This window comes from Actinophytocola sp., from assembly GCF_009379765.1.
Classification (GTDB): domain Bacteria; phylum Actinomycetota; class Actinomycetes; order Mycobacteriales; family Pseudonocardiaceae; genus Actinophytocola.
Window position 1 is genome coordinate 1 of the sequence record NZ_WHTD01000008.1, and the last position, 55,827, is coordinate 55,827.

Here is a 55,827-nt window from a genome sequence, read left to right on the forward strand (position 1 = left end):
GAACGCGCAGCCCTCGAAGTCGGGCTTGGCGAACCATTCGCCGAAGACGTCGAAAATGGCGAGCAGCTGTTCGGCGGGCGTGGTTCCGCGGCGCTGGCTCTCGGCCTGCAGCCACTCCTCGGTCCAGAGCCGTTCGCGGCGTCGGAGGAAGTCGAGAATGAGGTCGGTCTTGGACGGGAAATTGCGGTAGAGGGTCATCTTGGCGGTGCCGGCCTTGGCGATAATCGCGTCGACGCCGACCGCGGCCGTGCCCTCCCGGCTGAACAGCTCGTAGGCGGCGCGCCCGACCCGTTCGCGCCCGCTGTCCTTGTTGCCGCCACCGGCCATTCGTACGCCCGATTCGCTCGTTTCTTGTCGCGGCCCGATGGTACCCGCAGTAAACAATGGGCCGGCCAATACCGGCCGCGCGGTTTCGCCCGCATTCCAGCGGCTCGGTGGCCGCTCGGTCGAACGAAAGGCGGCGGCGTGTCGTCGCGCCGGTGGGGCTGATCCGGACCGGACGGAGCTACCGTGTGCGCGACTGGTGGGGATCGCTGAGGGTATGCCCGGAGGCCACCGTGCGTAGTCAGGTTCTTCAGCCGCCGTACGTGTACCGCTGGGGCGTGTTGATCACGGCCGTCGTGACCGTCGTCGTGGCGGTGTTCCTGGCGTTGCGGGCCAACCCGAGCGCCGCCGAGCAGGCCCCGAAGCCCCCGCCGACACCGGCGGCGACACGTGCGGCGACGGCCGCCGCCGCGGTGCCCGCGGACCTGGTCGGGCAGACCGCGACCACGGACCGGGTCGTCGCGCTCACCTTCGACGACGGGCCGCACCCGACGCACACCCGGCAGGTGCTGAACCTGCTCGCCGAGCACCACGCGGTCGCGACGTTCTGCATGGTCGGTGCCCAGGTCCGGCGGTACCCGGAGCTCGTTCGCCTGGTGGTCGACGCCGGCATGCGGTTGTGCAACCACACCGTCGACCACGACGAGAACCTCGCGCGCAACGCCGAGCCGGTCATCGAGCGCAAGGTCCTCGATGCGAGCGCCGACCTGCGCGCCGCGGCCGGCGACGACGTGCCGATCGGGTACTTCCGGGCACCCGGCGGAAACTGGTCGGATCCGCTGCGCCGGGTCGTCGCCGAGCACGGCATGAAACCCCTTTCCTGGTCGGTCGACCCGCACGACTGGAGCAGGCCGGGCGTCGCCCGGATCGTCGCGGTGGTCAAGCAGAACGTCCGCCCCGGCTCGGTGGTCCTCCTGCACGACGGCGGCGGCCGGCGCGACCAGACGGTGCAGGCGTTGCGCGAGCTGCTCCCGTGGTTCGTCGCCCAGGGCTACCGCTTCGCGTTCCCCGGCTGAGTGTTCCCCGACCGGTGCGTTCTCGGTCGTCGTCGTTTCGCGGCGGGCCCGCGCGGGTAGCCAGGTGCCTATGGACATCCCCATGGACCCGGGGGACGGGCGGCTGGGTGGCCGCTACCGGCTCGGTGCCCGGCTGGGCGTCAGCGGGCCGGCCACCGGCTAGTGTCGCGTGATCCTGTTCCTTTGCGTCCGCTGTGGATCAACGTGGTTCCTGGCAAGGCGGAGGAAAGTCGCTCGTACTGGGTGTACTTGGGTTTTTCTCCAACGCGGCGCGCTCGGCGCGTTGCTGCGCAACCAGGTCGCGGCGGTCGTCGTCGCGTTCGGGTGGTTCTTCTACGCCGAGTGGGCCCTGGTGATGCTCGTGCCGGCGGTGGGCCGCTGGACCCCGACCGGCGCGGCGAAGGCGGTCAGCGGCTGGACGCCGATCGACATCGCGGGCCCGCTGCCGCCGATGTGGGCGGGCGGCCTGGTGTTCCTCGGCTACACCGTGGTCGCCGCCGCGGTCGCCGGCCGGGTCAGCATCCGCCGCGACGTCACCTGAGCTCAGCCGGGGACGGTCGGGACCGCGTCGCGGGAGCGCCGGTCCTTGGGCGGCGGGCGCAGCAGCACGGTGAGCGGGCCCGCCAGGCGGCGGAGCGGGCCGGGTTTCGGGGCCGGTGCCGTCGTGCGGTCGCGCAGCAGGGGGACGCCGTCGCCGGTGAGGTCGGCCAGGGCGACCGACCGGCCGCCGACCGCGAGCAGCAGGGACGTCGCCGGGCCGTGGACCGGGGCGCCGCTGCCGCGGGACCAGCCGGCGTCGGTGGCCCGCAGTTCGAGGCCCGCCAGCCGGGAGCCCATGGCGAAGCCGGGGGACGGCTTGGTAGTCAGGTGGTCGAACGCCACCCACAGGCGGTCCTCGGGCACGTCCCGCGGGATCGCCAACGGGGTCCGGATGTCCAGGTCGTGCAGCACGATGTCGGCGAGGACCGGGTCGTAGCCGGACCGGGGGATCGTGACCCGCGACCCGGCCCGGCGGCGCAGGCGGTCGACGATCTCGTGCGTGGGTCGCCGGGCCTCGCGCCGGGTGAGGTACCCGTTGAGCCGGTCGAAGTCGGCGGCGGTCGCGACGATGCCCGCGTACAGCTTCAGCTGGCCGAACCGCAAGTACGTGACCAGGTGCGCGGCCACGTCGTGCACGGTCCACCCGGCGCACAGGCTCGGGGTCCGGAGCTGGTCGGCGGACAAGGTCGAGACCAGGTCCGCCATCCGCCGCCGCTCGTCCACGATCATGTCGAAGACCCGCATGGGACAACGGTATGGCGGGCCCGTGGCCCGGACATCTCCTCAGTTGCCGGATGTGTCCCCGCCGGGAGTCTATTGCTCGAGTCGGTGCGTCCAGGGAGCCGGGCCGGCGAACCAGGTGACGAACTCCCGGCGGGGGACAAGCCGTCCGCAACGTGTCGAATCCCGTGCTGACAGCGGGCCGATCCTCGGGCAAGGTGGCGGCCAGGAAACCAACCAGGAGGACCCCAGATGCCAACTCCGGCACAGATCGGCGTGACAGGGCTCGCGGTCATGGGCCGCAACCTCGCCCGCAACCTCGCGCGGAACGGGTTCTCGGTCGCGCTGCACAACCGCAGCGTGGCCAGGACCAAGTCGCTCGTCGAGGAGCACGGTGCCGAGGGCACGTTCGTCGCCACCGAGACCCTCGAGGAGTTCGTCGCCGCCCTGGAGCGGCCCCGACGCGTGGTGATCATGGTGAAGGCCGGCGGGCCGACCGACGCGGTCATCGACGAGCTGGTGCCGCTGCTGGAGCGGGGCGACATCGTCATCGACTGCGGCAACGCCCATTTCGCCGACACCCGCCGCCGCGAGGCCGACCTGCGTGACCGCGGCCTGCACTTCGTCGGCGCCGGCGTGTCCGGTGGCGAGGAGGGCGCGCTGCTCGGGCCGAGCATCATGCCCGGCGGCTCGGTCGAGTCCTACAAGACGCTCGGCCCGATGTTCGAGAAGATCGCCGCGCAGGTCGACGGCACGCCGTGCTGCGTGCACATCGGCCCGGACGGTGCCGGCCACTTCGTCAAGATGGTGCACAACGGCATCGAGTACGCCGACATGCAGCTCATCGCGGAGGCCTACCACCTGCTGCGGGACGGCCTGGGTGCCACGCCCGCCGAGCTCGCGGCGATCTTCGCCGAGTGGAACTCCGGCGACCTCGAGTCGTTCCTCATCGAGATCACCGCCGAGGTGCTCGGCCACGTCGACGCCGCCACCGGGGACGCGTTCGTGGACATCGTGCTCGACCAGGCCGAGCAGAAGGGCACCGGCCGCTGGACCGTGCAGACCGCGCTCGACCTGGGCGTGCCGGTCACCGGCATCGCCGAGGCCACGTTCGCCCGCGCGCTGTCCGCGCACCCCGAGCAGCGCGCCGCCGCCCGCGCCGCGCTGCCCGGACCGGGTTCGGCCAAGCCCCCGGTCGACCGGGACACCTTCGTCGACGACGTCCGCAAGGCGCTGTACGCGTCCAAGGTCGTCGCCTACGCGCAGGGCTACGACCAGATGGCCGCGGCGAGCGCGGAGTACGGCTGGAACGTCGACCTCGGCTCCACGGCAACGATCTGGCGTGGCGGCTGCATCATCCGGGCCCGGTTCCTCGACCGGATCCGCGAGGCCTACGCCGAGTCACCGGACCTGCAGTCGCTGCTGGTGGCGCCGTACTTCCGGGAGGCGGTGGCGCAGGGGCAGGACTCCTGGCGCCGGGTGGTCGCGCACGCGGCCGAGGCCGGCATCCCCACGCCGGGCTTCTCCTCCTCGCTCGCGTACTACGACGCGCTGCGGGCCGAGCGGCTGCCGGCCGCGCTCATCCAGGGGCTGCGCGACTACTTCGGCGCGCACACCTACCGCCGGACCGACCGCGACGGCACCTTCCACACCCTCTGGGGCGGCGACCGCACCGAGGTCGACGGCTGAGCCGGTCCGCCTCATTCGGCAGCGGGCGGGCGGTGGTCCGGGCGGTCGGCGAGCAGGGGCCGGGCCGGGTCCCAGGTCGTGCCGTCGGTCTCGTCGCGGCGTTTGCGCGCCATGGCGGACAGCACCTCCAGCACCACGCGGTTCGCGAGGTAGGAGGTGATCTCCGCGTGGTCGTGCGGGGGCGAGACCTCCACCAGGTCCACGCCGACCACCGGCAGCTCGTAGGCGATCCGGCGGACCGAGTCCAGGAGCTCGCGCGCGGTCAGGCCGCCCGGCTCGGGGGTGCCGGTGCCCGGCGCGTGCCCCGGGTCGCAGACGTCGATGTCCACCGACAGGAACACGCCGTCGCAGTCGTCGAGGGCGATGGCGAACGCCTCGGTCAGGCACTCGCTCAGCCCACGCGCGACGATCTCCGTCATCTCGTAGGAGCGCATCCGCTGCTCGGCCATCCAGTCCAGCGTCTCCGGCCCCGGCCAGTAGCCGCGCAGCCCGATCTGCAGGAACCGGTCCCCGCGCACCGCGCCCGACTCGATGAGCCTGCGCATCGGCTGGCCGTGCCCCACCAGCGAGCCGAACGAGATGTCCCCGGTGTCCGCGTGCGCGTCGAAGTGGATCATCGACACCCTGCCCCGCCCGAGGTGCTGCGCCACGCCCGCCGCGTCCGGCCAGGCGATCGTGTGGTCGCCGCCCAGCACCAGCGGGACCGCGCCGTTCGACGTCACCGTGTGCACCGCGTGCTGCAGGTCGCGCACCGACCGGGCCGCGTCGCCGGAGAACATCTCCACGTCGCCGGCGTCGAACACGGTCAGGTCGCGCAGTCCGTCGACGCGCAGCGCCAGCGACGGGCGCGACCCGTCGTGCGGCAGGTAGCACGACTGCCGGATGTACTGCGGCCCGAACCGGGTGCCCGGCCGGTGCGACGTGCCGCCGTCGAACGGCGCTCCGAGGATCACCACGTCCGCGCCCGGGTAGGTCGACGCGTCGGCCCAGTCGCACCGGGGCACGCCGAGGAAGGTCAGGTCCGGACCGTACTGCGCGCCGTACCGTGTCATGCGCAGATGATCCCGAGGATTACCCCGGGAGACCAGCGCTTATCGCCGCGTGGTCCAGCGCGGCCAGGTAGCGCTCGGCGTCCAGCGCCGCCGCGCAGCCGGTGCCCGCCGCGGTGATCGCCTGCCGGTAGGTGTGGTCGACGACGTCTCCGCACGCGAACACGCCCGGCACGTTCGTGGTCGTCGACGGCGCACGCACCACGAGGTGGCCCTGCTCGTCCCGGTCCAGCTGACCGGCGAACAGGTCCGACCGCGGATCGTGCCCGACCGCGACGAACAGACCCGCGAGCGGCAGGTCCTCCGCGGCACCGGTCCGCACGTCCCGCACCTGGATCCCGCTGACCGTGCCGTCGCCCAGCACGTCGACGACCTCGCTGTGCCAGCGGAACCGGATCCGGTCGTCCGTGAGCGCCCGCTCCTGCATGATCTTCGACGCGCGCAGCTCGCCGCGCCGGTGCACGACGGTGACCGAGGTGGCGAACCGGGTGAGGAACGTGGCCTCCTCCATCGCCGAGTCGCCACCACCCACGACCGCGATGTCCTGGCCACGGAAGAAGAACCCGTCACACGTGGCGCACGCGGACACCCCGTGACCCGTCAGCCGCCGCTCGTTGGGCAGGCCGAGCTCGCGGTAGCCGGAGCCGGTGGCCACGACCACCGCCCTGGCCCGGTAGCGGGTGCTCGCCGTCGAGACGATCTTGACCGGGCCGGAGAGGTCGACGTCGACCGCGTCCTCGGTCACCAGCCGCGCGCCGAAACGCGCCGCCTGCCGGCGCAGCCGGTCCATCAGCTCCGGACCCTCGATCCCGTCGGGGAAGCCGGGGAAGTTCTCCACCGCGGTGGTGGTCATGAGCGCGCCGCCGAACACCGCGCCCTCGAGCACGAGCGGGGCGAGGTTCGCCCTGGCGGCGTAGGTCGCGGCGGTATAGCCGGCCGGGCCGGAACCGATCACGATCAGGTCGAGCACAGTCTCCACGGCACCGTCCACCCTTGCCTCCGATCCGACCCTGCGCAATTATAGTATACGATATATATGTCTGCCATTTCTGGAGGAGCGACGATGGACTCTGCTGCCGTGCCCGAGCCGGCCGAGGTCGCCGGCGGCGTCTGGAGCGTCGCGCTGCCCTTCCCCAACCCGCTCGGTTTCGCCTTCTCCTACGTGGTTCCGGCGCCGGACGGCGTGCTGGTCGTGGACGCCGGCTGGGACTCCGACGAGTGCTGGGACGCGTTCCGGGCGGGGCTCGCGGCGGCGGGCGCCGGGCTCGACGACGTGGTCGGCGTGGTCGTCACCCACGTGCACCCCGACCATTACGGGCTGGCGGAACGGATCCGCGCGTCGTCGCCGGCCTGGATCGCGGTGCATCCCGCGGAGCGGCCGCGGATCGCCGAGGGCGAGCACGACCGGGTCCGCGCGATCGAGGACATGGCCGAGTGGCTGCACCAGGCCGGCGCGCCGGCCTCGGAGTTCGCCGAGCTGGATGCCGACGCGGCGGACATGCGGTCGCGGATCTCGATGGTGGTCCCCGAACGCGATCTCGTGGACGGCCAGACCGTGCCGGGCACCGGCGGTGCGCTGGTCGCCGTGCACACACCGGGCCACACGCCGGGCCACCTGTGCTTCCACGACCGGCAGCGGCGCCTGCTGTTCACCGGTGACCACATCCTGCCGCGGGTCACGCCGAACATCTCCAAGCGCCCGCAGTCCGATGTGGACCCGCTGCGGGACTTCCTCGGTTCGGTGCGGAAGGTTCGCGGCTTCGGCGACGTGCAGGTGCTGCCCGGTCACGAGTGGGTCTTCGGCGACCTCGGCGCCCGGCTGGACGTGCTGCTGGTCCACCACGAGGAGCGGCTGACCGAGATCGAGGCCGCGGTCGGCGCCGGTGCCGGCACGGTCTGGGCGGTCACCCGCGCGGTGAGCTGGTCGCGGCCGTTCGACAAGCTGCGCGGCCGGGCCCGGCGCTCGGCCATCGGCGAGACGTTCGCCCACCTGTACCGGCTGGCCGTGGCGGGCCGGATCCAGTGGGTGCCCGGCCGGCCGGACCGTTGGCTGCCGGCCCCGAGCCGCACGACAGGCGAGCAGCCCGACGTCGCCTAGTGTCGCGTGACCCTGAAACCTTGACGCCGCTGCGGCCAACAGCGGCCCCTGTCTGTGTTACGGCGTTGGAGGAAAGCCCAAGTACAACCCGGTACGAGCGACTTTCCTCCGCCTTGCCAGGAACCACGTGGATCCACAGCGGACGCAAGGAACAGGATCACGCGACACTAGTGTCCCGCGCCGGGAGTCTGTTGCTTATCTCGGCGGATCCTGGTTTCTGCTGGCAAGGCGCCGGTTCGTCCTCGTACCGGGTTGTACTCGGGCGGACCGGCAACGCCGCCAGCGGGAAGCTGGGCCGGCGAGATAAGTGATGAACTTCCGGCGCGGGACACTAGCTGGCGGTAGGTCGGGGACGTGGATCGCGGTCGCGGTGGGCCCGCCGGTTGGCGATGTCTTCCTTCTTGCCGTGGATCCGCCGGCCGTCGCTGTTGGGATGTTGCCGAGCTTCTTGATGTCGACGTGCACCCGCTCGCCAGGGTGTTCGGCTTCGTAGCGGCGGATCGGTTCGGCGGTGGCCCGGTCAACGTGCCAGAGCCGGTGGTCGGGAGGACCGGTCGTGCGTGCCGGCCGGGCCGAACATCGACACGGCCTCCACCAACCTGCCCGGGCAGTACCCGTGGCCGGCCGGGTACGGCGATGCCCCGAGCGCGTCGTTCAGCGCACCTGGACGGTGATCCCGTCGACGGCGGGCACGAGCTCGCCCACCACCGGGGCGCCCGGGATCTCGCCGGCGACCAGCAGGCCGCCCGAGGTCTGGGCGTCGGCGAGCAGCAGCAGGGTCAGCTCGTCGGTGTCGCCCTCGTCGAGGTGCGGGCGCACCCAGTCGAGGTTGCGCTTGGTGCCGCCCGGCACGAAACCCTCCCGCGCCGAGGACACCGCGCCGTCCAGGTAGGGCACCGCCTTCGCCGAGACCACCGCGGTCACCCCGCTCGCCCTGGCCATCTTGTGCAGGTGGCCGAGCAGGCCGAAGCCTGTGACGTCGGTCGCCGCGCGGAGTCCGGCGGCGACGGCGGCCGCGGCGGCGTCCCGATTGAGCGCCGCCATCGACTCGACCGCGTGCGCGAAGACCTCGCCGGTCTGCTTGTGCCGATTGTTGAGCACGCCGACGCCGAGCGGCTTCGTGAGGCTGATCGGCAGCCCCGCGGTCGCGGAGTCGTTGCGCAGCAGGCGATCCGGGTGCGCGGTACCGGTGACCGCGAGGCCGTACTTCGGCTCCGGGTCATCGATGGAGTGACCGCCGGCCAGGTGGCAGCCGGCCTCCCCGGTGACCGCCAGGCCGCCGCGGAGCACCTCGCTCGCGAGCTCGATCGGCAGCACGTCCCGTGGCCAGCCCAGCAGGTTCACCGCCAGCAGCGGCGTGCCGCCCATCGCGTAGATGTCCGACAGCGCGTTGGCCGCGGCGATCCGGCCCCAGTCGTAGGCGTCGTCGACGACCGGGGTGAAGAAGTCCGTTGTGGACAGAATGGCGGTGTCCTCGTTGAGCCGCACCGCCGCCGCGTCGTCCCCGTCGTCCAACCCGACCAGCAGCTCGACGTCCGCCGGCCCGGTGCCGAGCAGGCCGCGCACCATGTCCTCCAGCTCGCCGGGCGGGATCTTGCACGCGCACCCGCCGCCGTGGGCGTACTGGGTCAGCCGAACCGTCATGTGTCGCACGATACCCGCGCGTGAGCCCAACGCTATACTCTCTATTCGGAGGCGTACGTGTTCCTGGTGGGCGCCGCGGTCTTCAAAACCGACGTGGCCCGGTATCCGGGCCAGGCAGGTTCGATTCCTGTCCGCCTCCGCCATCTTTCCCCGAGGGGCCACACCATGCACGTTCTCGCCACCGCCGGCCACGTCGACCACGGCAAGTCGACGCTGGTCCGCGCGCTGACCGGGATCGAGCCCGACCGGCTGGCCGAGGAGCGCCGCCGCGGCATGACCCTCGACCTGGGTTTCGCGTGGACCACGCTGCCCGGCGGCGAGACCGTCGCGTTCGTCGACGTGCCCGGCCACGAGCGGTTCATCTCCACCATGCTCGCCGGTGTCGGCCCGGTGCCCGGCGTGGTCGTCGTGGTCGCCGCGGACGAGGGCTGGCGGGCCCAGACCAGCGAGCACGTCGAGGTGCTCGACTCGCTCGGCGTGCGGCACGGCCTGCTCGTCGTCACCCGGGCCGACCTCGCCGACCCCGCGCCGGCGCTGGCCTACGCGCGAGAGCGGCTGAGGCGGACGTCGCTCGGTGACGTCGAGGCACTCGCGGTCAGCGCGGTCACCGGCGCCGGCCTCGACGAGCTGCGCGCGGCGCTGTCCCGGCTGGTCGCCCGGCTGCCCGCGCCGGTCACCGACGGCCGGGTCCGGCTGTTCGTCGACCGCGCGTTCACCGTGCGGGGGAGCGGCACGGTCGTCACCGGCACGTTGGGTGCGGGCACGATCCACCAGAACGACCGGCTGCTGCTCGCCCCGGCCGGCACCGAGGTCCGGGTGCGCGGGCTGGAGTCGATGGGGGACAAGCACGACGACGTCGCGGCGGTCGCCCGGGTCGCGGTGAACCTGCGCGGGCTGCCGGTCGAGGACGTCCGCCGCGGGCACGTGCTGATCACGCCGGACCGCTGGGTGCTCACCGACATCGCCGACGTGCGGTTGACCTCGCTCGACCCGACCGACCTGCCCGGCGACCTGATGCTGCACATCGGCTCGGCCGCGGTGCCGTGCCGGGCGCGACCGTTCGGTGAGGACACCGCGCGGCTGCGGCTGGCCGCCCGGCTGCCGTTGGAGCCCGGGGACCGGGCGGTGCTGCGCGAGCCGTCGAGCCGGCTCACCACAGGGGTCGTCGTGCTCGACGTCGACCCGCCGGAGCTGCGCAGGCGCGGGGCCGCGCTGAACCGGGCGATCGAGCTGGAGGACGCCACCGGCCAACCGGACGTGCTGGTCGAGGTGGCCCGGCGGGGCAGCGTCACCCGCGAGTGGCTCGTCGCGCTGGGCGTGCTGGGCGGCGCCGACCCGGCGCCCGCCGAGCTGGTCGAGGTCGGCGAGCACCTCGTCGACCAGGACACCTGGCAGCGTTGGGGCAAGGAGCTCGCCGCCGCGGTCGACGCCCACCGCCAGTCGGCGCCGCTGGAACCGGGACTGCCGGCCAAGGCGGCCGCGCAGGCCATCGGCGCGCCGGACCTGCGGCTGGTCGAGGCCCTGGTCCGCGACTCGGGCGGCGCGCTGGTCGCCCGCGGCGGCCGGATCGCCCGGCCCGGTGCCGCCCCTGGTTTCAGCAACGCGGCCCGCCGCGCCCTCGACGACGTGTGCGCGCGGCTGGCGGCCGACCCGTTCGCGGCGCCGAGCGTGCCGGAGCTCGCCGAGGCCGGCCTGACCCGCGAGATCCTGGCCGCGGCCGCCGCGGCGGGCATGGTCCTGCGGCTGCCCGGCGAGGTGATCCTGCACCCGTCCGCGCCGCGGGCCGCCGTCGCCGCGCTCGCCGGCCTCGAGCAGCCGTTCACCCTGTCCGACGCCCGGCAGGCGCTGGGCACGACGCGGCGGGTGGCGGTGCCGCTGTTCGAGCACCTGGACGCCCTCGGCCTGACCACCCGCGTCGAAGCCACCCTCCGCCGAGTCACCGCCACCTGAGAACCCCGCGAGTCCAACCCCCAGGACCCGCGAGTCCAACCCCCAGGACCCGCGAGTCCAACGTTCCGGACCCGCGAGTCCAACGCTCGGATCGGGGCTCGGCGACGGGCTCGGCGTGCCGGCCACCCGGCCGCGGCCCGGGCCGATCGCGAACAGGGGGACTCGCGGGTCGGGAGCGGGGGACTCGCGGGGTCTGGGGCATTCGTCACAAGGCGACCACTGTTCGCAAGCCTTGGAAAGCTATAATATAGCGTCTACCATAGCCGCTACCGCCCTCGCGGCGAGGTCAGGACACACGGGCGCACGCGAACGGGAGGTCAGATGAGCGACGACGACACGAATCCGGAGTACGGCAAGATCACCGACGAGGCCGTGGGCAAGCTCAAGGCCAGGCTGGGCAAGCGTTATCCGATCCAACAGCCGTACCTGCGGTACGTGAACCAGGACAGCATCGCGCACGTGGCGCGGAGCATCGGTGACGACAACCCGCTGTACGTGGATCCCAAGTACGCCACCACGACCCGCTACGGCAGGCTCGTCGCGCCGCCGGCGATCTACTACGCCGCCGCCTGGGGTAGCTGGGACCTGCGCCGCGGCCAGGGCCTGCCGGGCGTGCACGGCCTGCACTCCGGCGACCAGTGGCGGTACTTCCAGCCGCTGTTCGAGGGCGACGAGCTGCACGCCACCAAGGAGCTCGTCCGCGCCGACCCGATGGAGGGACGGCTCGCCGGCAAGAAGATGTACATCCAGGCCGACGAGATCCGCTTCTACAACCAGAAGGACGAGCTCGTCGCGGTCCAGGTCATGCCGGTGATCCGGGCCGAGCGCGAGGAGTCGAAGAAGCGCGGCAAGTACACCAAGATCCAGAAGTCGACGTACACGGACGAGGAGATCGCCCAGATCGACGCCGAGCTCGAGCGTGAGGTGGCGCGCGGTGGCACGCCGCGCTACTGGGAGAGCGTCGAGGTCGGCGAGGCCACCGAACCGGTGGTGAAGGGCCCGCTCACGCTGCCGGACATGGTGACGTGGCTGCAGGGCATCGGCTCGCCGCACGTGCGCAGCGGCAAGTACTGGATGGAGTACCGCAAGTCCTCGCCGAAGGTGGCGGTGAAGGACCCGGTCACCGGCATCCCGCAGGCGGTGGAGCGGGTGCACTGGGACGACTTCATGGCAGCCGAGATCGGCATGCCGGCGGCCTACGACTACGGCTCCCAACGCGGCGGCTACGCGACGTACTTCGCCACCAACTGGGTGGGCGACGACGGCTGGGTGGCCGAGCTCGACTTCCAGTACCGCGGCATGTTCTTCAACGGCGACGTCTTCCGCATCAACGGAAAGGTCGTGGACAAGTGGCGCGGCGCGAAGACCGGAACCGGCTACGTCAAGGTCGAGTTCCACACCGTCAACAACCGCGGTGACGACATCATGCCGGGGACGGGGATCATGGCGCTCCCGTCCGAGAAGACCGGTCCCGTCGAGTTCCCGGTGGACGTCCGGGACGACGGCCGCGCCGAGTAGGAGAGGACCATGACGCTGCACGTGTTCCGGCCGGTGCCGTTCGACGACCAGCAGCAGCTCCAGTTCGCCCGCCGGCTGGACACGTTGCGCGGCAAGCGGGTCGGCTTCATCGGCAACCTCAAGCCGAACTGCGACGTTCTGCTGCACACCACCGAGGACCTGCTCGGTGCGCGGCAGGGGATCGCGGGCACGGTCTACCGCGAGAAGGCGAGCTGCAGCAGCGGCGCGCCGGTCGCGATGCTCGACGAGATCGGCGACACCTGCGACGCGGCCGTCGTCGCCCTCGGCGATTGAGGCTCCTGCACGTCGTGGAGTGTCCATGACGCCGTGGAGCTGGAGAAGCGCAACCTGCCGACGGTCACGATCGTCGGTGAGACGTTTCGGATGATCGCCGAGTACGAGAGCGAGGGCCTCGGGCTCGCCGGGCTGCCGCTCGCGATCGTCGAGTACCCGATGGGTGGCGTGCCGACCGAGGAGGCCGTCGCGCGGGCACATCGCGCGTTCGACCAGGTCCTGGCCGGGCTCACCGGTCCCGTCGGCAACGGAGGTACCTGATGTCGTTCGCTGGCAAGGAGATCACCGGTGACCTGCTCGCCTACGACGACGTCGAGGCCATGGGCGAGGAGTTCTACGGCGAGAAGTGGACCGACGGCCTGCCGGTCGTAGCCCCGACCGCGGACCGCGTCGAGCGCATGCTCGGCGCGGCCGACGGCGGCGAGCTGCTGGGGACGATGCCGCCGCGGTGGCGGCGGACGTTCGTGCACCACGTGGCGGTCAACGCGGTGCTCGCGGGGTGCCGGCCGGAGTATTTTCCCGTTGTGCTGGCGGGGGTTCGGGCGATCCTCGATCCCAGGCTGAACCTCTACGGGGTGCAGGGGACGACCAACCCGGCCGGCGTGATGCTGGTCGTGAACGGCCCGGCGCGGCTGGCGCTGGACGTCAACAGTGGCCACAACCTCTTCGGCCAGGGCTGGCGCGCCAACGCCACCATCGGCCGCGCGATCCGGCTGTGCATGATCAATATCGGCGGCGGTCTGCCCGTGCTGGGCGACATGTCCACATTGGGCAACCCGAACAAGTACGGGTCGTGCATCGCGGAGAACGAGGAGGAAAGCCCGTGGGCTCCGTTCCATGTGGAGCGTGGCTTCGGTGCTGACGAGTCGGTGGTCACCGCGGCGGGCGTGACCGCGCCGCAGAACATCGCGATCCTGTCCCAAGACCCGGTCGCGATCCTCGACGGCATCGCCGGCGCGCTGATGAGCAGCGGGAGCAACCTGCTGCTGTTCACCGCGCAGCCCCTGGTGGTGATCGGCCCGGTGCACGCGAAGCACCTGGCTCGCAACGGCTACGACAAGCCGTCGATCCGCCGGTACCTGTGGGAGCACGGCACGATCGAGCTGACCGGTGTGGGCGGCACCGACGGCAAGGCCATGCGCGAGTGGAAGGCGCGGTGCGTCCACGTCGAGGGCTCCCGGGAGTTCCTCCGCCCGTCGGTGACGCCCGAGGACATCGGGATCGTCGTGGCGGGCGGGAAGAGCGGGCCGCACAGCGCGGTGCTGCAGCCGTTCAACATCACCCAGCTGGTGAGCATGGCGGTGTCCTGAGCGGGGAACTCGCGGGTCGAGAATGGGGGACTCGCGGGTCCTGGGGGTTGGACTCGCGGCTTGGCGCCAGCCTCGCACCGACCAACGCAAGCTCAGGGGACCGTGACGGCACCCAACCACCAACCGACAGCGATCCGCACCATCCGCTGGAACGCAACCAACACTTTTAATTCCGGGGAGGCGGACTAGCGAAGTGGCAGCGGGACGGGTGTCCGTGTGCCCCGCGGTCCTCCAGCTCCGGCACCTCCTCGGCGCAGATGTCGGCGGCCTTCCAGCACCTCGTCCGGAACGTGCATCCCGACGGCAGGTCGGTCGGGCTCGGCAGGTCGCCCTCGAGCAGGATCCGGTGCACGCTGTCGCGCTTCGACGGGTCCGGGATCGGCACCGCGGAGAGCAGCGCCTGGGTGTACGGGTGGGTCGGCCGCTCGTAGATGTCGTGCTCGTCGCCCAGCTCGACGATCTTCCCGAGGTACATCACCGCGACCCGGTCGGAGATGTGCCGCACCACGGACAGGTCGTGCGCGATGAACACATAGGACAGTCCGAAGTCGGCCTGGATGTCGGCCAGCAGGTTGATCACCTGCGCCTGCACGGAGACGTCCAGCGCGGACACCGGCTCGTCGCAGACGATCACCTCGGGGTCCAGTGCCAGGACCCGCGCGATGCCGATCCGCTGCCGCTGCCCGCCGGAGAACTGGTGCGGATACCGGTCCACGAACGAGGGATCCAGCCCGACCCGCTCCAGCAGCTCCCCGGCCCGTGCCCGGTGCTTGGCCCGCGGCACGATCCCGCGGTGGATCGCCCACGCCTCGGTCACGAGGTCGCCGACGGTCATCCTCGGGTTCAGCGACGCGTAGGGGTCCTGGAAGATGATCTGGATCTTGCGGCGCACCTCGCGCAGCTCGCGGCGGTTCATCGAGAACACGTCCCGCCCGCGGTAGAACACCCGGCCCTCGGTCGGCTCGTCCAGCCGCAGCAGCGTGCGGCCGAGCGTGGACTTCCCGCAGCCCGACTCCCCGACCAGCCCGAGCGTCTCGCCCTCGTGCAGCTCGAAGCTGACCCCGTTGACCGCCTTCACCTGGCCGGTGGTTCGCCGAACCCCGGTACCTTCCTTGATGGGGAACCACTTGACCACGTTCTCCACCCGCAGCACAGGCTCCTCAGCGTTCACCGCGCACCACCTCCGCGCCGAAGTGACAGGCCGCCCGGCGGCCGGGCGCCACCTCGACCGCGTCCGGCCGGTCCGTCGCACACATGTCCTCGGCCAGCGGGCAGCGCGGGTGGAACTCGCAGCCCGCCGGGATGGCGGACAGGTTCGGCGGCGACCCGTCGATCGCCTCCAGCCGGCCACCCTTCTGGTCCGCCCGCGGGATCGAGCGCATCAGCGCCCGGGTGTACGGGTGCGCGGGACCGTCGTACACCTCGGCGATCGACCCGTACTCGATGCCGCGGCCGGCGTACATGACGACCGCGTGGTCGGCGACCTCGGCCACCACGCCGAGGTCGTGGGTGATGAGCACCAGACCCATGCCGAGGTCGTGCCGAAGCTCCGCCAGCAGCGCCATGATCTGCGCCTGCACGGTGACGTCGAGCGCGGTGGTCGGCTCGTCGGCGATCAGCAGGTCCGGCTCCAGCGCGATGGCCATCGCGATCATCACCCGCTGCCGCATGCCGCCGGAGAACTGGTGCGGGTAGTCGCCGATCCGGTTGCGCGCGTTGGGGATCCGCACCCGGTCGAGCAGCTCGGCCGCTCTCGTCGAGGCGTCGGCATGGGAGAGCCCGCGGTGCACCCGGAACATCTCCGCGATCTGGAACCCGACCGTGAACACCGGGTTCAGCGCGGTCAGCGCGTCCTGGAAGATGATCGCGATCCGCTCCCCGCGGATGCGCCGCAGCTCCTTGCGGGACAGCGTCAGCAGATCCACGTCGTCGAACAGCACCTCGCCGCCGGTGACGTAGCCGGGTGGCGACTCGATGATGCCGAGCACCGCCCGCGCGGCCACCGACTTGCCCGACCCGGACTCGCCGAGGATCGCCAGCGTCTCCCCGCGGTTGACCGAATAGGACAGTCCGTTGACCGCGTTGGTCAGGCCGTAGGAGGTGCGGTACTCGACCCGCAGGTCGCGCACCTCCAGCAGCGGCCGGCCCGGGGCCGCGTCCGTGCGCCGCGGCACGGCCCGGGTCGAGGACACAGGCGAGCCCATCACTGCCAGCCGAGCCACTCGCGAACCCCGCGGCCCATGACCCACCCGAGATCGGTGGGGGAGAGGAACCCGAGCTCGTCGACGAACAGCCTGCGCACCTCGTCGTAGGTGCACGACAGCCGGGTGAGGTCGCTGCCCCAGAACACCCGCCGCGGCTCGAACGCGTCGACCACCCGGCGGATCCGGTCGTGCAGCGACGGGCAGGGATAGCCCTCCGTGACGTTGCTGGGCAGGCAGGTGGCCTTCACCGCGACGTTGTCGTACTTGGCGAGCTTCACCAGGTCGTCGAGCACCGGGTCCATGCCCGCGTCGCGCACGTCGGTCCGCAGCGCAAGGTGGTCCAGCGTCAGGCGCAGGTTCGGGTGGCGCGCGGCGATCCGGTCCACGGACTCGAGCCCGCCGGGCGCGAACACCATCACCGGCACGCCCGCGGCCTCGGCCTCCGGCCACATCCAGTCCGCGGTGCCGTCGGTGAGCCAGTCCGCTGCCGGGCCTCGGCTGAACGTCACCCGGATGCCGAGCATGCCCGCCTCGTCCCGCCAGGTCGCGAGCTTGCCGCGGCTCGCCTGGTCGGTGAGCGTGATCCGGCCCATCACCCGGAACTTGTCCGGGTGCGCCCGCGCGGCGGCGAGGCAGGTGTCGTTGCGGTCGCCCTCGAACGACGGCGGCACGAGCACCGTGGCGTCCACGCCGGCGGCCGCCATCTCGGCGAGCAGCTCATCGGCGGAGAACTGGTCGCCGTGGGCGAAGTCCCGGCCGCCGGGTGGCCACGGGCGGTCCGGCGTCTCGGGGTCCCAGATGTGCGCCTGGGCGTCAGTGATGATCACGTGTGCACGCTCCCGTTGTCGTCGGTCATCTGGGTTCCCGGTCGGCGGGCGGCTCGACGCGGCGGCTGACCGGGACGCCCTGCCCGTGGTTGCCGATGTAGGCGCGGGACTGGTTGCGGCCCGGGTTGCCGGCCACCACCACGTCGATCCACTCAGGACGCATGAGCCCGCGCACCGGCCGGCCGGTCTCCTCGGCGTCGGCGTACTCGGCGGGGGCCTTGCCGCGGGCGACGAGGTCCGGCCACTCGAACTTCTTCCCGCTGACGCCGCGCCCGTAGCGGGCCACCCACGCGCCGTCCAGCCACACGTTGTCGTAGAGGTAGCGGCGCACGTCGTCCTTGGTGAGCCCCTCCGCGGCGATGATCCCGGCGATCGCCGGGCCGAGCACCACGAACGGGTGCTGCTTCTCGTAGATGAAGTTGTGGTAGCACCACGGGCCGAGCACGTCGGTCATCAGCCGGGCGATCGTCGCCAGGTGGTCGGTGGCGCGGGCGCCGCAGCTGTAGATCGGCGCGCTGGCCGCGTAGACGCTGCGGACCGTCACGACGTCGTCGGCCTCGGTGAAGCCGCGGTCGACCCGGTAGGGCGCCCAGCCGATGTCGCGGACCGCGGCCTCGTGCTCGGCGAGCGCGACGTTGAAGGTCGCGCCGATCGCGCCCTTGTCCGTCTCGTCCGGGATCGGCCGCAGGCCGGCCACGTTGCGCAGGTAGAGCCGCAGGAACCGGCCGACCGACGTGTTGGCCCGCGGGCCGACCCGCAGCGCGCCGGTGCCGGAGTTGAAGTCCAGCTCCTTCGCCAACGGTCCACTGAGGATCACCATCGGCTCCCAGCCCGGGGTGCTGCCGGCGTCCTCGACGCGGAACTCCGGGTCGGCGGTCGCCTCCACGGCCGCGACGAGGATCGGCATGTACTCGGGCCGGCAGCCGGCCATGACGCCGTTGACCGCGACGGTGTGGACGGTCGCCTCGCGGCTCGCCGGCAGCAGGACGCCGAGGACCTCGTCGGGGTCGCGGTCGGTGTGCCGGAGGAACCGCGCGACCCGCTGTGGCGTCGGCGGGACGACCGGGAGGCCGTCGGTCCAGTGCCGGTCGGTGAAGCCGTCGAGGATGTCGTCGTAGGTACCGCGCAGGACGATCTCGGCCCGGCCCGGCTCCGCCGCCTCCTGCCGGGTGGTGTGGCCGGGCTGGACGAGCACCCCGTCGAACAGCGCCGGCAGCACCCGTTCGTCCACCTTGGACTCGAAGGTGGCGGCGGAGTCGGTCAGCATCACGCCCGGGTAGACCGCGAGCGGGATGTCGGCCACGCCGAGCGCGTCGGCGATCATGCCGGCCATGACCTCGAACTCGGCTGAGACGATCGCGACCGTCGGGACGCCCGCCCGCTCGATCGCCACGCAGGCCCGCAACACGGCGGGCGTGCAGGAGCCTCAAGCCCCGACACCGACGACCGCCACGTCTATCCCGTGCCGGCGCAGCCGCTCCGGCAGCCGGGCGACCGCGTCGTGCTCCTCGGCGGTCGTCCCGTGGATGTTGCCGAACTCGGCGTGGGGGACGAACCCGATGCCGTCGAAGCGCTCCCGGGCGGCCCGCTCGAACCGGGCGAACATGAGGTCGCCCTTGAACACGTGGTCCCAGACGAAGGCGACCCGCTTGCCGGTGAGGTCGGCCGGCCTGCGGGCGAGGTCGCCGGGCGGCAAGCCGCCGCGGCGCCCCAGCGGCCAGAGGACCTCGTAATGGGGTTCGGTCATCTGCGACCTCGCATGGTCTCGACTGCGGCTCTGCGATACAGAATATATTCTAGCGACGGCGATGTTACTTCGCGATGTCCGCGGGCGCCAGGGTGTCCGATGAGACCGGTTCGTGCCATTCGGCCAGCACCTGGTCCACCGGGGTCGAGGCGAACAGCGGCGCGGCGGACCGCACCCCGACCGGCATGCGGCGGAAGCGCCATGGGCTCGTGAACGCCAGCCGCTCGCCGAACTCGGGTGACCAGCCACGGACCAGCACCGACCGGTACAGGTCGCCGAGGGGCCCCTGGGCGGTGCCGGCGAGATGCGCGAGCGTCACCTCCTCGGCGTCGGGCAGCTCGGCCTGCGCGGGGTCGGTCCCGCGGTAGTGGCTCGCGCACGTGTTGACCAGCGCGCGCAGCTGGGACAGCAGCAGGTGGCTGCCGCCTCGGTCGGCGGCCAGCGCGGCGACCACGGCGAAGGTGGCCCAGGCGCCGGCGTTCGGGTCGGCGACGCCCCAGTTCAGCAGGCCCAGCGGCGCGCCGGTCCGGTCGGTCACGGCGGCCTCGATACCGGCCAGCGCGGTGAGCATCGGCGCATAGCTGCGGGCGAGGTACTGCCCGTCGACCGTCCGGCCGCCCATCGACAGCAGGACGAGTGCGGGGTTCGCCGCGAGCAGCCGCCCCGGTGCGAGGTCCAGCCGTTCGAGCACGCCGGTCGCGAAGCTCTCGACGACCACGTCCGCCTCGGCCACCAGCGCGAGGAAGAGCGCGTGGTCGGCGGGATCCTTGAGCTCCAGCCGGATTCCGCGCTTGTTCCGGTTGGCCGCGTTGAAGAGCCACGCCCGCTCGTAGCCGGGCAGCGTCGCCCGGTCCGACGGCAGCCCGGCCGGGAAGTCGACCCCGCGCCGCCGGCCCACGTCGAGCCGGTCGAGGCTCTCGACCTTCACCACGTCCGCGCCGAGATCCGCGAGCCAGGCGCTCGCCACCGGCGCGGCCCACACCCAGCCGAGGTCGAGCACCCGCAGCCCGGCGAGCGGACCGCCGGGGCTCGGGTCGCGTGGTCGCAGCGTCCACGAGCACGGGTGCGGCGCCGGCCGGTGCGCGGTGACCGCCGGTACCGGGTCGGTGCCGGCGAGCAGCTCGGGGTCGGCCAGCGCCTCGCCGGCCGTCCGAAGTGGAGCGATCGGCACCCGGAACTCCCGCCCGGCCGCGACGACGTCGGCCACCGTGCGCTCGCGCAGGATCTCGGTGATCAGCCCGGCCACCTCGTCGGCGTGCTCGGCCGCGATCACGAGCTGGTCGGCGAGCTCCGGCCGCCCGGCCCACGGCGGGTCGCCGAGCAGCGCGAGGAACGCCTCCCACTCGACGCGCGCCCGGCAGATCACCACGACCCAGCCGTCGCGGCAGCGGAACATCCGGAACGGGAACGGCCCTCCGGAGCCCGACGCGCTCGGCCCGGACCGGCGCCACGGCCGGCCGTAGTTGAGGAACTGGATGGCGTTCACGCCGGACATCCCGGCGAGACACGCGACCGGGTCGACGACGACGTGCTCGCCGACGCCGTCCCGGCGCGCCCCGAGCCAGCCGGCCAGTGCGGCGGTGGCGGCCTGCAGTCCGGCGATCGCCTCGAGCATCCGGCCGGGTGGTGCCAGCCCTGGTCCGTCGGGCTCGCCGATCACCGCGCCGATCCCGGACAGCTCGGCGATCCGCGCGTTGGCGTCGGGCAGCGCGGCCGGCCACCCGAGCTCGACGAGGGTGAGCCCTGTCAGTGCCGCCGGCCACGGCTCGTCGCCGCCGAGCAAGGCGGTGAGCGGCGCGGGGTCGTCGGTGAGGCAGACGTCGAAGTCGGCGACCTCGCCCCGGGTATCGACCGGGAACCCGGCCTGCCGCAAGGCGTCGGCGGCGAACCGGCAGGCATAGCCGGTGCCGAGGGCGAGGATCCGCGGGCTCATGCTGTGACACCCTGCCTCGCTCCGCTCGGCGTGGACGGCATTCGCGCGAAGCACGGTGGTTGGCTTGGTCGGTCGGCTCACGCCGTGACACCTGCCTTGCTCCGCTCGGCGTGGACGGCATTCGCGCGAAGCAAGGTGGTTGGGTTGGTTGGTTTGCTCATGCTGTGGCACCTGCCTCGCTCCGCTCGGCGTGGACGGCATTCGCGCGAAGCACAGTGGTTGCGTTGGTCATTCGGCTCACGCCCAGGCCGCCTCGAGCACGCGCAGGTGGTTGCCGCCGAGGATGGCCCGCACCGCGTCGGTGTCGTAGCCGCGCCCGACGAGTGCCGTGGCCAGGTTGGGGAACTCGGAGATCGTGGCGATGCCGGTAGGCCAGGACCAGGGCGGGTCGCCGTAGATCTCCCGCGGCAGGCTCGCGAAGCGGTCGTAGAACGCGCGCGGGTGGTTCTCGAAGATCGCGAGCCCGATGCCGACGTGCTCGACGCCGATGCGCGCCACGATGTGGTCGACGTGGTCCAGCATGTGGTCGATCCGCACGCCGGGACCGCCCGCGTAGAAGGGGATCCCGGACACGCCGACCACGCCGCCGTTCGCGGCGACCAGGTCGAGCTGCTCGTCGGTGAGGTTGTTCGGGTGGTCGAACACGGCGCGGGCGTTGGTGTGGCTCCAGATCGCCGGCCGGGTGGCGACCGCGCACGCGTCGCGCAGCGTCTCCGGGCTCGCGTGGCACAGGTCCAGCAGCACCCCCCGGCCCTGCAGCTCCTCGACGAGTCCGACGCCGAACCGGGACAGGCCGGTGTCGACCCGGTCGCCCGGACCGCAGCCCGCGTCGTTGAGCGTGGTGTAGACGAGCTGCATCCGGCGGACGCCGAGGTCGTGGAAGAGCTCGACCTTGCGCAGGTCCTTGTCCAGCTGGCGGGAGTCCTCCAGCGCCAGGATGAGCCCGAGCCTGCCGTTCTCCTTGGCCGAGCGGATGTCGGCGACCGTGCGGACGATCACGGCCGCGTCGGCGTTGGCCGCGACCATCGCGCGCAGGTCGAGGATCTTCTCGACGGCCGCGGTGAACGGGTCGGTGATCGACACCGGCACCATCGCGGCGGTCACGCCCGCGTCGCGGACGGTTCGCAGGTAGTCGCCGGTGAGCCCGGCGTTGTTCATGCTGTCGATCACGAGGGTGTCGCGGTACACGTCTGGGATGGCCACGAAAATATAGGATAGATTAGATGGCTGTGAAGGTCGAGGTGCGAACGCCCGAGGAGCTGGAGCGGGCCGCGGCGCGGGTGCTGCCCGCGGCGGTGCGCGACTTCGTGGCCGGTGGCGCGGACGACGAGGTCGCGCTGGCCGGCAACCTCGCCGCGTTCCGGCGCCGGACCCTGCACCCGCGGGTGCTTGCCGGTGCCGACGATCCCGACCCGGCGGCCGAGGTGCTCGGTGCCCGGCTGGCCGCGCCGGTCCTCGTCGCCCCGATGGGGATGCAGCGGCTGGTGCACGCCGACGGCGAGCTGGCGACCTCCGGCGCCGCGGCCGAGCTGGGGCTCGGCTTCGTGCTGGCCACCGGGTCGAGCGTGCCGATCGAGGAGATCGCTGGGCCGGCCCGCTGGTTCCAGCTCTACCTCCTGGCCGACCGCACGGTCACCGCCGACCTCGTGCGGCGCGCGGTCGACGCGGGCTGCCGCGCCGTCGTGCTCACCGTCGACGCGCCGGTGGTCGGCAACCGTCCCCGCGACAACCGGACCCGTACCAGCGGTGGCTGGCGCAACGCCAACTTCGACCCGTACCCGTCGATCGACGCCGAGCACCACGGGTACGTGTCGACGATCCGGCCGGACATCGGCTGGGCCGACCTCGCGTGGCTCGTCGAGACGGCCGGCGTTCCCGTTGTCGTGAAGGGAGTCCTGCGGCCCGAGGACGCCGTGCGGGCGGTCGAGCACGGCGCGGCCGGGGTGGTGGTGTCCAACCACGGCGGCCGCCAGCTGGGCCGGGCGGTGGCCCCGCTCGACGTGCTGGAGTCCGTTGTGGACGCCGTGGCCGGCCGGGCCGCGGTCCTGCTCGACGGCGGCGTGCGGCGGGCCGCGGACGTGCTGACCGCGGTGGCCCTCGGTGCCGACGCGGTCCTCATCGGACGGTTGGCCCTGTGGGCGCTGGCGGTGGGCGCGCGCGAGGGTGTGACGGCGGTCCTGGGCGGCCTGCTCGCCGACATCCGCCGCACGATGACCTTGCTCGGCGCCCGGACCCTCGCCGACCTCCCCGGACTGGTCAGCTCGCCGGGACGGTGACCGAGCGGCTCGAGGACCAGGTCGGCAGCAGCGTCGCCTTCGTGCCGGGACCGCCGGCCACCATGATCGTGATGTCCTCCGGCGCCAGGGCGGCCGGCAGCACGCCCTCCTCGGCGGCCCGCGGCGCGACCCTGCCGGCGATGCCGGGCGCCAGCCGGTCGAGCGGCACCCGGGCCCGCTCCCACAGGCGCGCCCGCACCCGGTCCTTCGTCCAGCCCGCGTCGCGCAGCCGGCCCACCCACTCCGGCGGCACGACCACCACCGGTTAGCCCGAGCCCAGCGTGTCCCCGGTGGGCCCGGCGGCCACCGGCAGCAGCAGCGCCGCGGCGAGCGTGTCGAGCAGGTCCTCGACGTCCTGGCTGACCGCGTCGACCACCTCGACCGTCCCGGAGATGCCGAGCACGGTCACCTCGCCGCCCCGCTCGGTGCCCAGGTCCGGCCACCCCGCGGACCCCGGCAGCTCACCGAAGCACAGGCCGTACTTCGCCGGCTGGCCCATGATCGCCACGTCGATCGCGCCCGGCACCGCCGCGCCGACCACCCGCACCAGCATCGCCAGCGCCCGCCCGATCGTCGCGTTCGCCGCGGCACCCGGACCCATGCAGTTCGCGCCCGCGTTGACCCCGGTCGCCTCGACGGCCGCGCCGTGCAGCGCGACCGCGACGGCGGCGCTGCCGGTCGTCGTCGTGAGACCCAGCAGGTTGAACCGCTCCTCCTGGATCGCGCGGACCGCGGCCACCAGCACCGGCAGCGCGCTCGGCCGGCAGCCGGCCAGCACCGCGCACACCGCCACGTCCGCGACGGTGACCTCGCGGCGCAGCGGGGCGAGCGTGCCCAGCGCGACGTCGTCCCAGGCGCCCAGCATCGACTCCACCCGCACCGGCGTCGGCGGGATCACCGGGTGGCCGTCCCCGACGCCGATCGACGTCAGCCAGCCGGTGACCGTGGCGGCGTCCTCGGACGGGTCGGCCTGCACCGTGTGCGGCAGCGGCGGCAGCTCCATGTCGGGATATGATATAGCAAACCGGCGAACGAAAGGCGGCAGCCCATGGTGGCACCGAACGTCCTCGAGGACCGAACCGGCGACGCGATGCTCGACCTCGTCCGCTGGGCGGGCGGGCTGACCATCGCCGACATCCCGGAGGCGGTCGTCGACGACACCCAGCGGCGGCTGCTCGACCTGGTCGCCGCCGGCCTCGCCGGCACCCAGGCCGACGGCGTCCCGCAGCTGCTGCGCGCGGTCGCCGACTGGGGCGGCCGCCCGGTCGCGAGCGTCATCGGCTGCCCCGAGCGCACCTCGGTGCCGCACGCGGTGCTGCTCAACGCCACGATCAGCCGCGCGCTGGAGCTCGACGACGTGCACGAGAAGGCGTTGCTGCACCCGACCGTCGCCACCGCGCCGATCGCGCTGGCGCTCGCCGAGCAGGACCGGTCGATCGACGGCGCGCGCCTCCTCACCGCGCTCGTCGCCGCGCAGGAGGTGATGTGCCGGCTCGGGCTCGCGCCGGAGTACCACGTCGCCGGGCCGCGGCACCGGCCGCGCGGCTGGTCGTTCACCTACCAGTGCGGTGCGCTCGGCGGCGCGCTCGTGGCGGCCCTGCTGCGCGGGCTCGACGAGTCACGCACGCTCGACGCGCTGGGCAACGCCTACACCGCGCTCGCCGGCAACCAGCAGGCGATCAAGGAGGCCGCGCTCGCCATCCAGGTGCAGCAGGGAGTGACCGCGCAGACCGCGGTGCAGTCCGCCGACCTCGCCGCGTTGGGGATCACCGGGCCGCACGAGGTGCTGGAGGGGGAGTACGGCTGGCTCAGCTACTGGCACGGCGGCTCCTACGACCGGTCCGTCGTCGTGACGGAGCTCGGGGAACGCTGGGAGTCGGCGGGCGCGAGCGTCAAGCCCTACCCGGTCTGCCGGATCACGCACAACACGGTCGGCGCGACGCTCGCCGCCACCGCGGGGGTCGCGCCCGCGGACGTCGACCGGATCGTGGTGCACGTCAACAGCCAGGAGAGCTGGGAGGAGGTCGTGCACCCGCTGGAGCGCCGCAGGCGGCCGACGTCGTCGATGGACGCGCAGTTCAGCCTGCCGTTCATCGTCGCGATCGCGGCCGTGCGGGGGACCGTGACGCTGGCCGACCTGACCGAGTCGGCCATCCGCGACCCCCGGGTGCTGGCCCTGGCCGACCGCGTCGAGCCGGTGCTCGACCCGGGGTTCGAGGCGGCGGCGGGCCGGGTGATCCCGATGCCGGTCACGGTGGACGTCCACCTGCGCGACGGCGCGGTGGTCAGCAGGCGGTCGGCGCATCCGCTCGGGCATCCGGGCAACCCGATGGACTGGGCCGCGGTGGAGGCGAAGGTGTGGGACTGCGCCGCGTGGGGCGTCACCCCCGCGGACGGCGCGGTGGTCGAGGAGCTGGTCGCGGCGGTGCGGGGGTTGGCGTCGGAACCCTCGCCGGGCCGGGTGGCCGGGCTGCTGGCGCGGGCGAAGGCGGTGTCGGCATGAAGGCGGCGCGGCTGCACGAGTTCGGGTCACCGCTGCGGATCGACGACGTGCCGGCGCCCGCGCCGGGTCCCGACGAGGTGCTCGTCCGGCTGACCCACGCCGGGGTCAACCCGATCGACATCCGGCTGCGGGACGGCGGCGCCGGGCGCGTCGAGCTGCCGTTCGTGCCGGGCTGCGACGGCGTGGGGCGGGCCGACTCGGGGCCGGTCGTCGTCTACGGCGCGGGGCTCGGGCTGCGGCGGGCGGGCACGTACGCCGAGCAGGTCGCGGTGCCGGCGAAGGGCGTGGTGCGGCTGCCGGACGGGGTGGATCCGGTGCAGGCGGCCGGGATCGGGCTCGCCGGGGTGACCGCGTGGGCGCTCGTCGGGCGCGGGGTGACGGCCGCGGACCGGGTGCTCGTGCTGGGTGCCAGTGGTGGCGTCGGCTCGCTGGCGGTGCAGCTCGCGCGCTCGGCCGGGGCGCGGGTGTGGGCCCAGACCACCGACCCGGAGGACGCCTCGCGGCTGGATCTCGGTGCCGATCGGGTCGTCGCGTGCGACGCGGCCGGGCTGCGCGACGCGGTCCGCGAGCTGGAGCCGACCGTGGTGCTCGACGGGCTCGGCGGCGCGTTCACCGGCGCGGCCGTCCGGGCGGTGGCGAACGGCGGCCGGATCACCGTGTTCGGCGTGAGCGCGGGAGCCCGCGGCGAGGTCGACTACGCGACGCTCTACCGCAAGTCGGTGACGCTGTACGGGCACGCGAGCCTCGCGATGCCCGCCGCCGACGTGCGCGACGCGCTGGTCGGCTGCCTGGAACTGGTCGGCGCCGGACAGGTGCGCGTGTTGGTCGACGAGGTGCTGCCACTGGGCGCGGTCAACGCCGCGCACCGGCGGCTGACCGAGCGGCGCACCACGGGAAAACTGGTGCTCGCCGTCTAGGAAATGTCCCATGGATCAGGCTTGTGGCATGGCCTCGCGCCGACCAACGGAAGCTCAGGGGACCGCGACGGCACCCAGCCACCAACCACCGCATGTCCGCACCGCTCGCTGGGACGCAACCAACACTTTTAACTCCGGGGAGGCGGTCTGGCACCCCAGCCACCAACCACCGCATGTCCGCACCGTCCGCTGGACGCGACCAACACTTTAAAATCCGGGGAGGCGGACTAGCGGCGGACTAGAAGCCGACCTTGTCGACGTGCACCTGGCCGACGCCGGGGTCCTGGTCGCGGATCGCCTTGTCGAGGATGGCGACCAGGATCTCGTCGGGCACGAGGCACTCCATGCACGCGTCGGGCTTGGCCTCGAGCACGACCCGCACCGAGTTGTCCGGCTCGATGGAGCCGATCCGCAGGTCGAACCCGTCCGCGGCGAGCGCGGGCCGAACGTTGTCCAGTGCCTTCTCCACAGCCTTCGCCACGGCCTGCTGCATGGTGACCACTCCTCTCGCGGCGGTGGCCACGACGCCACCGGTCGAGACATATCATATATCAGAAAGCCTGGCGCTCAGGGCTTGATCTCGGCCGAGCGGGCCTGGCCGTAGTGGCCGGCCGGCAGGAAGCACGAGTGGCCGCCGCTCATTCCGCCGGTCACCACGAGCATCAGCGACGCCGGGTCGTTGACGATCGGGATGCGGCCGTTCACCAGGTAGTGCTCCTCGCCCTCGCCGTGGCGTAGGTGGGCGCGGCGGTTGGACAGCGCGTCAGCCGGCAGGGTGGTGTTCTCCACAAGATGCCGGGCGAGCCCGGCCTTGTCGAATCCGCCGTCGCGCAGGATTTGGGCGTGTAGCGGGTTCAACGCCAGCACCGGGGTCGCGTTCGGGTCGACCACGTTGGGGGTGCCGAGGCTCGGCAGGCTGCCGAAGAACGTCTTCACCACGTCCTTCCAGTCGTCGCTGGAGTCGTGGATGTTGATCGCAGCGTTGACTCCGACGACCGTCACCACGTCCTGGTCCGCCGCGAAGCCGCGGTCCACGTGCAGCGGCGCCCACGGCGAGTCCTCCTCGTTCTCGCCAACGCACAGCGTGTACTTGCCGACGAAACCCTGGGTGCACTTGTCGACCTCGCCCGGCCGGGCGCCGCCCAGGTTGATCAGGGCCAGCCGGATCGCGCGGCCGATCGTCGCGTTGGCCTGCCAGCCGGGACCCATCACGCCGGTCGAGCAGTTCAGGCCTATCCGCGCCCGGATGGGGCCGTTGACGATGAGCATCGGCGTGAGCGGGTTGGTCGTCGGCTGCATGCCGGCCAGCTGGAAACCCGGCTCCAGCAACAGCTCGAACGTGGTCAGCACCACCGGCAGGTACTCCGGCCGGCAGCCGGCCATGACTGCGTTCACCGCGAGCTTCTCGACCGTGGCCGCGCCGTTCGTCGGCGGCACCGGGCCCAGCGAGGAGGCCGGGTCGCGGGTGGTGCCAGTGAGCATCCGCAGCACCCGCTCGCGCGTGGGCGGCACCACCGGGAGGCCGTCGGTGTGGCCGCGCTCGTGCAGCCACGCGCTGACGACCTCCACGTCGTCCGGTAGGTCCGCCACAGTGGACGTCAGCATGTCAGCCCCTCGACTATCGTGGCGCCCCGTTCGCCCAGCGCCGCCCGGATGTCCGGCTCGGGCCGGTCGTTGAGCGGGTGAGGGAACACCACGCGTGGCAGCTCGGTGGCCCCGGACCCGGTGGCGACCGCCACCGCGAGACCGGCGAAGGCCTCGGTGAACAGCGTCACCGTCGGCACCCCGCGCCGTTCGAACTCAACGGAATCGTGGATACACCACGATGTGCAGGAGCCTCAATTGCCGATGCCGACGACGACGGCGTCGCAGTCGACGGCCATGGCCTCCAGCACGTCATCGGGCAGCGTCTGGGCCGCCGAGATCTGCCGCTCGACGATGCGCGCGACACCGTAGTCGGCCCGCAGCATCGTGGTGAGCTCGTCGGCGATCACGTTCATGCAGCGCCAGCTGTTGTTGACGATGCCGACCGTGGCGCCGCGCATGGTGGCCAGGCGGGCCGCGGCGAGCCCGGTCCGGCCGGTCGCCTGCTCCGCGTAGGGCATCAGGATGTCCACCATCAGTGTCCTCCTCCGTTCCCGGGTTCCCCGGCGCCGAGCGCGGCGACGAGGGTGTCCGACGAGTCGACGGCCGCGAACGTCGGCAGTGTGCGCGTGATCGCGAACTCGTGCATCTCCTGGCTGTAGGACGCGCACAGGTCCTCGAGGACCGTCACGGCGTAGCCGGAGTCGCCGGCGTGCCGGGCGGCCGACTCGACGACGAAGTTGGTGGCGACGCCGCCGAGGTAGAGCTCGCGGACGCCGAGCGTAGTCAGCCGCTGCTCCAGCCCGGTGCCGATGAACGGGTTGACGCAGCCCTTCTCGAACACCGCCTCGCCGTCGGCCGGGGCGGCCTCCGGGACGAACTCGGTGTCCGGGTCGCCCGCGCGCAGCAGGCCGTTCTTCTCCATACCCCCGAAGCGGGCCGAGCGGTTGGTGCGCCGCAGGTAGGCCGGGTCGAACGCGACCCGGACGTGCAGCACGGGTAACCCGTGCCGGCGAACCGCGGCGAGCACACCGGCCACCCGCGGGAGTACCTTGCGGTCGGTGGTGTGTGCGCTGAGCCCGGAGGCCGTGCCGAGCTTCCCGTCCGGGCCGCAGATCGCGACTTGGTAGTCCATCAACAGCAGTGCCGCTCGTCGCACCGGCGCCTCCGTACCCTGAATCTATTCTATAGTCACGGACTCTAGCAGCCGTTTCCGTTGGGAGGCCGTCGTGACCACGGAGTTCGGCGTGACATTGCAGTCCGGGGCCGACCCGGCCGCGTTCGCCCGGCTGGCCGAGGACGCGGAGTTCGACTACCTGGCGTGCGGGGAGCACCTCGTCTTCCATGGGCCCACCACGAACGCGTTCGTCTCGCTGGCGTTCGCGGCCGGGGTGACGTCGCGGATCAAGCTCGTGAGCGCGGTGACGCTGCTGCCGCTCTACCAGCCGACCGTGGCCGCGAAGCTCGCCGCGTCCCTCGACGTCGTGAGCGGCGGCCGCTTCACCCTGGGGGTCGGGATCGGTGGCGAGTTCCCGCTCGAGTTCGAGGCGGCCGGGGTGCCGGTCGAGTCGCGGGGCGCGCGGACCGACGAGGCGCTCGAGATCGTCGACCGCCTGCTGACCTCCACCGACGTGTCCTTCGACGGTCGCTTCACGCGGTTCGCCGGCGTGACGCTCGCGCCGCGCCAGAAGCGCAGGACCCCGTTCTGGATCGCCGGGCGGCGGCCCGCGGCGCTGCGCCGCGCGGCCAGGTGGGGCGACGCGTGGCTGCCGTACCTGCGCACTCCGGAACAGGTGGCCGAGGGTCGCGCGGCGATCGACGGGTACGCCAGGGCGGACGGCAAGTCCGGCTGGGCGGGGCGGACCGCGCTGTTCGCGTTCACGACGGTGGACCGGGACGGCGACCGGGCCCGGGAGATGGCCGCGGACCGGGTCGGCCGCACCTACCGGCAGGACTTCTCCGCGTTCGCGGCGAAGTACCTGGTCGCGGGGACGCCGGAAGAGTGCGTGGCCCGGCTGCGGGAGTATCTCGCGGTGGGGGTGACCACGGTGATCTTCCGGATCGCGTGCCCCCGCCGGGAGGCGGACACGATGCTGCGGCTGATCGCCGAGGAAGTGGTCCCCGAACTGCGCTAGCGCATGTCCCATGGATCATCGCGTACGGGTTCGACGTGGCTTGGGCGCAAAGCCTTGCACCGACCAAACGCAACCTCAGGGGACCGTGACGCAACCCAACCACCAACCATCGCAGATCCGCACCATCCGCTGGAACGCAACCAACACTTTCAATTCCGGGGAGGCGGACAAGCGCCGGAATCGGTGAGACTGGCGATCTCCGCGGCCGAGAAGCCCCAGTCGGCGAGCACCTCGACCGCGTCGTCGCCGGGGGCCGGGGGTGGGCCGGCCACCGCGCCGGGCGTGCGGCTGAACCGGGGCGCCGGGGCAGGCTGTGGCACCCCGCCGACGTCCACGAACGCCGCGCGGGCCACGTGGTGCGGGTGCTCGGTCACCTCGGCCAGGCTCAGCACCGGCGCGAAGCAGGAGTCCGTCCCGCTCAGCAGCGTGGACCACGCCTCGCGGGTGCGGGTGCGGAACAACGCCTCCAGTCGGGTGCGCAGCAAGGGCCAGTCGGCGTGGGTGATGGGATCCGCCAGACCGGCGGGGTCCAGGCCGATCCGGCGGAAGAGTTGGCGGTGGAACTTCGGCTCGATCGCGCCGATCGACACGTACTTCCCGTCCGAGGTCTCGTAGACGTCGTAGAACGGGGCGCCCGAGTCCAGGTAGTTGGTCCCGCGCTCGTCGTGCCAGGTGCCGTTGCGGCGACGGCCGTGGAACTGGGTCATCAGCAGCGACGCGGCGTCCACCATGGCCGCGTCCACCACCTGGCCCCGGCCGGACGAGCGCGCTTCCAGCAGCGCGCACACCAGCCCGAACGCCAGCAGCATGCCGCCCGCGTTGTCGCCCACCAGGTTCAGCGGGATCACCGGCGGCCCGCCCGCTCGCCCGATCGGGTCTAGGGCGCCGGCGAGCGCGATGTAGTTGATGTCGTGACCCGCGGTCGGCGCGAGCGGACCGTCCTGGCCCCACCCGGTGGCCCGGCCGTACACCAGCCGCGGGTTGCGCGCCATGCAGACCTCCGGGCCGAGACCCAGCCGCTCGACCACCCCCGGGCGAAACCCCTCGAACAGGGCGTCGGCCCGGTCGGCCAGCCGCAGCACCACGTCCGCGCCGGCCGGATGCTTGAGATCGACCAGCACCGACCGGCGGCCACGCACCACCAGCTCGAGCCGCGGGTTCGGCGCCTGGACGTGCCGGTCCCCACCCGGGCGATCCACCCGCACGACCTCCGCGCCCAGGTCCGACAGCATCATGCCGGCGAACGGGCCCGGTCCCCGGCCGGCCAGCTCCACGATCCGCAGCCCGCTCAGTGGTCCCACCCGGCACCTCCATGTCGCTTGTGCTCCGCGCTGGCTAGAATATATTTTAGAGCATCCGAAGAAGGGAACCCGCGACGTGGCGACTCAGGCGATCGATCCCCGCATCCCCGCTCCCGCGTCGCCGGCGGCACTCGCACCACGCCGCCGCGACCTCGGCCGCGTCATGCTGTTCGACAACGGCAAGCTCGCCCCGGACTACGGCCCCTACCGCGCGATCTTCGACGTCGTCGAGGCGGCGCTCGGCAACGGCACCGGGGTCGGCACGGAGGTCCTGCACCACAGCGACGACCTGTTGCGCGGCTCCGGCGAGCGGCTCCGCGAGGTCGCCCGCTGGGTCCGCGACCAGGACGTGGCGGGTGTCGTCTTCGCGCTGGGCGACTGGGGCGTGAGCCAGCCGACCGCGATCGTCGCCGCCGAGCTCGAGCGGCTGGGCGTGCCCGCATCCGTCGTCACCACCGAGATCGGCGGCCGGCAGGTGCTCGCCGCCGCGGCCCGGATGGCGCCCGGCCTGCCGGTCACCACGCTGACGGCACTGCGGTCGGCGAGCTACGACGAGGTCGCGGCCGAGACCAAGGAGCTGCTCGAAGACATCCTCGACGGCCTCACCGCGGCGCCGGCCACCCTGCGGGACCGGTTCGCGGCGCGGCCCATCGCGGCACCCGCCCCGGCCGCGCCGACCGGCCTGCTGGAGCTCACCACCGCCGACCCGTCGGCCGAGTTCACCGCGATCATGCGGGACAGCCTCCTCGGCGACGGCCTCCCGCTGGTGGCCCCCACGACCGAGCGCGTCGCGGAGTTCCTCGCCGCAGCCGGGAAGGAACCGCAAACCCCGGTCTGGCCGGTCATCCCACCCCGCGACACCCCGGTGACCGCGCGCGAGGTCGCCGCGGTCGCGGTGGCCGCAGGCTGCGGCCCGCGGTGGGCGCCGGTCGTGTTCGCCGCGTACGAGGCCATGGCGGCGCCGGAGTTCCGACTCTTCCAGGCCGCGATCACCACCCACCCGGGCGGCACCTTCGTGCTCGTCAGCGGTCCGGACCACGAGAAGTACGGCTTCGCGGCCGGCCGCGGCGCGCTCGGCCCCGGCTTCGAGGCCAACGCGACGACCGGCCGGGCGGTGGCGCTGGGCTACTCGTTCCTGCTCGGCGCGGTCCCCGGCGGCGCCGACCTCACCGCGCAGGGCTCGCCGGCCGAGTTCTCCTACTGCTGCGCGGAGAACCTCGACGAGAGCCCCTGGCCCGGCCTGCACGCCGCCCTCGGCCACCCCGACGCGACCACGGTGACGGTCCTCAAGTGCGAGGGCCCGCACAACATCCTCGACCAGCAGAGCGCCGACCCGGCGCGCCTGCTGGGCACGTTCGCGAGCTCGATGGCGACGCTGGGCTCCAACGCCGCCTACGTCGCCACCGCCGAGACGATCCTGCTGCTCAACCCCGAGCACGCCCGCCTGCTGGCCGCCGCCGGCTGGACCCGGCGCGACGTCCAGGAGTTCCTGTTCGACGCCGCCCGCAACCCGCGCGAGGACCTGCGCGGTCGCGGGCTCGCCCCGATCTGGCCGGCCTGGTTCGACGCCGCCGACCGGGTTCCCGTGATGCCGGACTCGTCGAGCCTGCTGGTCGCGGTGGCCGGCGGCGCGGGCCCGGCCTCCCAGGTCGCCGTGCCGTGGGGTTACTCGCATGCGGTGACCAGAGCCGTCCAGCCCACTGTCCAGCCCGCTGTCCAGCCCACTGTCTAGTCCACAGAGGAGAGACACATGTTCCGGATCACCCGGTCCGTCCGGTGGGGTGCCCTGCTCGCCGCCTCGGCGCTCGCGCTCACCGCGTGCGGCGGCGGAGGCGGCGGTGACGCGGGCGGCACCATCCGGATCGCGATCAGCTCCGAGAGCCTCGCGACCCAGCTCGTGCGGATGGCCGACGACATGGGCATGTTCAAGGACCAGGGGCTGGACGTCGAGCTGATCAACAGCAACGGCGGCGCCCAGGCGGTCACCGCGATGCTGTCCGGCAACGTCCAGTTCGCCGCGGCCGGCGCGCCCGAGGTGATCACCAGCAACGCCGAGGGCCGCGACGTCAGGGCGATCGCCCGGCTCTACTCCGGACTGTCCGGCTCGGTGGTGCTGTCGAAGGACACCGCCGACCGGCTCGGCGTGCGCACCGACACCTCGCTGGAGGAGCGGGTGAAGGCGCCGGACATCCCGATCGAGGAGCGGCTCAAGGATCTCGACGGGCTCAACATCGCGTTCGCGAGCGCCACGTCGTCGCTCAAGTCGCCGGTGATCAGCTCGGCGGAAGGCGTTGGCGTCAAGGTGAACCCGGTGTACATGAAGCAGGAGAACATGCCGGCCGCGATGTCCGCCGGGGCGATCGACGCGCTGCAGGCCTCGCCGCCGGTGTCCGAGCTCGGTGTGCTGTCCGCCGGTGGCGTGATGTGGATCGAGGGTCCGACCGGGCAGTTCCCGGCGGAGCACACGCCGACGTCGTCCTCGACGCTGATGACCACCGCCGAGTACATCGACAAGGACCCGGAGACGGTCAAGAAGGTGGCCGCGGCGATCTCCAAGACCGCGCAGCTGGTGGTCGACGAGCCGGACAAGGCGAACAGAACGTGCGCAGCCGGTTCAGCGACGTCGACGCGAAGATCTTCGACGCCGCGTGGGAGGCGAACAAGGGCTCGTTCGTCCAGCCGCGGGTGACCGCCGACCAGTTCGCGCACGACATCACGGTGCTGCCGAAGGAGTTGTCCACAAAGGAGGTCATGGCGCTGGACCCGAAGAACCTGATCGTGCCGGACGAGTTCAACCCGACCGACCCGGCACCGAAGTCCTGAGCACTGCCCTGGGTTTGGTTGACACGTGACTTGCGTGGGCTCAACCGCAGGGCACGATCGTGCACTCGGATCGCGGCAGCCATGTTCCGGTCCCGCAGGATGTCTCAGCGCTCCATACCGCCGGCTTGGTCGGTTCGATGGCAGGGTCGGAGCCCGCAGGGCCACCACGACTACGACGACACCGTGTCGGTGAGGACGGTGTCGAGCGCTTCCTTGGTGGTGGCAACCGTGGCCGTCATCGGCAGGTCCTCCGTGGAGTCTGGGCAGGAGTCGGCTGATAATATATGGTATGACGGCACATCGTGCGAGGTCACAGGCACGTGACCCCGCCCGGACCCGGCGAGTACGACGGAGGCTGCTGGCGTGGCGATGATGACCCCGGTGGAGGGCAAGGACATGGCTCCGGCGGTCACCGCCGCCGGAGACCGGCTCGAGGACCGCGACTCGTCGAGCCGATCGACGGTGACCGTGGGGCTGCTGCGGCTGGCCGTGCTGGTCGTGGCGCTGCTGGCGTGGCAGTTCGTCGCCGGCGCGTTCGACATCGAGTTCTTCATCAGCAAACCGACCGAGATCTGGGCGCAGCTGTCGGACTGGATCACCACCGGCTACCTGCTGGACAACCTCGGCGTGACGCTGCAGGCGACGCTGTACGGGTTCCTGCTCGGCGCGGCGGCGGGCATCGTGGCGGGCTTCGTGCTGGGCCTGATCCCGTTGCTGGGCCGGCTGCTCGACCCGTTCATCACCGCGGTCTACAGCCTGCCCAAGCTCGCGCTGGCGCCGCTGTTCGTGCTGTGGTTCGGCATCGACCTGGAGATGAAGGTCGTGCTGACCGCGGTGATCGTGTTCTTCCTGGTCTTCTGGAACACCTACACCGGCGTGCGGGAGACCGACGAGGAGCTGGTGGACGTCCTGCGGGTGATGGGCGCGCGGCGCCGAGACATGATCCGCAAGGTCGTCCTGCCCGGCTCGCTCACCTACATCTACGTCGGCCTCAAGCTCGCCATCCCGTACGCCCTGGTCGGTGCGGTGGTGGGGGAGCTGATCGCGTCGAACAAGGGGCTGGGCTACATCCTGATGTCGGCGGCGGGGGCGTTCAACACCGCGGGCATCATGGCGGCCCTGGTGGTCCTGATGGTGATCGCGACGCTCATGAACACGCTGCTGAACCTCACCGAGGTGTACGTCATGCGCTGGAAGCGCGCGGGGCGCTGAGCTCCTCGGGCCGCCACCGCAGCAGCCTGGCCTCCAGGCGCAGCATCGCCTCGTTGAGGACCGTCGCGGTGGCGGCCAGCAGCACGACGACGGCGAACAGCGTGTCGGTCCGGAAGAGCTGCGCCGCCTGGTTCATCAGGTAGCCGACGCCCGCGCCGGCCGAGAACACCTCACCCACGACGACCCCGGTGAGCCCGTGGGCGATCGACTGCCGCACCCCGGTGAGCGCGTACGGCAGGGTCCCGGGCAGCACCACGGTCCGCAGCACCTGCGCCGGTGACCCGCCGAACGACCGGGACATCCGCACCAGCCGCTGGTCGGCGGCGCGCACCCCGGCCATCGTGTTGAGCAGCACGGGAAAGACGGCGGCGAGGAACACGACGACGAGCTTGTACTCGAGCCCGAACCCGAACCACACCACGAAAAGCGGCACGAGCGCGATCCGCGGCGTCGAGTAGAACGCCATCACCAGGGGCTCGAACAGGTCGCGCACGGGCCCGTACCACCCCATGAACAACCCGAGCGGCAACCCGACCCCCACCGCGAGCGCCCACCCGGCGAGGAACCCGGTGGCGGTGGCGTAGGCGTGCACCGCCCAGAAGTCCGCATCGGACACGAGCGTGCCGAGCGCGGACCCGACCCCGGAGGGCGACCCGGTGAACACCGGATCCACCCACCCGGACCGGGCGAGCAGCTCCCACCCGACGAGCACGAGAACGAGGAACCCGCCACCCCGAACCACTCTGCGGGAACGGCGGACTCGCGGGTCCGGAGTGGGGGACTCGCGGGTCATCGGGGTTGCCAGCGGGTGAGTCGCTTCTCTGCCACGCCGAGCAGCTCGTTCAGCAGGGTGCCGCAGGCGGCCACGATCACCACGGCCGCGATGATCCGTTCCACCTGGATGGTCATCGCCGCGTCGGCGATCACCCAGCCCAGGCCCGCCGCCGACGCCCACATCTGCGCGCCGACCACGCCCGTCACCGCGTGCGTCAGGGCCTGCCGCACGCCCGCGAACACCAGCGGCACCGAGCCCGGCAGCGCCACCGTCCGCAGGAGCTGCCAGGGCGACGCGCCGAACGAGCGGGCCATCGCCACCAGCCGCGGGCGCGCGTCCCGCACGCCCGCGACCGTGTTCAGCAGCACCGGGAAGACGCTCCACAGCGCGACAACCGTGACCTGGTAGGCGAACCCGTAGCCCAGCCACACCATCAGCAGCGGGATCAGCGCGATCCGCGGCACGGCGTTCAGCACGAACACGAACGGCTCCAGCGTCTCCCGGACCGCGCGGCTCCAGCCCATCACCACGCCGAGCCCGATCCCCGCCACGACCGCGATCACCCAGCCGGCCGCGAACCCCCGCACGGTCGCCAGCACGTGCACCGACCAGAACGAGCCCTCCCCGGTCAGCGCCGCCAGCGTCGACGCCACCTCGGTCGGCGAGCTCACGTACAGCTTCGTGTGCGGGCCGGACCGCGACGCGAGCTCCCAGCACCCCAGCAGCACGACGATCAGCCCGCCGCCCAGGGACAGCCGGTGCCGGCGGCGTGACCGAGGTGGCGCCGGCACCCGGGCCGGCGCCGCGGGCCGCCGCAGCACCGCGGTCACGGCACGCGCGCCGGGGCCGGGGAGTGCAGCAGCCCCCAGATGTGCTCCTCCAGCGCCACGAACCCGGCCGACCGCTTCACCGTCGGGTCCCGCGGCCGCGGCAGGTCGACGTCGAGCACCGAGCGCACCGTCCCCGGCCGGCCGGTCATCGTGACCACCCGGTCGGAGAGGAAGATCGCCTCCTCGATGTCGTGCGTGACGAACAGGACGGTCACCCGGCCGGCCTGCCAGATCCGGGCCAGCTCCACCTGCAGCTGCTCCCGGGTCTGCGCGTCCAGCGCCCCGAACGGCTCGTCCATCAGCAGCAGCTCCGGCTCCGTCGCGAGCGCCCGTGCCAGGTTCACCCGCTGGCGCATCCCGCCGGACAGCTCGCCCGGGTAGTGCCGCTCGAAGCCGGTGAGCCCGACGAACTCGATCAGCTCCCGCACCCGCCGCTCCCGTGCGGCGGCGGGCACCCGGCGTTGCAACGCCATCCCGTAGCCCACGTTGTCGAACGTGGACCGCCACGGCAGCAGCGACGGGTCCTGGAACACCACCGCCCGCTCCACGCCGGGCCCGGCGATCGGCCGCCCGTCGAGCACGAGGGACCCGCCGTCGTAGGACTCCAGGCCGGCCACGCAGTTGAGGAACGTGGTCTTGCCACACCCGCTCGGCCCGACGATCGAGACGAACTCGCCGTCCGCGACGGACAACGAGAGCTCGTCGAGCGCCACCGTGACGGTGCCGCGGCCGGACCGGTACGCCTTGCGGACGGCGCGGGCCTCCAGCCGCGCGGTCACGACGCCTCGTATCCGTTGGCGCGCTCGGCCAGCACCTCGTCCAGCAGCGAGAAGTTCCACACCCGGTCCAGCGGGATGTCCTCCTTCTTGCCCTGCGCCGCCGTCGTCACGTCGAGCACGAGCCGCAGCGCCTTCTCGTCGGTCTTGCCGCCGTCGAACATGTCCCGCTCGATCACCGCGTAGCAGCCCTGCGCCAGCGCGTCGTCGAAGTCCCATTCGGACCTGAAGAAGTCGACGACCTCGGCCTTGTTGGCCTTGAGGTGGTCCAGTGTCTCGAGTGTGCCGGCGAGGAACCGCTTGACCAGCAACGGGTTCTCGGTGACCAGCTGGTCCGAGGTGCCCACGATGGACACCGGCGAGCCGGGGAACTCCGCCGATACCGAGGTGACCTCGCGCAGCCCGGCGTCCTCGGCGAGGAGCTTGGCCGGCGGGTAGCCGGTGAAACCGTCCGCCTGGCCGTCCTCGACCAGCTGGATGATCTGCTTGGTGTTGGACCTGGTCTGGATCCAGCTGACGCCGTTCTCGGGGTCGATGTCCGCGCGGCGCAGGATCTCCTTGATCATGTCGTTGGGGCCGAACAGGCGCTTGCCGCGCAGGTCGTCGACCGAGGAGATGCCGGGCACGGTGTAGAGGCCGAGGTTGTCCTTGAACGTCAGCATGACCGCGTGGACCGGCGCGCCGCGCACCGCGCCGCTGTGCGTCTGGACGCCTGCGGCGGAGAACTGCAGCTGGCCCGACGCCATGGCGGCGACCGCGTCGGCGATGCCGTCGACGGCCTCGACGTCGAGGCCGAACTTCTCGTAGATGCCGTGCGAGATCCCCCAACGGGCCCACATGTGGTTGACGCTGGTCGCCCCGGCCGAGACGGTCGCCTTGGCCAGGGGTTCGCCCTTCGCGGCGAGCAGCGACGGCGCGCCGCCGCCCGCGGGCGCGGCACCGGTGGGCTCGGTGCCGCCACATGCGGAAGCCACACCGACGGCGGCGACCGCGCCGAACAGGCGAAGGATGTCGCGACGCGGGAGACTCCCGCGGGTGGTGCCTTTCATGACCTGCCTCCTGTTGGTAGGGGTGCGCCGACGACCTCGTAGGTCGTCGTGATGTCCGCGACGTGGGACAACGTCGCGTGGACCGAGCAGTCGCCGTGGCACGCGTGTGCCGCGGCGGTGAGGGACTCCTCGTCGAGGTCGTCCCCGGAGACGGCGAGGTGCATGGCGATCGCGCGGAACACCGCGGGCCGGGTGGTGGCCGGTGCGCCGGTCACCGTGACGTGGAGCGCGCGCGGCACCTTCCCGCGCCGGCGCAGCTCGGCGACGAAGCTCGCGCCCGAGCAGCCGGCGAGCGCCATCAGCAGCAGGTCCCGGGCGGCGACCGCGCGCCCGTTCGGCCTGCCGATCTTGCCGCCGAGATCCATGTGGACGTGGTGGCCGTGCTCGTCGGCGGCGTCGAACAGCGCCTCGCCGGGGTCGACGGCGACCTCCACGGTGCGGGTGGTGGAGTTGGCCATGGTGGTGTCCTTTCCCTCGGGGGTCAGGGAGTTGCTTGCGGGAGCGGTGCGGTCGAGTTGGCCACGGTGGTGTCCTTTTCCCCCGGGTCAGGGAGTTGCTCACGGGAGCGGCTCGATCCGGCACGGGTAGTCCTTCACCGGCACCGACCCGGAGATGGGGTCGCGGACCGCGTTGCTGATGACCAGGTTGACGTTGGCGCCGTCGGCGGAGAACGGGTCGTGCCCGGGCAGGCCCAGCTCCTCGCACGCCTCCCACCACCCGGTCTGCGTGGCCACCACGCCCGCGGCGACCGAGGTGGTCAGCCGGGCGCGCAGCCGGATCGCGCCGGTGGCGGTGGCGAGCCGGACCATCGCGCCGTCCAGCACGCCGTGCGCGCGGGCGTCGTCCGGGTGCACCTCGAGGTAGGGCTCGGGCACCTGCTCGCGCAGCGCCGGAATGCCGCGGCCGGTGCTGTGCGTGAACTGGCGCAGCTTGCTCGAGGTGAGCACCAGGGGGAACTCGGCGGTGAACGCCGCGGTGCGGTCGGTGGCGGCGGGCAGCGGGTCGTAGCCGTGGGTCAGGAACGTCTCGGAGTACAGCTCCACCTTGCGGGTCGGCGTGGCGAAGCCGGTCACCTTCCCGGCGTCGTCGGTCCGCTCGTGGCGGCGGAACGTGACCGTCGCGGTCGGCCGGCGCAGGCCGCCGGGATGCGCCTCCAGCTCGTCGAGGGTGAGCCCGGTGCCGCGCAGCTGCTCGGCGTAGGCCGCGCGGACGTCACCGTCCCAGAAGGACTCGCCGAGGCCGAGCCGGACCGCGAGGTCGAAGATGACCTCGACGTCGGGCCGGGACTCGTGCCGCGGGACGAGCACCGGCGCCCGGTACTGGGTGTGCGCCTGGGTGACCGGACCGCCGCCGAACGTGGTCGCGAGTCCCGGCGACTCCCACGGCGTCGCGGCCGGCAGCAGCAGGTCGGCGAACCGCGCGGTCGGGTTCTCGACCATGTCGACGTGCACGTGGAAGTCCAGTGCCCGCAACGCTTCCCGGCCGCGGCGGCTGTCGCCGTTCTGCAGCAGCGCGTTGCCGCCGAACGCGACGAGCGCGCGGACCGGGTAGGGCCGGTCGTCGAGCGCGGCGTCGTACACGTCGTAGGCGGCGACGCCGTGCTTCGGCGCGCCGAGCGGTCGTTCCGCGAGCCCGAGGCGGGTCGCCGCGGCCGGCCGGAGCTTCGGCAGGCCGCCGGGGGAGCCGAACGTGACGTTGCCGCCCGGCGCCTCCAGCCAGCCGGTCAGCGCGTACAGGACGCCGAGCGCGCGGCTGGTCTGCGCGGTGTCGGTGTGCTGCTCCACGCCGTTGTAGGTGTCGTAGCACAGGGCGCCGGAGGAGCCGACGTGCTCGGCGAGCCGCCGGAGGTCTACTTCGGACACCCTGGTGAGCCCGGCCACGGTCGCCGGGTCGTAGCGCGCGGCCCGCTCGGCGAGCAGCGTGAACGCGCTGCGCATGCCCGGCCGGTCCACCCGCAGCCGGGGCCGGACCGGCCAGGTCGACGGGTGCCGCTCGACGTCCACCGCACGCGCCGCGGTTCCGTCCCACACCACGAAGTCGCCGGCATCGCCGCCGGAGCGCAGGAACCGGCCGGTCGCGGTGTCCACGAGGAACGGCCCGTTCGTCCACCAGGTCACGAAGTCGTGGTCGAACGTGCCGTCGGCGAGCAGAAGGTGCAGCACGCCCAGCGCGAGCGCCGCGTCGGTGCCCGGCCGCGGCCGGATCCACAGGTCGGCCCGCTCGGTGGTCGTGGTGGCCCGCGGGTCGACCACCGCGAGCCGGGCGCCGCGCCGGGTCGCCTCCTGGATCCGCCGCCAGGTCTGGAGGTGCGACGCGGCCGGGTTGTGGCCCCACACGAGGATCGCGGCGGCCGCCTCGTAGTGCGCGGTCGGCAGCCGCCCGCCGAACGTGTACGCGGCGCCGCCACCCCGGCCCCAACTGCAGATGTGGCCCGTCGTCAGCACGTTGGGCGAGCCGAACGCGGTGGCGAGCCGGTCGAGGAACGGCGACCAGTCACCGGCGTGGCTGCCGCCCGGCGCGGGCCGGGTGAACACCACCGACTCCGGGCCGTACCGCGCGGCGAGCGCACGCAGCCGGTCCGCCGCGAACGACAACGCCTCGTCCCAGGAGATCCGCTCCCAGCCCGGGTCGCCGGCCGTCTTCGGGTTGGTGCGCCGCATCGGGTACCGCAGCCGGCCCGGGTCGTGCACGAACTGCGGGGCCGCGGCGCCCTTCACGCAGAACGCGTGGTTGGGATGGTCCGGGTCGGCGCGGACCGACAGCAGCACGTCGTCGGCCGACACCACCGCCACCGATCCGCACCGGGACTTGCACTGCGCGCAGTAGCCACGCACCGTTCGGCCGGCCGCCATGGCTGGTTCCTCTCACTCAGCCGCGGCGGCCCTAGTCCGCCTCCCCGGATTTTTATGCGGGGGTTGCGTCCCGGCACAGGTGCGGGTGGCAAGGTGGATTGTGGCTGGGTATCGTCACGTTCCCCTGAGGTATCTGTTGATCGAGCGCGGACTTTCGCACAAAGATCCACGGGACAGGGACTAGCCGATCGCTTCCTTGACGATGTCGGCGGCGACGGCCTTCTCGTAGTCCACGCCGAGGGGCGTGCCGCTCGTGTCGGCGAAGTCGGACAGCGCCTTGAACGCCTCGGGCGTGATCAACGGCGAGTCCGGCACGGACTTGACTGAGTAGGCGTAGGCCGCGTCGAACGTCTTCGCGTCGAGGTCGGGGAACTCCTTGCGCAGGCAGGGCTTGCCGGCGTCGGGGTCGTCCCGCAGGAGCTTCATGGCGTCGGCGATGCCGGCCACGAGCGCCTTGACCTTGTCCGGGTTCTGCGCGAGCTCCCGGGTGTTCGCCGAGCCGACCAGGTAGGGGTACTGGGTCAGCTCCTCGAACTCGTCACCGGAGAACAGGATCTTGCCGATCCCCTGCGACTCGGCCTGGTTGCCGTTGGGCGGCGAGCCGGCGAGCCCGCCGATCTTGTCGATCTTCATCGCGGCGAACATGTTGCTGTAGTTGTTCAGCGCGAGCATCCGGATGTCCTTGTCCGGGTCCATCCCGAACTTCGGCAGCACGAACCGCAGGAGCTGGTCGATCGAGTCGCCCGGGTTGAGGATCGCGACGGTCTCGCCACGCAGCGCGTGCACCCGGTCCTCGAGCGAGGAGTCCGGGGTGACGCCCGTCGCGTCGATGAGCTTGTTGCTGCCGACGACCTGCACGCCGTAGCCGCGGCTCGCGTTGAACAGCATCTGGACCGGGGCGCCCTCGCGGATCGGGCTCACCGCCGCGGGCGCGCCGGTCATCGCCGACAGCGCGTCGCCGGAGACCAGGCCGGCGATGGCGGCGGTGGTGCCCTGCGGGGAGACGGTCAGCTCGACGTCCAGGCCGTGATCGGTGAAGTAGTTCTCGCACACCGCCACGTACGCGGCGGCCCAGGTGATGACCTTGCCGCCCAACACGATCGTGGCCGAGCCGAGGTCGGTCGTGCCTGAGCCGCTGTCCGCGGCTCCCTCGTCGCCGCACGAGGTGAGACCGAGGACCAGTGCGAGAGCGGCGGTCGCGGCGCCGATGCCGCGAATCGTGCGAACCATGTCACGACCTCCATAGATGATATATCATCTTAAGATGTACCCGGAGTGCTGTCAACGGACCCGACTGTCACCTTGGGTGACGACACGCCTGGATCGGAACCTTTTCCGAACCTGCACGAGTTGGCTATATCGTTTAGTTCACCCTGCGTACACTGAGGCGTACCGCAGCGCGAGGAGAGGTCATGGCGCGCACATCGATCATGAACAGTGAAGGCAGACCTGACGGCCTGCAGGACTTCGTCGCGCGCCGGTTGGCCAAGGCGATCGCGTCGGGTGATCTCCCGCCGGGGACCCGCCTGTCGCCCGCCCGGCTGGCCGAGGACCTCGGCGTGTCGCACATTCCGGTCCGCGAGGCACTCGCCGCGCTGGAGGCGGTCGGGCAGGTGAAGCGGATCCCCCGGGTCGGGTTCTTCGTCGCGGAGCTGTCCACGGACGACATCGAGGACATCTACCACTGGCGGCAGGTGCTCGAGGACGAGGCGCACCGGCTGGGCGTGCCGAAGCTGGAGGAGGCCGACCTCGCGCGGATGCGCGAGATCAACAGCGACATGCTCAAGGCGGTCCACGACCGCAACACGCCCGCGTTCGTCGAGCTGAACCGGACCTTCCACTTCGTGCCGTTCGAGCGGGCGGGCAGTGAGCACCTCATCCGGTTCGTCACCCACCTGTGGGACGCCGCGGCGCGCTACCAGAACACGATGGCCTACGTGCGGGTGCCGAAGGATCTGCTCCAGGAGCACCACGACGGGCTGATGTCCGCGTTCGAGGCTCGCGACGTTGGCGCGGTCAACGGCTGGATGGCCAGGCACCGGGGGATCACCCTGGACGCCATCCGCAAGATCCACGCCGCCGCCGCCGAGGCGGAGAAAGCGGAGAAGTCCGAGAAAGCCAAGAAGGCCGAGAAGGCCGGGCAGAAGGCCTGAGCCCGCTACATCTCGCCGCCTCTCAGCATGTCGTCCTGCAGGATCGCCCACAGCTCCTGCTGGAGCTCGCGGAAGCGGTCGTGGAAGCGGACGTCGAACACGTCCCGAGGGTGCTGGATGTCGATGGTCTTGATCGTGCGCATCGTGCCCGGCCGGGACGAGACCACGACCACCCGGTCGGACAGCGTCACCGCCTCGGCCAGGTCGTGGGTGACGAACAGGATCGTCGTCCCCTCGCCCGACCACAGCCGTAGCAGCTCCTGCTGGAGCACGAGCTTGAGCTGCGCGTCCAGGGCGCCGAACGGCTCGTCCATGAGCAGCGTCTCGGGCTGGTAGATCAGCGTGCGGGCGAGCACGACCCGCTTGCGCATGCCGCCGGAGAGCTCCGCGGGGTAGTGGTTGCCGAAGTCGGTGAGGCCCACCTTCTCGATCATCTCGTCGATCAGCTCGGTCCGCTCCGCGCGCGGGTGGTGGCGGATCTCCAGCGGGATGGCGATGTTCTGCCGGACCGTGCGCCACGGCAGCAGCGTGTCGGCCTGGGTGACGTAGCCGACGTTGGTGTTCACCGCGTCGACCGGCTCGCCCTTGTAGCGCACGCTCCCGCTGGACGGCTTCATCAGCCCGGCGGTGATGTTGAGCAGGGTGGACTTGCCGCAGCCGCTGGGCCCCACGATGCTGACGAACTCGCCGGGCCGCACGTCGAAGTGCGCGTCGCCGAGGGCCTGGAACGGTTTGCTCTTCTTGAAGAAGCGCTTCCCCACATGGTCGAAGGAGATCATCGGCGGCACGTCCGCCCCGGCCTCCTGGCTGTCCAGCACTTGCGTCTCCTGCCGCATCGAAAACCCTCCTACGCCGTCGTATTCGGTTGTCAGCTGTTGCGGCGCCGCAGCGACCACATCTGGGAGCCCCGCTCCAGCTCCAGCGCCACCGGCCAGGACACACCCGGCGGGTCGAGCTCGCGGCGCATCGACCCGAGCACCCGCCTGGACAGCTCCGGGTCGCGCGCCGCGGCGGCGGCCAGCTCGCGGGCCCGCGCGTCCACGTCGGCGGCGTCGACCGACTCCCATGCCAGGCCGAGCTCCGCCGCCCTCGTCCCGGACACCTCCGCGCCGAACAACCCGATCGCGGCCGCCGCCTCCCGGCTGACCACCCGGCCGAGCAGGGTGAAGTGGCCACCGCCGGGGTGGAGGCCGATCCGGGTGAAGCCGGCGATGATCCGCGTGTCGTGTGCGACGATCCGCAGGTCCGTGGCCAGCAGCAGGTTGACCCCCGCGCCGACCGCCGCACCCTGGACCGCGGCGATCGTCGGCACCGACATGTTCCCGACCCGGACGAACGCGTCGTAGATGGAGCCGAGCTCGGCGAACCGTTCCGGGTCGGCGGGGTCCTCGCCGGCCCGGGCCAGGACCTCGCGCTCGGCGCCGGAGCAGAACGTGCCGCCCCCGCCGCGCACGATGACCGCGCCGACGGCCGGGTCGGCGTCGACCTGGTCGCACACCTGCACGAGCCGCCGCGACGACTCCGGGTTCAGCGCGTTGCGGGTCTTGGGTGAGTCGATGGTGATCGTGGCGATCCCGTCGGTGACCTCGACATCGATAGTCATCGGTGGTTGCTCGGCCTCTCTAGTAGCGGAACTCCATGACACTCTTGACCGGGGTGCCGTCCTCGAGTGTGATCGGGTTGACAGGCACCATCGTCGCCTCTCCGAAGCTCGGTGAGATCACCGAGTGCGGCCCGGGCCCGCCAGCGACCACGATGTTGATCTCCGCCGGGCTGTCCGCCAGCGGGATGCCCGCGTCGGGGTGGTCGGACCGGTAGCGCCGGGGCCTGCGGTGGCGGACCATGCCGTTCAGCGTCTCCGGCGGGAAGTCCGACACCTTCACCCTGGAGTGCTCGTAGAGGAACTCCCGCACGTCGTTCTTGGTGAACCCGTCCTCGGCGAGGATCTGCGCGTGCTCGGGGCAGAAGAGGATCAGCGGGCCGCCGCCGAGCTGGACGTTCTGGTGGCCCGCGCTCGCCGCGGCCGAGCAGAACGTGCGCAGGATCCCGGTCGCGCTGCGGCTCGCCAGCTCCAGCACGTTCTGCGTGCCGGTGACCGAGAACAGCGACACCGCGCTCGTCTCCACGTCGTAGCCGCGCTCGACGTGGAACGGCTCCCACGGCGACTCGGCCTCGTTCTCCGCGATGCACATGCCGTACTTGCCCGGCTGGCCCTGGGTCGACTTGTCCATCGTCTGCGGCGCGCCGCCGCCGATGTTCATCATGCAGAGCCGCACCGCCCGGCCGACCGTGGCGTTGGCCCGGAAGCCCTGGCCGAGGCAGTTGCCCTTGCCGTTGAAGCCCAGCTCGTCGGCGATCGGGCCGTTGACCATCACCATCACCGCCACCGGGTTGGTGGTGGCCTGGATGCCGAACGTGTTGAAGTCCGGGTGCGCGAGGCCGCGCACCGCGGCGAGCACCACCGGCAGGTACTCCGGCTTGCAGCCCGCCATGACCGCGTTGACCGCGACGTTGTGCACGGTCGCCTCGGCCCGGGTCGCCGGGATCCTCCCGAGCGAGGAGTGCGGGTCGAGGTCGGTGAACTCCAGCGCGGCCGCGACCGCGTCCTCGGTGGGTGGCACGATCGGCAGGCCGTCGGTCCAGCCCTGGTCCGCGTAGTGGTCGAGTACGTCGGCGAGCTCGCCTTCGATGGTCAGCAGCTCGGGCATCAGATCACTCCGTCCGCGCGTAGGGCCGCGAGCGTGGTCTCGTCGAGGCCGAGCTCGGCGAACACCGTCGCGTTGTCGGCGCCGCGGGGTGGGCCCGCGTGCTCGACGGTGTGCTCGCGGCTCGGGAACTTCGGCACGACGCCCTGCATCAGCACCGGGCCGAGCACGTCGTCGGCCACCTCGATGAGGTCGCCCCTGGCCTGGAACTGCGGGTCGGCCACGATGTCCTCGGCGGAGTACACCTGCTGGTGCACCGCGTCCGCCTCGGCGAGGCGCTTCTCGAGCGTGGCGTAGTCCCACTTGGCGGCCCAGATGTGCAGCAGCTCGTCGCACTCGTCGAGGAACTCGACCACCGCGGCCGGGTCGCTCATCATCACGCCCGCGTCGACGCGGGCCATCTGCGGCACGGCCTCGGCGGCCTGCAGGATGCGCCGGATCGCCGCCGGGCCCACCGCGCTCACCACGAACCACCTGCCGTCCGCGGACCGGAAGAGGTTGCGCAGCACGCCGTGGCTGGTGAGCTTGTTGCCCGGCCGGTGCGGCGCGGTGCCGAACTGGTGGTAGCTCGCGATCTGGGTCGGGATGATCCGGAACAGGCCCTCGAACAGCGCGATGTCGACGACCTCGACGCCGGTGGCCGGACCGTTGTGCCCGCGGCCCCACAGCGCGGCCATGATCCCGAACGCGCCGAACGTGGCCGCGACGCCGTCCGCGAGCGTGGTCGACGGGAAGGTCGGCGGGCCGTCCGACTCGCCGTTGAGGTGGGCGAACCCGCTGATCGCCTCCGCGATCGTGCCGAACCCGGGGCGGCCGCTGACCGGACCGCTCTGGCCGAACCCGGAGATCCGCAGCATCACCGCGTCGACCCCGGCCGCGGTCAGGTCGGCCGGGCCCAGGCCCCACTTCTCCAGCGTGCCGGGGCGGAAGTTCTCGCAGATGACGTCCGCGTCCCTGGCCAGCTCGACGGCGAGCTCGCGGCCGCGCCCGGTGTTGATGTCGAGCGTGATCACCCGCTTGCCGCGCTGGATGACCGACCACCACATGGACTGCTCGCCCTTGCGCGGCAGCATGGTCCGGATCGAGGTCTTGGTCGGGTGCTCGACGGCGATCACGTCCGCGCCGAGGTCGGCGAGCAGGCTCGCGGACAGCGCGCCGGAGTACTGGTGGGACAGGTCGAGCACGCGCAACCCGGCGAGAATCGGCCCGCCCGCCAGCCCCCCCGAGCCACCCCAAGGCCCCGCCGCGTCACCCCGCGACGTGGCCGTGTCGCCCGCTGGCGTCGATGAGTCGTCCCGTGGCGTAGCCGTGTCGCCCGCTGGCGTAGTCGTGTCGTCTGGTGGCGTGGCCGTGTCGCCCGCTGGCGTGGTCGTGCTGTCCCGTGGCGTGGCCGTGTCGTCCGCTGGCGTGGCCATGTCGTCTGGTGGCGTGGCTGTGTCGTCCGGCTGTGTCGTCGGTTCGCTGGTCACGGTCATTCCGCCGCCTCCACCCTCGCCGCTGTCGTGGCCGCTGTCGTGGCCGCCGTCCTGGCCACCACGCCGGCGTCCACCAGCGCGTCGATGCGCTCCCGGTCCAGGCCGAGGAGCTTGCCCAGCACCTCGTCGGTGTGCTCGCCCATCACCGGCGGGACCGTCGCCGGGCCGGGCCGCCACCGGTCGGACTCCACCGGCAGCTTGATCACGTCCAGCTCGGCTCCCTCGATCCGCCGCACGATCCCGTTGTGCACGGCCTGTTCCGAGGCGATCGCGTCGTGCAGCTCGAGCACGGGGCTGTTCGGCACGTCCGCCTCCTCCAGTGCGGCCAGCCACTCGGCACGGGTCCGGCCGCGGAAGATCTCCTCCAGAGTGGACATCAGGATGTCCCGGTGCGCCAGCCGGTCGGCGTTGGAGGTGAACCGCGGGTCGTCCTTCCACTCCGGCCGCCCGACCGCGTCGCACAGCCGGCGCCAGAACCCGTTGGTGAACGCGCCGACCATCACGTACTGCCCGTCGGCGCACAGGAATGCCTGGTACGGCACGATCTGCGCGTGCCCGCGGCCCAGCCGGGGGATCGTCTTGCCGAGGGTGGCGACCGACGGGATGTAGTTGGCCATCATCGCCATCGACGCGTCCAGCATCGCGATCTCGACGTGCTGGCCCTCGGGCAGCGCGTCCCGGCGGTGCAGCGCGGCGAGGATGCCGGCCAGCGCGAACAGCCCGGTCGCGTAGTCGGAGATCGGCGCGCCGATGCGCACCGGGCCGCCGCCCACCTCGCCGGTGATGCCCATCAGGCCGGACACCGACTGCATGATGATGTCGTTGGCCGGCCGGTCGCGCCACGGCCCGGTCGGGCCGAACGCGGAGATCGAGCAGTAGACCAGGCCCTCGCGCACCTTGCGCAGGTCCTCGTAGCCGAGCCGGTGCCGGTCGAGCACGCCCGGCCGGAAGTTCTGCACGACGATGTCGCAGGTGCGGGCGAGGCCCGTGGCGAGCTCCCGGCCGTCCTCGGTGGACAGGTCGATGAGGACGGACTTCTTGTTGCGGTTCAACGCGAGGTAGTAGTCCGACTCGATGGGGCCGAGCATCGGCTCGCCCATGTACCGCGCGCCGTCCCCCCGCCCCGGCTTCTCGACCTTGACCACCTCGGCACCGAGGTCGGCCAGGAACATCGTCGCGAACGGCCCGGCCGCCGCGTGCGAGAAGTCGAGCACGCGCAGGCCGTCCAGCGGCAGGGCGGCCTGCGCCGACGTCGTTGCCACAGTGGTGGTTCCCTCTCTGGTTGGGGCGTCTCAGCGCGAGTACGCGGACCTCGGCGCGACCGCCTCCTGGTACGCCTGCGCCACCTCCTCGGCGGGACGGGTCAGGCCGAAGACGACCTCGTCGTAAGCCTCGTCGGTCAGCGCGCGCATCTCCTCGTCGGAGATCTGCCCGATGGGGTGGGGCAGGATCTGGATGGCGACCATGCCGAGGCCCAGTGCGGTCACCTCCGCTCTCGCCTTGTAGCCGAACGGCTCGGTGACCACCGAGACCGTGGGGATGCCGAGCTTTTCCAGGGTCACGCCGTCGTGGACACTCCACGAGCTGCACGAGCCTCAATCACCGAACGCGGTGACGACCAGGTCGCAGGTCCGCATCTCCTCGAGGACCTCGGGCTCCATCGGCTTGCTCGCCGTGGGCTTGGCCGCGTGGACGAACTCGATGCCGGTGTGCCGGGACCCGAGCAGCTCCTCGAGCCGGCGCAGGTAGATGTCGGCGTTCACCTTCGAGTTCCACAGCAGCCCGATGCGCTTGCCGTCGAGCGAGTCCGGCCGGCGGGACAGCCCGCCCTCGCCGCCCGGCGCCGCCCCGGGATCGGGGGTTGGGCGATAGACACGGTACGTGGTCACGAGCTGACCTCCCGCCTGGTTAATACTATATATTCGAGCCTATGTCGTTGATCCGTGAGTGTCAATGAACCGCTGGTGACCTGCGTTTTGGAGACTTCAGCGGTGGATGATCGTCCACCGCTCGGTCCGTCGCGGACCGTCGGCGGCGCGGTACTCGGTGGCGGTGGTGACGAGGAGCATCGGGCCGTCCCGGCCCTGCTTCTCGGTCACCGACTCGAACGTCGTGACCGCCTCGACGGTCTCGCCCGCGCGGATGGGCGCGTGGAAGTCGACCGAGCAGCCGCCCATGAGCCGGCGGCGCAGCGCCGGGTGGTCGATCACGACCTCGCCCGGCCGGTGGCGCCTGCCGTCGACGCCGACGTCACCGCCGACCGCGAAGGGCGGCAGGAACAGCGCGGGCGCCACCGTCGGGTCGGCGGGCCGGGGCAGGCCGACCGCCTCGGCGTAGCGCAGGATGTCGGCCGCGTGCACCTCGACCCGCGTCGGTGCCCAGGCCCGCTGCCCGACGAGCGCCTCGAGCGTCCTGCGCGCGTCGTCCCAGCCTGTGTTCACGGTGTGCCCCCTGTGGACTCGAGTGCGGCGCGGTAGATCTCTACGGCCCGGTCCTCCCGGGCGTAGTCGAACGCGTGCTCGCCGAGCGACAGTTCCTCCGTGGACCCGCGGGCGACGGGGTGCTCGGCCAGCCACCGCGCGGCGCGCCGGGTCGCCTCGGTGACACCCACGACGTCCCGGTAGCCGAGGGCGCGGATCGCGCCGAGGTCGAAGACGGTGTTCTGGCGCAACGCGAACGGGTTGCGGCACGGGCTCGCGGACAGCGGCACCGGCACGACGTCGAACGCGTGGCCGAGCGCGTCCGCGACGGTCGCGGCGATCGCGGCGACGCTCAGCACGTGCTCGTCGCCGACGTTGAAGGTGCGGCCCGCAGCGCCCGGGTGGGTCATCGTGAGCAGCACCGCCGCCGCGAGGTTCTCGGCGTAGCCGCGCTGGGGCAGCATCAGCCCGTCGCCCTCGAGCGCGAGAGCGCGGCGGCCGTCGAGCACCCGGCGCACGAAGTACCACTCGAACGGGATGTAGGCGTGCGGGCCGTAGACCATCGTGTAGCGCAGGATCGCCGCCTCGAACGCGCCGCGGGCCTCGGCGTCGGCGACGAGCCGCTCGTTGCGCTGCACCCCGGCGCTCAGCTTGTCGCCCGGCAGGTCGGCGAGCGGGCGCGGGGGCGGGTCGCCCTCGCGCAGCGGCAGCGGGTGGCCCGTGCCGCCCACGGGCACCTTCCAACCGGTGTACGCGGGCAGCCCGGTCACCGCGACCAGCCGCCCGACCCGGCCGGACAGCACGGTGACCACGTGTCGCAGCCGGCCGGAGGTCGAGACCGCGACGTCGAACTCCCGGCCGGCCACGGCCGCGCGCAGGTCGGGGAGCTCGGTCGGGTCGGCGTGCAGGTGCTCGACCTCGCCGCCGAAGTCGACCTCGTGCGCGCCGGTGTGCAGGATCGTCACCCGGTCGCCCTCGGCCAGCAGCCGGCGCACCACGGCGTACCCGGTCGGCCCGGTACCGCCGACGACGAGCACGGACTGCGCGGGCCCGGACTTCGCGGGCACCGATCTCATGGGCGCACCAGCGCCGACCCGCTGACCACCGTGGTGCCGGCGCCGTCGCGGATCCACAGCCGGGCCTCGCCGGTGCCCCGGTCCAGCGTGCCGCCGCAGACAAGGTCCGTGTCGACCGGCACGACCGCGTGGTTGCGCCACTCCAGGTGCTCGAGCGGGCCCGCGCCGCCGAGCAGCCGCACCAGGTAGGTGCCGAGCAGCGGCCCCTGTACGATCGACCGCTCGAGACCCTCGGCGCGGGCCCGCTCGTGGTCGAAGTGCAGGAGCTGGAACTCCCACATCGCCGCGGCGTAGCGCACGGTGTCGAGCAGCCCAGGACGCAGGCGCAGCTCCGGCAGGTCGTCGGTGGTCACCCTGGCTCCTTCACTTCAGGTACGGGTCCCAGCGGTCCTGCAGGCCGTCGCCGAGCATGTTGGCGCCGAGCACGAGCGCGACCAGCGCGATGCCCGGGAACGCCGGGAACCACCAGGCGAGCGCGAGGTAGTTGCGTGAGTCGCTCAGCATCTGGCCCCAGGACGGGGTGTTCGGGTCGACGCCGAGGCCGAGGAAGGACAGCGAGGCCTCGGCGATGATGAACCAGGCGAAGTTGAACGTCGTGATCACGATGATCGACGAGCGCACGTTGGGCAGGATGTGCCGCAGCAGGATCCGGGTGTGCCCGGCGCCGAGCGCGCGGGCGCCGTCGACGAACTGCCGCTGAGCGATCGACATCGCCTCGCCGCGGACCACCCTGGCGAAGAGGATCCAGCCGCCGACGATCAGCACCGCGACGATGTTGCCGACGCCGCGCCCGATCGCGGCCACCACGACGATCGCGAGCGCCAGGAACGGGAACGACTGCTGGATCTCGGCGATCATCGTGACGATCGCGTCGAAGACGCCCCGGAAGTACCCGGCGAGCAGCCCGATCGTCACGCCGATCAGGCCCGCGCCGAGCACCGCGAGCCCGCCGACGATCAGCGAGATCCGCGCGCCGTAGATCACCCGGCTGAGCACGTCCCGGCCGAGGTGGTCGGTGCCGAGCACGTGGTCGCTCGTGCCGGTGCCGACCCACGCGGGCGGTGCGAGCCGGTGCGCCAGGTCGATCGCGTTCGGGTCGTGCGGGGCCAGCAGCGGCGCGAAGACCGCCACGAGCACGATCGGCACCACGAGCACCAGGCCGACGGTGATCTGCAGCCGCCCGGCCCTGCGGACCCGCCGGGTTCTCGTGGCCGCCGCGGGCATCCGGATCGCGAGGTCGGCCATCAGGTCCTCCGCAGACGCGGGTCGAGGAAGGTGTAGGCCAGGTCGAGCACCATGTAGGTGAGCACCACCACGAGCGCCACCATGAACACCGCGCCCTGCACCACCGGGAAGTCACGGGAGAGCACTCCGTCGACCATCAGCCGGCCGACCCCCGGCCAGGCGAACACCACCTCGGTCACCAGCGCGCCGCCCATGAGCGTGGAGAACATGTAGGCGGTGAGCGTGAGGATCGAGATGCCGCTGTTCTTCAGCGCGTGCACGCCGACCACCCGGGTCGTGCGCAACCCCTTGGCGTGCGCGGTCTGGGTGTACTCGGCCGACAGCGACTCGATCATGCTCGCCCTGGCGATGCGGGTCGTGTTCGCCAGCGAGAACGCGCCGAGCGTCGCCGCGGGCAGGATCAGGTGCTCGATGCCGCCGCTGCCGGAGGAGGGGAGCCACTGGAGCGTCACCGCGAAGATCAGGATCGCGATGATGCCCAGCCAGAACGTCGGCACCGACTGCCCGATGAGCGCGCCGCCGACCACGACCTTGTCCGGCCAGCGGCGGCGCATCCGGGCGGCGAACGAGCCGAGCAGCGTGCCGCCGACGGTCGCGATGAGCACGGCGGCGCCGGTCAGCTCCAGCGTGGCCGGCAGCCGCTCGAACACGATGTCGGCCACCGGCCGCTGCTGCAGGTAGGACTGACCGAAGTCCAGCCGGGCGAACCGGCCGAGGAACAGCAGGTACTGCACCAGCACCGGCTTGTCCAGGCCGAGGTCCGCGCGGACCGCGTCCCGCTGCTCGTCTGTGGCGACGTCCGGCAGCATGAGCGCCACCGGATCGCCGCCGAGCCGCTGGAGCAGGAAGATCACGGTCAGCGCGCCCCAGATGACCACGATCATCCTGGGGATCCGCCGGAGCAGGTAGCCGGCCATCGGCTCAGCCGGTCCGCTTCGCGTCGAACAGGTTGATGTAGGTCGAGGGCAGGAACTCCACCCCCTGCACGCTCGGGTCCACCGCGTAGAGCCCGGGGTCGGAGTGGAAGGCGACGAAGAACGCCTGCTCCTGGGCGTAGGCGGAGAGCTCCGCGAGGTAGTCGCCGCGCTCCTTGGTGTCGGTGATCGTGAAGCTCTGGTCGAGCATCTGGTCGAGCTTCTTGTCCGCGTCGATCTTGCGGATGTTGTCGCTGCGGAAGATCTCCAGCGTCCAGGACAGGTCGTAGGCCGGCGCGTCCTGGATGGACCAGTAGTTGATCGGGCCCCAGCTGCCGGCGTAGAGCCGGTCGAGCCACGCGCCGCTCTCCATGGGGTTCTGCTTGACCTTGATGCCGACGGCGTCGAGGTAGCCCGAGATCGCCTGGCAGATCTCCTTGTCCCGGTAGTACCGGCCGAGCGGGTAGTCGAAGGCGACCTCCACCCCGTTGGGGTAGCCCGCTTCCTTCAGCAGCTCCTTGGCCTTGTCCGGGTCGTAGGGCCGGGACTTGAGGTCGGCGTTGTAGCCGACGGAGTCCTTGCCGACCAGCTGACCGGAGAGGTCCTTGCCGTAGCCCTGGGTGATCGAGTCGAGCAGTGCCTTCTTGTCGATGGCGTAGTCGATCGCCTGGCGGACCCGGACGTCCTTGAGCGGGGTGTTCGTCGTGGTCTGGAAGAAGATGCTCGAGCTCTGCCCGGACGGGACCGAGACCAGCTTCTTGCCGCCGGCCTCGACCTGGTCGGCGAAGTCGGGCAGCACCCGGTAGGCGACGTCGATGTCGCCGGCCAGCAACGCGGAGACGCGGGTGGACTCCTCCGGGACCGAGCGCAGCTCGACCCGCTTGAGCTGGGGCACCGTGCCCCAGAAGTCGGCGTTGGGGGAGAGCACGGCCTTCTCGCCGGGGGAGAAGCTGTCGAGCTTGAACGGGCCGGAGCCGATCGGCTTGGTGACGAGCGCGCCGGGGTTCTCCTGGGTGTACTTCGGCGGGACCAGCCAGACGACCGAGGTGCGGGTGGGCCAGTTGCCGACCGGGGTGGAGAGGTAGAAGTCGATGGTCAGCGGGTCGATGATCTCCATCTTCTGGAGGGCCTCGATGCGCACCCGCCACGGGGTCTTCTTGTCGTCGAGCGCGCGCTGGAAGGTGTAGCGCACGGCCTCGGCGTCGAGCGGCTCGCCGTTGGTGAACGTGACGCCCTCGCGGAGCTTGAACCGCCAGTGCTTGGCGTCGATCGCCTCGAAGGACTCGGCCGCCCACGGTTCGGGCGCGCCGTTGTCGGTGCTGACCAGGGTGTCGTAGACGAAGCGCCAGTAGGTGTAGTCGGAGGTGGTCGTGGCGCTGATGGGGTCGTAGTTCGGGGTGACGTGGTCCATGCCGATGATCAGCGACTGGTCGGCGCTGCGGCCGCCCGCGTCACCGCCGCCGCCGCCGCAGCCGGCCGCGATCAGCGCGACAGCGGTGGTGAGTACGAGGAGTCGAGGACCGTTGTTCCGCCGCCGCACAGGTGGGAAGTGCACCGCTGCCTCCTTTGCCAGCGTCAGGAGGGCACCGCGCCGCTCCAAGCAGGGGGCGTTCCGCGTGCGTTGCCCGGGTCCTAAGGAGACTATATATCGTCTATCATAGTGTCCAGTGTTTCCTGGGAAGGGAGATCCGGTTGTGAGGCACACGGTGGTGCACGTACCCGGTGACGGCATCGGACCCGAGGTCACGTGGGCGGCCCGCCGGGTCGTCGACGCGACCGGGGTCCCGGTCGACTGGGTACTGGCCGACGCGGGTGAGGACGCGTTCGCCGCGTCCGGGACGACCGTTCCGCCGCGGACCGCGGCGCTGGTGCGCGAGGTCGGCGTGGTCCTCAAAGGACCGATGGCCAACCCGGTCGGGCACGGCTACGCCAGTCCCAACATC

The 55,827-nt window shown here is 72.0% G+C and carries 58 protein-coding genes, 1 tRNA gene and 1 pseudogene (1 of these 60 only partly in view); 20 read left to right on the forward strand and 40 right to left on the reverse strand.

Annotated features, from left to right (window positions below; all coding sequences use genetic code 11):
- Positions 1 to 327: TetR/AcrR family transcriptional regulator (locus GEV28_RS03705; protein ID WP_291408584.1), on the reverse strand; the 327-nt coding region annotated here is incomplete at its 3' end.
- A gap of 230 nt (positions 328 to 557) precedes the next feature.
- Between GEV28_RS03705 and GEV28_RS03710 the strand changes: the two genes are divergently transcribed.
- The gene (locus GEV28_RS03710; protein WP_291408586.1) at positions 558 to 1,340 is read left to right on the forward strand and encodes a polysaccharide deacetylase family protein; all 783 of its coding nucleotides are present in this window, start codon (positions 558 to 560) and stop codon (positions 1,338 to 1,340) included.
- 283 nt (positions 1,341 to 1,623) lie between these two features.
- Complete coding sequence (locus GEV28_RS03715; RefSeq protein ID WP_291408588.1) at positions 1,624 to 1,881, forward strand: hypothetical protein; 258 nt, start codon at positions 1,624 to 1,626, stop codon at positions 1,879 to 1,881.
- Between the two features lie 2 nt (positions 1,882 to 1,883).
- Here GEV28_RS03715 and GEV28_RS03720 read toward each other — a convergent pair whose 3' ends face one another.
- Positions 1,884 to 2,624 carry a maleylpyruvate isomerase family mycothiol-dependent enzyme gene (locus GEV28_RS03720; protein ID WP_291408589.1) on the reverse strand — a complete coding sequence of 247 codons (741 nt, stop codon included), beginning with the start codon at positions 2,622 to 2,624 and terminating at the stop codon, positions 1,884 to 1,886.
- Between the two features lie 228 nt (positions 2,625 to 2,852).
- Here GEV28_RS03720 and gndA point away from each other — a divergent pair, with 228 nt between their 5' ends.
- Positions 2,853 to 4,289: an NADP-dependent phosphogluconate dehydrogenase gene (gene gndA / locus GEV28_RS03725; protein ID WP_291408591.1), complete on the forward strand. Its 1,437-nt coding sequence runs from the start codon at positions 2,853 to 2,855 to the stop codon at positions 4,287 to 4,289.
- Positions 4,290 to 4,300: 11 nt separating this feature from the next.
- On the opposite strand, the gene speB is transcribed toward gndA, so the two are convergent.
- Both speB and trxB read right to left on the reverse strand, forming a co-directional pair.
- Positions 4,301 to 5,341 (reverse strand): agmatinase, encoded by a 1,041-nt coding sequence (gene speB / locus GEV28_RS03730; protein ID WP_291408593.1) that lies wholly within the window; start codon positions 5,339 to 5,341, stop codon positions 4,301 to 4,303.
- Positions 5,342 to 5,360: 19 nt separating this feature from the next.
- Positions 5,361 to 6,317: a thioredoxin-disulfide reductase gene (gene trxB, locus GEV28_RS03735; RefSeq protein WP_291408595.1), complete on the reverse strand. Its 957-nt coding sequence runs from the start codon at positions 6,315 to 6,317 to the stop codon at positions 5,361 to 5,363.
- Between the two features lie 84 nt (positions 6,318 to 6,401).
- Between trxB and GEV28_RS03740 the strand changes: the two genes are divergently transcribed.
- Positions 6,402 to 7,436, forward strand: a complete 1,035-nt coding sequence (locus GEV28_RS03740; protein WP_291408597.1) for an MBL fold metallo-hydrolase — start codon at positions 6,402 to 6,404, stop codon at positions 7,434 to 7,436.
- A gap of 429 nt (positions 7,437 to 7,865) precedes the next feature.
- Here the strand turns inward: GEV28_RS03740 and GEV28_RS03745 are convergent.
- A pseudogene (locus GEV28_RS03745) lies at positions 7,866 to 7,976 on the reverse strand (IS481 family transposase); the annotation flags it as partial.
- 114 nt (positions 7,977 to 8,090) lie between these two features.
- Entirely contained in the window at positions 8,091 to 9,080 is a 990-nt protein-coding gene (selD, locus tag GEV28_RS03750) for a selenide, water dikinase SelD (RefSeq protein ID WP_291408599.1), read from the reverse strand.
- Between the two features lie 47 nt (positions 9,081 to 9,127).
- On the opposite strand from selD, the gene GEV28_RS03755 reads away from it, so the two are divergent.
- From GEV28_RS03755 to GEV28_RS03780, 6 genes are all read left to right on the forward strand, one after another.
- Positions 9,128 to 9,223, forward strand: a tRNA-Sec gene (locus GEV28_RS03755).
- Positions 9,224 to 9,245: 22 nt separating this feature from the next.
- Entirely contained in the window at positions 9,246 to 11,030 is a 1,785-nt protein-coding gene (selB, locus tag GEV28_RS03760; protein WP_291408601.1) for a selenocysteine-specific translation elongation factor, read from the forward strand.
- A 321-nt stretch (positions 11,031 to 11,351) separates the two neighbouring features.
- Entirely contained in the window at positions 11,352 to 12,548 is a 1,197-nt protein-coding gene (locus GEV28_RS03765; protein WP_291408603.1) for a MaoC family dehydratase N-terminal domain-containing protein, read from the forward strand.
- Positions 12,549 to 12,557: 9 nt separating this feature from the next.
- Positions 12,558 to 12,842: a hypothetical protein gene (locus GEV28_RS03770; protein WP_291408605.1), complete on the forward strand. Its 285-nt coding sequence runs from the start codon at positions 12,558 to 12,560 to the stop codon at positions 12,840 to 12,842.
- A gap of 33 nt (positions 12,843 to 12,875) precedes the next feature.
- A complete protein-coding gene (locus GEV28_RS03775; RefSeq protein ID WP_291408607.1) occupies positions 12,876 to 13,103 on the forward strand; it encodes a hypothetical protein in 228 nt (75 codons plus the stop codon).
- Positions 13,103 to 14,152, forward strand: coding sequence for a hypothetical protein (locus tag GEV28_RS03780; RefSeq protein ID WP_291408608.1), 1,050 nt, complete (start codon positions 13,103 to 13,105; stop codon positions 14,150 to 14,152). Before GEV28_RS03775 ends, GEV28_RS03780 begins: the two co-directional genes overlap by 1 nt.
- Before the next feature lie 166 nt (positions 14,153 to 14,318).
- Here the strand turns inward: GEV28_RS03780 and GEV28_RS03785 are convergent, their stop codons facing one another.
- The 7 genes from GEV28_RS03785 to GEV28_RS03815 all read right to left on the reverse strand — a co-directional run bounded on the left by GEV28_RS03785 (position 14,319) and on the right by GEV28_RS03815 (position 22,066).
- Positions 14,319 to 15,323, reverse strand: coding sequence for an ABC transporter ATP-binding protein (locus GEV28_RS03785; RefSeq protein ID WP_291408610.1), 1,005 nt, complete (start codon positions 15,321 to 15,323; stop codon positions 14,319 to 14,321).
- A complete protein-coding gene (locus GEV28_RS03790; RefSeq protein ID WP_291408612.1) occupies positions 15,313 to 16,356 on the reverse strand; it encodes an ABC transporter ATP-binding protein in 1,044 nt (347 codons plus the stop codon). The genes GEV28_RS03785 and GEV28_RS03790 overlap by 11 nt, the downstream gene beginning before the upstream one ends.
- Positions 16,356 to 17,183, reverse strand: a complete 828-nt coding sequence (locus GEV28_RS03795) for an amidohydrolase (protein ID WP_291408615.1) — start codon at positions 17,181 to 17,183, stop codon at positions 16,356 to 16,358. Before GEV28_RS03795 ends, GEV28_RS03790 begins: the two co-directional genes overlap by 1 nt.
- 25 nt (positions 17,184 to 17,208) lie before the next feature.
- Positions 17,209 to 18,576, reverse strand: a complete 1,368-nt coding sequence (locus tag GEV28_RS03800) for a hypothetical protein (protein WP_291408617.1) — start codon at positions 18,574 to 18,576, stop codon at positions 17,209 to 17,211.
- A gap of 33 nt (positions 18,577 to 18,609) precedes the next feature.
- Positions 18,610 to 18,930: a hypothetical protein gene (locus tag GEV28_RS03805; RefSeq protein ID WP_291408619.1), complete on the reverse strand. Its 321-nt coding sequence runs from the start codon at positions 18,928 to 18,930 to the stop codon at positions 18,610 to 18,612.
- Between the two features lie 64 nt (positions 18,931 to 18,994).
- Entirely contained in the window at positions 18,995 to 20,863 is a 1,869-nt protein-coding gene (locus GEV28_RS03810; RefSeq protein WP_291408621.1) for a CoA transferase, read from the reverse strand.
- Positions 20,864 to 21,100: 237 nt separating this feature from the next.
- Positions 21,101 to 22,066, reverse strand: coding sequence for a membrane dipeptidase (locus GEV28_RS03815; RefSeq protein ID WP_291408623.1), 966 nt, complete (start codon positions 22,064 to 22,066; stop codon positions 21,101 to 21,103).
- Between the two features lie 20 nt (positions 22,067 to 22,086).
- Here GEV28_RS03815 and GEV28_RS03820 point away from each other — a divergent pair, with 20 nt between their 5' ends.
- Positions 22,087 to 23,139 carry an alpha-hydroxy acid oxidase gene (locus tag GEV28_RS03820; RefSeq protein WP_291408625.1) on the forward strand — a complete coding sequence of 351 codons (1,053 nt, stop codon included), beginning with the start codon at positions 22,087 to 22,089 and terminating at the stop codon, positions 23,137 to 23,139.
- Here GEV28_RS03820 and GEV28_RS03825 read toward each other — a convergent pair.
- Positions 23,120 to 23,392 carry a hypothetical protein gene (locus tag GEV28_RS03825; protein ID WP_291408627.1) on the reverse strand — a complete coding sequence of 91 codons (273 nt, stop codon included), beginning with the start codon at positions 23,390 to 23,392 and terminating at the stop codon, positions 23,120 to 23,122. The genes GEV28_RS03820 and GEV28_RS03825 overlap by 20 nt on opposite strands.
- A gap of 12 nt (positions 23,393 to 23,404) precedes the next feature.
- Entirely contained in the window at positions 23,405 to 24,142 is a 738-nt protein-coding gene (locus GEV28_RS03830) for a hypothetical protein (protein ID WP_291408629.1), read from the reverse strand.
- A gap of 45 nt (positions 24,143 to 24,187) precedes the next feature.
- Here GEV28_RS03830 and GEV28_RS03835 point away from each other — a divergent pair, with 45 nt between their 5' ends.
- Both GEV28_RS03835 and GEV28_RS03840 read left to right on the forward strand, forming a co-directional pair.
- Complete coding sequence (locus GEV28_RS03835) at positions 24,188 to 25,642, forward strand: MmgE/PrpD family protein (RefSeq protein WP_291408631.1); 1,455 nt, start codon at positions 24,188 to 24,190, stop codon at positions 25,640 to 25,642.
- The gene (locus tag GEV28_RS03840; protein ID WP_291408633.1) at positions 25,639 to 26,559 is read left to right on the forward strand and encodes a zinc-binding dehydrogenase; all 921 of its coding nucleotides are present in this window, start codon (positions 25,639 to 25,641) and stop codon (positions 26,557 to 26,559) included. Before GEV28_RS03835 ends, GEV28_RS03840 begins: the two co-directional genes overlap by 4 nt.
- A gap of 238 nt (positions 26,560 to 26,797) precedes the next feature.
- On the opposite strand, the gene GEV28_RS03845 is transcribed toward GEV28_RS03840, so the two are convergent.
- The 4 genes from GEV28_RS03845 to GEV28_RS03860 all read right to left on the reverse strand — a co-directional run bounded on the left by GEV28_RS03845 (position 26,798) and on the right by GEV28_RS03860 (position 29,302).
- Positions 26,798 to 27,052 (reverse strand): NifU family protein, encoded by a 255-nt coding sequence (locus GEV28_RS03845; protein ID WP_291408635.1) that lies wholly within the window; start codon positions 27,050 to 27,052, stop codon positions 26,798 to 26,800.
- 74 nt (positions 27,053 to 27,126) lie between these two features.
- Positions 27,127 to 28,164 carry a hypothetical protein gene (locus GEV28_RS03850; protein WP_291408637.1) on the reverse strand — a complete coding sequence of 346 codons (1,038 nt, stop codon included), beginning with the start codon at positions 28,162 to 28,164 and terminating at the stop codon, positions 27,127 to 27,129.
- On the reverse strand, positions 28,158 to 28,679 hold the full coding sequence (locus GEV28_RS03855; protein WP_291408639.1) for a UGSC family (seleno)protein: 522 nt from the start codon (positions 28,677 to 28,679) through the stop codon (positions 28,158 to 28,160). Before GEV28_RS03855 ends, GEV28_RS03850 begins: the two co-directional genes overlap by 7 nt.
- Positions 28,679 to 29,302 (reverse strand): cysteine hydrolase family protein, encoded by a 624-nt coding sequence (locus GEV28_RS03860; protein WP_291408641.1) that lies wholly within the window; start codon positions 29,300 to 29,302, stop codon positions 28,679 to 28,681. The genes GEV28_RS03855 and GEV28_RS03860 overlap by 1 nt, the downstream gene beginning before the upstream one ends.
- A 70-nt stretch (positions 29,303 to 29,372) precedes the next feature.
- Here GEV28_RS03860 and GEV28_RS03865 point away from each other — a divergent pair, with 70 nt between their 5' ends.
- Entirely contained in the window at positions 29,373 to 30,278 is a 906-nt protein-coding gene (locus GEV28_RS03865) for an LLM class flavin-dependent oxidoreductase (protein WP_291408643.1), read from the forward strand.
- 149 nt (positions 30,279 to 30,427) lie between these two features.
- Here the strand turns inward: GEV28_RS03865 and GEV28_RS03870 are convergent, their stop codons facing one another.
- A complete protein-coding gene (locus GEV28_RS03870) occupies positions 30,428 to 31,579 on the reverse strand; it encodes a CaiB/BaiF CoA-transferase family protein (RefSeq protein WP_291408645.1) in 1,152 nt (383 codons plus the stop codon).
- A 76-nt stretch (positions 31,580 to 31,655) separates the two neighbouring features.
- Here GEV28_RS03870 and GEV28_RS03875 point away from each other — a divergent pair, with 76 nt between their 5' ends.
- From GEV28_RS03875 to GEV28_RS03890, 4 genes are all read left to right on the forward strand, one after another.
- Entirely contained in the window at positions 31,656 to 33,311 is a 1,656-nt protein-coding gene (locus tag GEV28_RS03875) for a hypothetical protein (protein WP_291408646.1), read from the forward strand.
- Positions 33,312 to 33,329: 18 nt separating this feature from the next.
- Positions 33,330 to 34,268, forward strand: a complete 939-nt coding sequence (locus GEV28_RS03880) for an ABC transporter substrate-binding protein (RefSeq protein WP_291408648.1) — start codon at positions 33,330 to 33,332, stop codon at positions 34,266 to 34,268.
- Positions 34,265 to 34,402, forward strand: coding sequence for a hypothetical protein (locus GEV28_RS03885; RefSeq protein ID WP_291408650.1), 138 nt, complete (start codon positions 34,265 to 34,267; stop codon positions 34,400 to 34,402). Before GEV28_RS03880 ends, GEV28_RS03885 begins: the two co-directional genes overlap by 4 nt.
- A gap of 369 nt (positions 34,403 to 34,771) precedes the next feature.
- Entirely contained in the window at positions 34,772 to 35,614 is an 843-nt protein-coding gene (locus GEV28_RS03890) for an ABC transporter permease (RefSeq protein ID WP_291408748.1), read from the forward strand.
- Here the strand turns inward: GEV28_RS03890 and GEV28_RS03895 are convergent.
- The 7 genes from GEV28_RS03895 to GEV28_RS03925 all read right to left on the reverse strand — a co-directional run bounded on the left by GEV28_RS03895 (position 35,586) and on the right by GEV28_RS03925 (position 43,126).
- On the reverse strand, positions 35,586 to 36,326 hold the full coding sequence (locus tag GEV28_RS03895; protein ID WP_291408652.1) for an ABC transporter permease: 741 nt from the start codon (positions 36,324 to 36,326) through the stop codon (positions 35,586 to 35,588). The two genes, GEV28_RS03890 and GEV28_RS03895, sit on opposite strands and share 29 nt — an antisense overlap.
- A 77-nt stretch (positions 36,327 to 36,403) precedes the next feature.
- The gene (locus GEV28_RS03900) at positions 36,404 to 37,219 is read right to left on the reverse strand and encodes an ABC transporter permease (protein ID WP_291408654.1); all 816 of its coding nucleotides are present in this window, start codon (positions 37,217 to 37,219) and stop codon (positions 36,404 to 36,406) included.
- Positions 37,216 to 37,998 carry an ABC transporter ATP-binding protein gene (locus GEV28_RS03905; RefSeq protein WP_291408656.1) on the reverse strand — a complete coding sequence of 261 codons (783 nt, stop codon included), beginning with the start codon at positions 37,996 to 37,998 and terminating at the stop codon, positions 37,216 to 37,218. Before GEV28_RS03905 ends, GEV28_RS03900 begins: the two co-directional genes overlap by 4 nt.
- Positions 37,995 to 39,044, reverse strand: coding sequence for an ABC transporter substrate-binding protein (locus tag GEV28_RS03910; RefSeq protein ID WP_291408658.1), 1,050 nt, complete (start codon positions 39,042 to 39,044; stop codon positions 37,995 to 37,997). Before GEV28_RS03910 ends, GEV28_RS03905 begins: the two co-directional genes overlap by 4 nt.
- On the reverse strand, positions 39,041 to 39,502 hold the full coding sequence (locus tag GEV28_RS03915) for an OsmC family protein (RefSeq protein WP_291408660.1): 462 nt from the start codon (positions 39,500 to 39,502) through the stop codon (positions 39,041 to 39,043). The genes GEV28_RS03910 and GEV28_RS03915 overlap by 4 nt, the downstream gene beginning before the upstream one ends.
- A gap of 99 nt (positions 39,503 to 39,601) precedes the next feature.
- Positions 39,602 to 41,896 carry a molybdopterin-dependent oxidoreductase gene (locus GEV28_RS03920; RefSeq protein WP_291408662.1) on the reverse strand — a complete coding sequence of 765 codons (2,295 nt, stop codon included), beginning with the start codon at positions 41,894 to 41,896 and terminating at the stop codon, positions 39,602 to 39,604.
- A gap of 180 nt (positions 41,897 to 42,076) precedes the next feature.
- Complete coding sequence (locus GEV28_RS03925; RefSeq protein ID WP_291408664.1) at positions 42,077 to 43,126, reverse strand: ABC transporter substrate-binding protein; 1,050 nt, start codon at positions 43,124 to 43,126, stop codon at positions 42,077 to 42,079.
- 182 nt (positions 43,127 to 43,308) lie between these two features.
- On the opposite strand from GEV28_RS03925, the gene GEV28_RS03930 reads away from it, so the two are divergent.
- The gene (locus tag GEV28_RS03930; protein ID WP_291408666.1) at positions 43,309 to 44,049 is read left to right on the forward strand and encodes a GntR family transcriptional regulator; all 741 of its coding nucleotides are present in this window, start codon (positions 43,309 to 43,311) and stop codon (positions 44,047 to 44,049) included.
- Positions 44,050 to 44,054: 5 nt separating this feature from the next.
- On the opposite strand, the gene GEV28_RS03935 is transcribed toward GEV28_RS03930, so the two are convergent.
- From GEV28_RS03935 to GEV28_RS03995, 13 genes are all read right to left on the reverse strand, one after another.
- The gene (locus GEV28_RS03935; protein ID WP_291408668.1) at positions 44,055 to 44,885 is read right to left on the reverse strand and encodes an ABC transporter ATP-binding protein; all 831 of its coding nucleotides are present in this window, start codon (positions 44,883 to 44,885) and stop codon (positions 44,055 to 44,057) included.
- Positions 44,886 to 44,917: 32 nt separating this feature from the next.
- Positions 44,918 to 45,652, reverse strand: coding sequence for an enoyl-CoA hydratase-related protein (locus tag GEV28_RS03940; protein ID WP_291408670.1), 735 nt, complete (start codon positions 45,650 to 45,652; stop codon positions 44,918 to 44,920).
- Positions 45,653 to 45,671: 19 nt separating this feature from the next.
- Positions 45,672 to 46,757, reverse strand: coding sequence for a hypothetical protein (locus GEV28_RS03945; protein ID WP_291408672.1), 1,086 nt, complete (start codon positions 46,755 to 46,757; stop codon positions 45,672 to 45,674).
- The gene (locus tag GEV28_RS03950; RefSeq protein WP_291408674.1) at positions 46,757 to 47,944 is read right to left on the reverse strand and encodes a CoA transferase; all 1,188 of its coding nucleotides are present in this window, start codon (positions 47,942 to 47,944) and stop codon (positions 46,757 to 46,759) included. The genes GEV28_RS03945 and GEV28_RS03950 overlap by 1 nt, the downstream gene beginning before the upstream one ends.
- A gap of 281 nt (positions 47,945 to 48,225) precedes the next feature.
- Positions 48,226 to 49,491: a CoA transferase gene (locus GEV28_RS03955; protein WP_291408676.1), complete on the reverse strand. Its 1,266-nt coding sequence runs from the start codon at positions 49,489 to 49,491 to the stop codon at positions 48,226 to 48,228.
- Between the two features lie 30 nt (positions 49,492 to 49,521).
- A complete protein-coding gene (locus tag GEV28_RS03960; protein ID WP_291408678.1) occupies positions 49,522 to 49,791 on the reverse strand; it encodes a hypothetical protein in 270 nt (89 codons plus the stop codon).
- A gap of 33 nt (positions 49,792 to 49,824) precedes the next feature.
- Positions 49,825 to 50,118, reverse strand: a complete 294-nt coding sequence (locus GEV28_RS03965) for a hypothetical protein (protein WP_291408681.1) — start codon at positions 50,116 to 50,118, stop codon at positions 49,825 to 49,827.
- A 96-nt stretch (positions 50,119 to 50,214) separates the two neighbouring features.
- Positions 50,215 to 50,670: a MaoC family dehydratase N-terminal domain-containing protein gene (locus tag GEV28_RS03970; RefSeq protein ID WP_291408683.1), complete on the reverse strand. Its 456-nt coding sequence runs from the start codon at positions 50,668 to 50,670 to the stop codon at positions 50,215 to 50,217.
- Entirely contained in the window at positions 50,667 to 51,725 is a 1,059-nt protein-coding gene (locus tag GEV28_RS03975) for an NAD-dependent epimerase/dehydratase family protein (protein ID WP_291408685.1), read from the reverse strand. The genes GEV28_RS03970 and GEV28_RS03975 overlap by 4 nt, the downstream gene beginning before the upstream one ends.
- Positions 51,722 to 52,078 (reverse strand): hypothetical protein, encoded by a 357-nt coding sequence (locus GEV28_RS03980; protein ID WP_291408687.1) that lies wholly within the window; start codon positions 52,076 to 52,078, stop codon positions 51,722 to 51,724. Before GEV28_RS03980 ends, GEV28_RS03975 begins: the two co-directional genes overlap by 4 nt.
- 10 nt (positions 52,079 to 52,088) lie before the next feature.
- Positions 52,089 to 52,970, reverse strand: coding sequence for an ABC transporter permease (locus GEV28_RS03985; RefSeq protein WP_291408689.1), 882 nt, complete (start codon positions 52,968 to 52,970; stop codon positions 52,089 to 52,091).
- Positions 52,970 to 53,887: an ABC transporter permease gene (locus tag GEV28_RS03990; RefSeq protein ID WP_291408691.1), complete on the reverse strand. Its 918-nt coding sequence runs from the start codon at positions 53,885 to 53,887 to the stop codon at positions 52,970 to 52,972. Before GEV28_RS03990 ends, GEV28_RS03985 begins: the two co-directional genes overlap by 1 nt.
- A 4-nt stretch (positions 53,888 to 53,891) precedes the next feature.
- The gene (locus tag GEV28_RS03995; RefSeq protein WP_291408693.1) at positions 53,892 to 55,439 is read right to left on the reverse strand and encodes an ABC transporter substrate-binding protein; all 1,548 of its coding nucleotides are present in this window, start codon (positions 55,437 to 55,439) and stop codon (positions 53,892 to 53,894) included.
- A 139-nt stretch (positions 55,440 to 55,578) separates the two neighbouring features.
- Between GEV28_RS03995 and GEV28_RS04000 the strand changes: the two genes are divergently transcribed.
- Positions 55,579 to 55,827, forward strand: the beginning of a protein-coding gene (locus GEV28_RS04000; RefSeq protein ID WP_291408694.1) for an isocitrate/isopropylmalate family dehydrogenase. 789 nt of this gene lie beyond the right edge of the window; 249 of the gene's 1,038 nt are visible here — the first part of the coding sequence; it begins with the start codon at positions 55,579 to 55,581; its stop codon lies beyond the right edge, outside the window.

Coding starts and splice junctions, on each gene's coding strand:
- GEV28_RS03720 (WP_291408589.1), bottom strand. CDS start 2,624: ATGCGGGTCTTCGACATGATCGTGGACGAGCGGCGGCGGATGGCGGAC.
- gndA (WP_291408591.1), top strand. CDS start 2,853: ATGCCAACTCCGGCACAGATCGGCGTGACAGGGCTCGCGGTCATGGGC.
- speB (WP_291408593.1), bottom strand. CDS start 5,341: ATGACACGGTACGGCGCGCAGTACGGTCCGGACCTGACCTTCCTCGGC.
- GEV28_RS03740 (WP_291408597.1), top strand. CDS start 6,402: ATGGACTCTGCTGCCGTGCCCGAGCCGGCCGAGGTCGCCGGCGGCGTC.
- selD (WP_291408599.1), bottom strand. CDS start 9,080: ATGACGGTTCGGCTGACCCAGTACGCCCACGGCGGCGGGTGCGCGTGC.
- selB (WP_291408601.1), top strand. CDS start 9,246: ATGCACGTTCTCGCCACCGCCGGCCACGTCGACCACGGCAAGTCGACG.
- GEV28_RS03765 (WP_291408603.1), top strand. CDS start 11,352: ATGAGCGACGACGACACGAATCCGGAGTACGGCAAGATCACCGACGAG.
- GEV28_RS03770 (WP_291408605.1), top strand. CDS start 12,558: ATGACGCTGCACGTGTTCCGGCCGGTGCCGTTCGACGACCAGCAGCAG.
- GEV28_RS03780 (WP_291408608.1), top strand. CDS start 13,103: ATGTCGTTCGCTGGCAAGGAGATCACCGGTGACCTGCTCGCCTACGAC.
- GEV28_RS03790 (WP_291408612.1), bottom strand. CDS start 16,356: ATGGGCTCGCCTGTGTCCTCGACCCGGGCCGTGCCGCGGCGCACGGAC.
- GEV28_RS03805 (WP_291408619.1), bottom strand. CDS start 18,930: ATGACCGAACCCCATTACGAGGTCCTCTGGCCGCTGGGGCGCCGCGGC.
- GEV28_RS03810 (WP_291408621.1), bottom strand. CDS start 20,863: ATGAGCCCGCGGATCCTCGCCCTCGGCACCGGCTATGCCTGCCGGTTC.
- GEV28_RS03820 (WP_291408625.1), top strand. CDS start 22,087: ATGGCTGTGAAGGTCGAGGTGCGAACGCCCGAGGAGCTGGAGCGGGCC.
- GEV28_RS03830 (WP_291408629.1), bottom strand. CDS start 24,142: ATGGAGCTGCCGCCGCTGCCGCACACGGTGCAGGCCGACCCGTCCGAG.
- GEV28_RS03835 (WP_291408631.1), top strand. CDS start 24,188: ATGGTGGCACCGAACGTCCTCGAGGACCGAACCGGCGACGCGATGCTC.
- GEV28_RS03840 (WP_291408633.1), top strand. CDS start 25,639: ATGAAGGCGGCGCGGCTGCACGAGTTCGGGTCACCGCTGCGGATCGAC.
- GEV28_RS03845 (WP_291408635.1), bottom strand. CDS start 27,052: ATGCAGCAGGCCGTGGCGAAGGCTGTGGAGAAGGCACTGGACAACGTT.
- GEV28_RS03850 (WP_291408637.1), bottom strand. CDS start 28,164: ATGCTGACGTCCACTGTGGCGGACCTACCGGACGACGTGGAGGTCGTC.
- GEV28_RS03880 (WP_291408648.1), top strand. CDS start 33,330: ATGTTCCGGATCACCCGGTCCGTCCGGTGGGGTGCCCTGCTCGCCGCC.
- GEV28_RS03890 (WP_291408748.1), top strand. CDS start 34,772: ATGATGACCCCGGTGGAGGGCAAGGACATGGCTCCGGCGGTCACCGCC.
- GEV28_RS03910 (WP_291408658.1), bottom strand. CDS start 39,044: ATGAAAGGCACCACCCGCGGGAGTCTCCCGCGTCGCGACATCCTTCGC.
- GEV28_RS03915 (WP_291408660.1), bottom strand. CDS start 39,502: ATGGCCAACTCCACCACCCGCACCGTGGAGGTCGCCGTCGACCCCGGC.
- GEV28_RS03920 (WP_291408662.1), bottom strand. CDS start 41,896: ATGGCGGCCGGCCGAACGGTGCGTGGCTACTGCGCGCAGTGCAAGTCC.
- GEV28_RS03925 (WP_291408664.1), bottom strand. CDS start 43,126: ATGGTTCGCACGATTCGCGGCATCGGCGCCGCGACCGCCGCTCTCGCA.
- GEV28_RS03930 (WP_291408666.1), top strand. CDS start 43,309: ATGGCGCGCACATCGATCATGAACAGTGAAGGCAGACCTGACGGCCTG.
- GEV28_RS03935 (WP_291408668.1), bottom strand. CDS start 44,885: ATGCGGCAGGAGACGCAAGTGCTGGACAGCCAGGAGGCCGGGGCGGAC.
- GEV28_RS03940 (WP_291408670.1), bottom strand. CDS start 45,652: ATGACTATCGATGTCGAGGTCACCGACGGGATCGCCACGATCACCATC.
- GEV28_RS03945 (WP_291408672.1), bottom strand. CDS start 46,757: ATGCCCGAGCTGCTGACCATCGAAGGCGAGCTCGCCGACGTACTCGAC.
- GEV28_RS03975 (WP_291408685.1), bottom strand. CDS start 51,725: ATGAGATCGGTGCCCGCGAAGTCCGGGCCCGCGCAGTCCGTGCTCGTC.
- GEV28_RS03985 (WP_291408689.1), bottom strand. CDS start 52,970: ATGGCCGACCTCGCGATCCGGATGCCCGCGGCGGCCACGAGAACCCGG.
- GEV28_RS03990 (WP_291408691.1), bottom strand. CDS start 53,887: ATGGCCGGCTACCTGCTCCGGCGGATCCCCAGGATGATCGTGGTCATC.